Origin of the sequence: Brachybacterium sp. YJGR34 (assembly GCF_003347015.1) — a bacterium.
Classification (GTDB): Bacteria; Actinomycetota; Actinomycetes; order Actinomycetales; family Dermabacteraceae; genus Brachybacterium.
The window spans coordinates 1-54,937 of record NZ_PNFB01000009.1; the positions used below are offsets into that span (position 1 = coordinate 1).

Sequence of the window (54,937 nt, forward strand, 5' to 3'; positions counted from 1 at the left end):
CCCTCACCGGGGACCGGGGCCGGGGCGTCGCCGTTCGTTCGCATGCCGGTCCCGTGACCGTCATGACCGGCCGGTACCGTGAGCCCATGAAGCCCACCGCCACGCTCCTGGTGTCCTCCGAGCTGCCACCCGCCCTCGAGCCCCTGCGCGACCTCGCCCTGAACCTGCGCTGGACCTGGCGGCGTCAGACCGTCGATCTGTTCCGTGCCCTGGATCCGCGCGCCTTCGCCGCGAGCGGGGAGAACCCGATCGCGATGCTCTCCCAGGTGCCCTCCGGCCGGCTCGCCGAGGCGGCGCGCGACGAGACCTTCCTGGCGCAGATGCGCTCGGAGGTCGGCAACCTGCGCACCTACCTCGAGTCCGGGCGCTGGTTCCAGCGCACCGTCCCGGCCGCCGCACAGGAGGAGGGCGGCCCGGCGGTCGCCTACTTCTCCATGGAGTTCGGCATCACGCCCACGCTGCCGATCTACTCCGGCGGGCTGGGGATCCTGGCCGGCGATCACCTGAAGTCCGCCTCCGACCTCGGCGTGCCGATGGTGGCCGTCGGCCTGCTGTACCAGTGGGGCTACTTCTCCCAGTCGCTGGATCGTGACGGCTGGCAGCAGGAGAACTACCGGCACAACGATCCCGCCCACCTCCCCGTCGAGCCCGTCGAGGGGCCGGACGGCGGACGGCTGAGAGTCGCCGTGACCCTGCCGGGCGATCGCGAGGTCACCATCGGCGTGTGGCGGGCGCAGGTGGGCCGGATCCCCCTGCTGCTCCTGGACACCGATCTCGAGGGCAACGACGAGCAGGCCCGCCAGATCACCGACCGCCTCTACGGCGGGGACCACGAGCACCGCATCGTGCAGGAGATCGTGCTGGGCATCGGCGGCGTGAGGGCGGTCGAGGCCTTCGCCGCCGCCACCGGCACCCCGGCCCCCACGGTGTTCCATCTCAACGAGGGCCACGCCGGCTTCTCGGGACTGGAGCGGGTGGGGCGGCTGATGGCCGCCGGCGCCGGCTTCGCCGAGGCCGTCGCGGAGGTGCGCGCCGGCACCGTGTTCACCACCCACACCCCCGTCCCGGCCGGCATCGACCGCTTCGAGGCCGGTCAGCTGCGCGGCTATCTCGAGGCCGACGACGCCGGCATCTCACGGCTGATCCCCGCGCTGCCCGTCGAGCCGGCGCTCGCGCTCGGCATCGAGGAGGGTGGGGACGTCTTCAACATGGCCCACCTGGGCTTCCGCATCGCCCAGCGCTCCAACGGCGTCGCCGCCCTCCACGGCGCCGTCTCCCGCGCCATGTTCCAGGACCTCTACCCGGGCTTCGACGTGCCCGAGGTGCCGATCGGCGCCGTCACCAACGGCGTGCACCGCCGGACCTGGACCTCCGCCCCGATGGACGACCTGTTCACGAAGGCCATGGGCGAGGTCGACATCTCCTCCCTCAGCGACTGGAGCGCTCTGTCGACCCTCACCGATCACGAGCTCACCGAGGCCCGGGACGCGCTGCGCGCGGACCTGGTGACCATGGCGCGGGAGCACGTCCGGGCCTCGTGGCGGCGCCGCGGCGCCGTCGACGCGGAGCTCGCCTGGACCGACACCATCCTCGATCCCGGCGCTCTGACCATCGGCTTCGCCCGCCGGGTCTCGACCTACAAGCGCCTGACCCTGATGCTCCGCGACCCCGAGCGGCTGCGGCGGATCCTGCTGGATCCGGACCGTCCCGTGCAGATCGTGGTGGCCGGGAAGTCCCATCCGGCCGATCGGCCCGGCAAGGAGTTCCTCCAGCAGCTGGTGCGCTTCGCCGACGACCACGGGGTGCGTCACCGCATCGCCTTCCTGCCCGACTACGACATCCGCATGGCCTCGGTGCTGATCGCCGGCGCGGATGTGTGGCTGAACAATCCGATCCGCCCCGAGGAGGCGTCGGGCACCTCCGGGATGAAGGCCGTCCTCAACGGCGGCCTCACCCTGTCGATCTCCGACGGCTGGTGGGACGAGATGAAGGACGAGACAGCGGGCTGGACGATCCCCACCGCCGAGGTCTCCGACCCCTCCGAGCGCGATCGCATCGAGGCCGAGGCCCTCTACGAGATCCTCGAGCAGTCCGTGATCCCACGCTTCTACGAGCGCGACGCGCGCGGGATGCAACGCGCCTGGATGACGACGGTGCGCTCCTCGCTGGTCACGATCGCCCCGCGGATCACCGCCGCCCGCATGGTCCGCGACTACGCCACCGAGCTCTACCTCCCGGCCGCGCGCGCCGCCTCCGCCTTCGCCGCGGACCCGTCCCTGGCCGGGGAGTTCACGCGGTGGACGGAAGGGGTGCGGGCGGCCTGGCCGGAGGTCGCGGTGACCGAGGTGCGCCTCGAGGGCGCCGAGGGCGGCGCCGTCACCACCGGCACCGAGATCACCCTCACGGCCGCCGTCGAGCTGGGCCCGCTGCACGACCGGGACGTGCTGATCGAGGCGGTGCTGGGCCCGATCGGTGACAATGGTGAGATCATCGATGCTCAGCTGATCCCGCTGCAGCGTGAGGAGGACGGCCGCTGGGCCGCCCGCGTCGCGCTGGCCGCACCCGGCGAGGTGGGCTGCACCGTGCGGGTCACCCCGCAGCATCCGGTGCTGGCCTCCCGTGCCGAGCTCGGGCTGGTCGCCACCGCCTGAGACGCCCCGCAGCACCCCGCCCGAAAGGTCCCGACCCCGTGCCGACCCGCCGCCAGCTCCTGCTCTCCTCCGCCGCGCTGGGTCTGGCCGGGGCCGGGACCCTGGCCGGCTGCGGGGGCGATCAGCCCGTCGAGCTCGAGGAGGGCGAGACGCTGCGGATGCGGGTGTGGAGTGAGGCCGCGGCCACCGCCTACGAGGCCTCGCTGCGGGAGTTCACCGCGGACACCGGCCTCGAGGTGGACCTCGAGGTGCTGGGCTGGGACGCCTACTGGGAGCAGCTTCCGCTCGACGTCGCCGCCGAGTCCCTGCCCGACGTGCTGTGGATGAACACCGCGAACCTCGCCCAGGCCCATGCCAGCGGACAGCTGCTCGAGGTGGGCGAGATCGCCGGGGGCGACGCGGGGGCGTGGGAGGCGGCGGCCACCGATCTCTACCGCCTCGAGGACGGCCTGTGGGGTGTGCCCCAGATCTGGGAGCAGACGGTCCTGGTCTCCCACCGGGGACTGGTCGGCGCCGTCGACGGCGATCCGGAGGAGCTCCTCGCGGATCCGGGGGCCGGCAGCGACACGCTCCGTGACCTCGCCCGCGCGCTGACCGTCGACGACGAGGGCCGGCACCCCGGCGACGAGGGCTTCGATCCGGCCGGACGGCTCGTCCACGGATTCAGCGCCCACCCGGACCGCACCGCGCTGCTGGGGCCGTTCATCGCCGGGCAGGGCGGGACCTGGCAGGACGAGGAGGGGGCCTTCACCTTCGGCTCCGCGCAGGGCATCGCCGCCGTGCAGTATCTCGCGGACATGGCCGCCGAGCACCTCGCCCCGTCGGGCGCCGCGACCGTCGGCGACCCGGACCTGTGTCTCGACCTCTTCGCAGGTGGGAAGCTGGGCCTCCTGCAGACCGGCACCTACGACCTCTCCGCGCTGGCCGAGGCCATCGACGGCGCCTTCGAGTGGACCCTGCATCCTCCGGTCGCCGGGCCCGAGGGCTCCCGGCCGCTGGTGCACGCGGTCGCCGCGGTCGGGATCGACCCCGGGGACGACGACCGCCGCGCCGCCGTCGGGGAGCTGCTGTCCTGGCTGGGCGGTGTCGAGGGACAGCGACCGCTGGCCGAGAACCGCCTGGGCATCCCGGGCCATCGGGATCTGCGGGGTGCCTGGGAAGGGAGCTGGTCCGAGGCCGGCGTCGACGTGAGCGTCCTCCGCCCCGCCCCCGAGGACGTCGCCCGGCCCGAGCTCGGCAACCGCTCGGCCGAGGGCACCGGCACCGCTCTGCCGATCATCGCGGAGGTCTTCACCGGCGACGCCACCGCCGAGGACGCCCTGCCGCGTGCCCAGGACGAGGCCAACGGGGTGCTGGGCTGACCGACCACGACCGGGCCCTATACTGGCTCGCGGACACGGGGTGCGCCGCAGGGCGCTGAGATCACACCCGTGGAACCTGATCTAGTTCGAACTAGCGAAGGGATGTCCGCTGTGGCGTCGCTGTACCCTGCCCCTCTTCCCCGCGTGCTGTCGATCGCCGGCACCGACCCGTCCGGAGGCGCCGGAGCCGCCGCGGACCTGAAGTCCATCGCCGCCGCCGGCGGCTACGGGATGAGCGCCGTGACGGCGCTGACCGCCCAGAACACCCTGGGCGTCCGCTCGATCCACGTGCCCCCGGCCGCGTTCCTCGCCGAGCAGCTGCACGCCGTGAGCGATGACGTGCGGATCGACGCCGTCAAGACCGGGATGCTCGCCACGGCCGAGCTCGTCGAGGTGCTCCGCGACTGGCTGGACGCGGTCCGCCCGCCGCTGCTGGTGGTGGACCCGGTGATGGTCGCGACCAGCGGCGACAGCCTGCTGGAGATCGACGCCGAACAGGCGATGGTGGCGCTGTGCGCCCGCGCCGACGTCATCACTCCGAACCTCCCCGAGCTCGCCCGCATCACCGGGGAGTCACCGGCCCGCGACGAGCAGGAGGCGGCCGCGCAGGCCGCGCGCTGGGCCGCGGCGACCGGCACCGCCGTCGTGGCGACCACCGGCCATCTCGACGCCGCCGAGGTGCCGAATCTCTGGGTCGAGCCCGACGGCACGGTGGTCCGGATCCCGCAGGCGCGCCTGGAGACGACCAGCACCCACGGCACCGGCTGCTCCCTCGCCTCCGCCCTGGCCACGCGGCTGGCCGCTGGTCAGACCCCCGCCGACGCGCTCGAGTGGGCCACCCGATGGCTGGGCGAGGCCATCGCCCACGGCGCGGAGCTGCAGGTGGGATCCGGTCACGGGCCCGTGGACCACTCCCACCGCTCCCGCCGCCTCGAGGCCGCCGGGGAGGCCGCCCTCGAGCTCGCCGCGGAGACGGCGCCGTGAGCGCCCCCGCGACCGCCGCGCCCTCCCTCGAGCGCCTGCCCGCGGCCGGGCGCGCCGCGCTGCGCTCGGGCGTGGTCGGGAACTGGATCGACAACATCCACGTCTTCCTGCCCCTGACGGCATTGGCCCCGGCGCTGCTGGTGCTCGCCGGGCCCGGCGCCGCCGTCTCGACCACCTCCCTGATCGTCCTCGCGATGCTGCTGGGCCGTCCGCTGGGCGGGATCATCTTCGGCCGGCTCTCCGACCGCCTGGGCCGCACCCGCACCACCCGGGTCGCGATCGCCGGCACGGCGCTGTGCGCGCTCGCGATCGCCCTGGTGCCCACCCACGAGGTGCTCGGCGCGGGGACCATCGGGGCGATCCTGGTCCTGCGCTTCCTCGGCGGGATCTTCGTGGCGGGGGAGTACTCGGCGGCGATCCCACTGGCCATGGAGTGGTCACGGCCGCGCCGTCGCGGCCTCATGAGCGGGCTGATCCTCTCGATGGCGCCCTGGGCGCAGGCGAGCATCGCCTTCTCGGTCGCGGCGCTGCTGGTGGTCCTGGGCCCGGACGCGTACGCGGCCTGGGGCTGGCGGCTGCTCTTCGTGCTCGGTGCGCTCGCCTCGCTGGGGATGCTCGTCTACTACTCCCGACGCGTCACCGACGCCCCGCTGGTCACGCGGCGCACCGCCACGGCCCGGCACCGTCCGCGCACGGGTCTGCGGGACATGCTCGGCGGGCCGTGGGCCTCCGCCTTCTGGCAGGTCTTCGTCCTCATGTCCGGGCTGTGGCTGCTGACCAACGCGACCGTCATGGTGCTGACGTCCTCTCTCGCGAGCGACGCGGGTCTGCCCGCGACCTCGGTCTCGCTCGTGATCGGCGTCGCGGCGGTGGGGCAGGCGCTGGTGATGGCGCTCGCCGGTCACCTCTCGACCCTCACCGGCCGGCGGCGGCTGTTCCTGCTCTGGGGCGCGACCGCCGCGCTGCTGGGCCCGGTGACCTGGTACCTCGCGGTCACCGCGCCGAGCGTGGGCCGTGCGATGCTGTGCGCGACCGCGCTCCAGATCCTCACCGTCTCCGCCTACGGCCCGGTCTCCGCCTATCTCTCCGAGCGCTTCCCCACGGAGGTCCGTTCGACCGGCTACGGCATGGGCTACAGCCTCTCCCTCGTCATCCCCGCTCTCTACCCCTTCTACCTGCCCGTGCTCGAAGGAGTTCTGGGCCGGTACGGCGCGGTGATGGCGCTGATCGGACTGGGCGGTGGGCTGATCATGCTGGGGGCGGCGCTCGGGCCGCGTCTGGGGCCGCGGGACATCGACGCCGATCTCGACACCGTCGCGGCCGGCGCCTCGGTCGATACCCGGCGTGCACTGGAGGAGGTCCGCCCATGACGACCACCGACCACCACGGGGAGCTCGCGGGCGTCGCGCACGTGCTGCGCGCCGTCCGTGAGCAGCAGCCGCTCGTGCACTGCCTCACCGCGACGGTCTCCATGGGCATCGTCGCCGACGGGCTGCTGGCGGCCGGTGCCCGGCCCATGATGACCGAGACCCTCCAGGAGGCCCCGACCCTGGACTCCGTCGCCGATGCGCTGCTGGTGAACCTCGGGACCCTCAGCACCGACGGCATGGAGGGGATCCCGGCGACGGTCGAGGTCGCCGTGCGTGAGGAGCGCCCCTGGGTGCTGGACCCGACGGCGATCGGCATCGCCCCCGTCCGCACCCCGCTGGCCCGGGACCTCCTCGCCGCGCGCCCCGCGGTGGTGCGCGGCAACGCCTCGGAGATCCTGGCCCTCGACGGGGACGGGACAGGGGGCCGCGGCGCCGACTCCCGAGCCCGACCCGAGGACGCCGAGCAGGCCGCGGCGCGGATCGCGGAGCGCACCGGCGGCGCGGTCGCGGTCTCCGGCGCGGTGGATCTGGTGCTCTCGGTCGGCCGACGCTCCCGCCTCGCGCGCGGCTCCGCGATGCTCACCCGTGTCACGGGGACCGGATGCCTGCTGGGGGCGCTGAGCGCCGCCTGCCGCGCCGTCGAGGACGACCCCCACACCGCTGCGCTCGCCGCGAGCCTCTGGATGGACCTGGCGGGTGAGGCCGCCGCCGCGCGCGCCGCGGGACCCGGATCCTTCCGCGTCCACCTGCTCGATGCCCTGGACGAGGTGGGACGATGAGCCCGGACCTGCGCTGCTACCTGGTCACCTCCGGCACCTCCCGGCGGACGGTCGAGGTCGCCGCCGCGGCCGCGGCGGGCGGCGCCGGCATGATCCAGGTCCGTGCGAAGGAGACCTCGACCGTCGAGCTGCTCGAGCTGGTCTGCGCGGTCGCGGACGCCGTCCACGCCGCGCGGCCCGCCGCGCGGGTGGTGGTCGACGACCGGGCCGATGTGGCGTATGCGGCCCGCCGGCGGGGCGCCGAGGTCCACGGCGTGCACCTCGGACAGGACGACCTCCCCGTCGTCGAGGCGAGAGCGCTGCTGGGCCCGGAGGCGCTCATCGGGCTGACCACCGGGACTCCGGAGCTGGTGCGCGCCGCCGAGGAGCAGCGGGAGCTGCTGGACTACGTGGGCGCCGGTCCCTTCCGACCCACCCCCACCAAGGACTCCGGCCGCGCGCCGCTGGGCGTGGACGGGTACGGGGAGCTGGTCGCGGCCACGCAGCTGCAGATTGTCGCCATCGGCGGCATCACAGTGGCGGACGTCCCGGCGCTCGCACGGACCGGCGTCGCAGGGGTCGCCCTGGTGCGGGAGATCATGGACGCACCGCAGCCCGCGGAGGCGGCGGCGCAGGTGCTCGCCGCCTTCCCCGGGAGGTCTTGACCCGTTCTCGCGGCGGGAGGAGGGTGTCGCCATGACCCGTGCACCCCACCCGCTGCAGGACGAGCTGCTGGACCGGATCCTCGACGCCCTCCCGCCGGGCACGGACGTGCGCGTGGTGGCGATGTTCGGCGGCCGCGCCGTCATGCTCGAGGACGCGATGCTGGTCTCCGCCGGGAAGGACGGCTCCCTCCTGGTGCGCTGCGATCCCGCACGGCACGCCGAGCTGCTGACCCGGCCCGGCGCCCGTCAGGCCGTGATGGGGCGGGACCGGTCGATGGGGGAGGGCTGGCTCGAGGTCGACGCCGGATCCCTCGAGGCGGACACCGCGCTCACGAGCTGGCTCGAGGTCGCGCTCGCGTTCCACGACCGCTGACCCTGCTCAGCCCGCGGCGGGCTTCACGCGGATCATGCCCTCCTGGGTCACGGTCGCCACGAGGTTCCCGGCGCGGTCGAACATCTGGCCGTGGGTGAGGCCGCGGCCGCCGGATGCCGAAGGGGAGCGCTGCACGTACAGCAGCCACTCGTTGGCATCGACGTGCTGGTGCCACCAGATCGCGTGGTTGATCGTCGCCATCCGCAGGCCGGGGGTGATCCAGCTCAGTCCCTGCCGGCGCAGGATCGGTTCGAAGGGCGTGTAGTCGCTGGCGAAGGCGAGGATCGCGTCATGGGCGAGGGGCTCCGCCTGGATCGGAGCGAGGGCGCGCATCCAGACCATCTGCGACTCGCCGCCGGCGGCGTCGGGCTGCAGGTAGATCGGATCAGTGACGTGGCGGATGTCGATCGGCCGCTGCGTGGCCCAGTAGCGGGCCACGGGATGGTCGATGCCCGCGAGCGCCTGCGCGGTGGTGGGCAGCCCCTCGGGATCGGGAGCCTCGGGCGCGCGCTCCTGGTGCTCGAGCCCCTCCTGCTCCTCCTGGAAGGACGCCGTCATCGCGAGGATCGTCCGTTCCCCGCCCTCCTCACGGTCGTCGGGCTGGATCGCCAGCACCCGCCGCACCGAGAAGGAGCCGCCGTCGCGCAGGGCGTCGACCTGGAAGCGGATGGGGTGGTGGGGATCGCCGGGGGCGAGGAAGTAGGAGTACATGGAGTGGATGCGCCGCCCCGGAGGCACCGTGCGGCCGACGGCGGTGACCGCCTGCCCCATCACCTGGCCTCCGAACACGTGCCCGCCCGGCTGCGGGGAGGAGTCGCCCTCGTAGGCGGCGACGGCGGGGGCGTCCCCGACGGGCTCGATCTCGCGCAGATCCAGCAGATCCACGAGAGCTGCCGCGATCGCGGAGGGGTCGGTGCTCGGAGTGCTCATGGGGAAGATCGTACTGGTCATCGGCGTCCTACGATGGACTCCATGGCTGACCCTCTCGACATCGACGTCCCCGTGCGCTGGACCGATCTGGACGCCTACGGGCACGTGAACAACGCGGCGATGGTGCGCCTGCTCGAGGAGGCCCGCATCGCGGCCTTCTGGCAGCCGCCGCCGGAGCAGATCGCCCTCGGCGCCCCGCCGCCTCCCGCGGCGCTGCCGGTCGGCGGTGCCGGGGCGGCGGTGAGCACCGTCATCGCCTCCCAGCGCATCGAGTACGCCCGCTCCCTGGAGCACCGCTTCGACGGGGTGGTGGTGCGGCTGTGGCTCTCCCGGATCGGCGGGGCGAGCCTGAGCGTGGACTACCTCGTGCTCACGCGCGACGACCCGGCCGGGGAGGCCCCCTATGCGAGCGCTCGCACCGTGGTGGTGCTGGTCGATGCGGAGACCGGCGCCCCGGTGCGCCTGCCGGCCGCGAGCCGGGAGCAGCTGGAGCAGCTGCGCGGCGAGCCGCTCAGCTTCCGGGACTGAGGTCCGCGCCCTGTCGGACTCCGCTCAGTCCAGGTGACCCGGCACGCTGCGGCCGGCCGCCGGGGCCTCGCCGCCGTCGACGGTGTTGACCAGCGAGTGCGCGGCCCGCTCGAGGTAGTCCCAGAGGGTCTCCTCGTGCAGCGGTGCCAGCTCGAGGCTCGTCACGGCCTCTCGCATGTGTCGCAGCCATGCGTCCCGCGCGGCGGGGGAGACGGGGAAGACGGCGTGGCGGATCCGCAGCCGGGGGTGACCGCGCTCCGCGCCGTAGGTCTTGGGGCCGCCCCAGTACTGCTCGAGGAAGCTGCACAGGCGGTGCTTGGCGCCCGTGAGGTCCTCCTCGGGGTACATCGGGCGCAGCAGCGGATCCTCGGCGACCCCGGCGTAGAAGCGGTCCACGAGCGCCGCGAAGGTCTCGTGGCCGCCGACGGCCTCGTAGAAGCTCTGCTGCGCGGCGGCGGGCGACGGGGTGGGGGTGCTCATGGGGAGTGCTCTCCGGGGGTCGGTCACGGGATGGTCACTGCGGGGTGGTCTCGACGAAGCGCGGCAGCGCGAAGTCGATGTCGGCCCGGCGGAAGGAGTCCCGGATCCGGGAGCGCAGCTCCCGCTCCACGGTCCACTGGTCGCCGGGATCGGTGCGGATCACCACCCGGCGCTGGTACCGGTTGCCGTCCACGTTCAGCATGCCGGTGATCTCGGCCGGGGAGTGGATGAGGTCGCCGAAGTCCGGGTCGTCGTGCAGCTCGGCGGTGACCTGCTCCAGGACGCGGGTGACCGCGTCGTCGTCGGCCTCGGAGTCGATGTCCAGGAGGACCACGGCGTTGGAGTAGTCGCGGGCGTAGTTGCCCACCCGGACGATCTCGCCGTTGCGGACCGTCCAGAGCACCCCGTCGATGCCGCGCACCTGCGTGACGCGCAGATTGATCGACTCCACCGTGCCCTCGGCGAACTCGAGGTCCACCCAGTCGCCCACGGCGAGGACGTCCTCGAAGAGCATGACGATCCCGGCCACGACGTCCTTGATGACCGTCTGGGCGCCGATGCCGGCGGCCAGGCCGATCACGCCCAGGGAGGCGATCACCGGGGCGATGTTCACCCCGATCTCGGAGAGCACCATCATCAGGGCGATCGCCCAGATCACGGTGTGCACCACGTTGCGCGAGACGTTGGACAGCGTCTCCGCACGCTGCGCCCGCCGGGCGTCCGCGGCCCGGGCCGATTTCGGATCGCGTTTGACGACCGCGCCCGCGACGCTCGACAGCTTCGCGCTCGAATCCGCCATGGTGCGGAAGAACCGACGCAGCACCCAGGCCACGGCGAGACCCGTGAGGCTCGCGGTGACCAGGATGATGATGATCTTCACCCCGCTGGTCAGCGCCCAGCGGAGCAGGGAGTCCATGACGGACAGCGCCTCGGCGGTGGTGGGATCGGCGAGCAGCGGTCCGTTCTCGAGGGGGAGCACAGGCATGCTCCGACCCTAGCGCGGGCCCCGGCGCGCCGTCTGCGGGCGGGCGGCGCGAGGATGGTCATCGCGGTGACACTCCTCGCGCCGCCGACGCTCAGCGGAGCCTCAGGGGATGTCCGCCTCGCGGACCCGCTCCTGCCGCGCCACGGTGTCGCGGCCCTCGATGATGATGCGGCGCAGGCCGAAGGGAGCCTCCTCGGCGTCGGCCAGCCACTGGTCGGCGGCGTCGATCACGCCCTGGCCGCCGTAGGAGTGCGGGAAGTAGCCGGCCACCAGGCGCGTGGCGATCTCGGTGGAGCGCTCCTCCCACACCTGCGAGATCACCGAGAAGTACCGCTGGCGGTACGGGGCCAGGAGCGTCTCGTCGACCACGCGGCGGAAGCCCAGGATCACGGCGGTGACGGACTCGTTGGCCAGCGTGTCCTTCTCGATCGTGCGCCGCCACGCCTTGGCCTTGGAGGCCTCCGTGGGCAGGGCCGCGCGCGCGGTCAGGGCGCTCTTGCGGCCCGACTGGGTGTCGTCGGCCGCGAGCTGCTCGTCGATCCCCGCCGCGTCGATCCCGCCGAGCACCGCCAGGGAGATCACGAGCTTCCAGCGCAGGTCGGTGTCGATCTCGCGGCCGGGCAGGGTGATGCTGCCGCCCAGCAGCCCCTCGAGGGTATGACGGTGCTCCGGGGTGCGGGCCAGCCGCGCGAAGGTCTCGAGGTACTGCAGCTGCTGGTCGGATCCCCCCGCGGCCTCGGTCGCGAGCACCCAGACCGCGCTCGCGGCGTCCTCGGTGCGCTGCGCGCGCTGCTCCGGGGCAGCGTACGGCCCGGCGACGGTCTCGAGCTGCTGCAGCAGGGTGCGGATCACGGAGGAGGACTCGACGGTGAGGTGGGCGAGCACCAGCTGCTGATAGCGGCGGCTGGGCAGCTCGCCGTCGCGCACCATGTCCCAGGCCGCGGACCACAGCAGGGTGCGGGCCAGCGAGTCGTCGAGCGTGCTGAGGTGCTCGACGGCGACAGCGAGGGAGGCATCGTCGAGGCGGACCTTGGCATAGGCGAGATCGCCGTCGTTGACCAGCCAGAGGTCGGCCCGGCGGCCGGAGAGCTCGGGCACCTCGGTGAGCTCCCCGTCGACGTCGAGCTCGACGGACTCGGTGCGCACCAGGGCGCCGTCCTGCAGGCGGAAGCCGCCCACCCGCAACCGGTGCGGGCGCAGGGTGGGGTGCTCCTCGGGGGCGGCCTGCGCGATCGCGAAGCGGGTCACGGTGCCGTCGGCGCCGCGCTCGATGACGGGACGCAGCGTGTTCACGCCGGAGGTCTGCAGCCACGTCCGCGCCCAGCTGCTCAGATCGCGGCCGCTGGTGGCCTCGAGCTCGACGAGCAGGTCGGCGAGCTCCGTGTTCCCCCAGGCGTGCTTGGCGAAGTAGGAGCGCACCCCGGCGAAGAACTCCTCACGGCCCACGTAGGCCACCAGCTGGCGCAGCACCGAGGCGCCCTTGGCGTAGGTGATCCCGTCGAAGTTGGTCTCGACCGCCTCGAGATCGACCATGTCCGCCACGATCGGGTGGGTCGAGGGCAGCTGATCCTGCTGGTAGGCCCAGCCCTTCTCGGAGAGGGCGAAGGTGGTCCAGGACTCCGTCCAGCGGGTGCGCTCGGCGCTGGCGAGGGTGGAGGCGTACTCGGCGAAGGACTCGTTCAGCCACAGATCGTCCCACCAGCGCATGGTGACCAGATCGCCGAACCACATGTGGGCCAGCTCGTGGAGGATCGTGAGGTCTCGACGCTCGCGGATCGCGTCGGAGACCTCGGAGCGGAAGACGTAGGACTCCACGTAGGTGACCGCGCCGGGGTTCTCCATCGCGCCCATGTTGTACTCCGGCACGAACACCTGGTCGTACTTGCGGAAGGGGAAGTCCTGGTCGAAGGACTCCTCGTAGAAGGCGATGCCCGTCGCGGTGACGTCGATGATGTCCTGGGCGTCGAGGTGCTCGGCGAGCGAGGCGCGGGCGAAGACTCCCATGGGGACGGTGCGGCCGTCGCGGGTGGTGACCTCCCCGGTCCCGCCCTGGTAGTTGCCGGCGATGAGCGCGACGAGATACGTGGAGATCCGCTCGGTGGGCTCGAAGGCCCAGGTCGCGACGTCGCCGCGGTGCTCGAGCGGGATCGGCGCCGGGGTGGGGGCGTTGGAGATGACCCGCCAGTGGTCCGGGGCGGTGACGGTGAGGCGGAAGGTGGCCTTGAGGTCCGGCTGCTCGAAGCAGGCGAACATGCGGCGGGCGTCGGAGACCTCGAACTGCGTGTAGAGGTAGACCTCGTCATCGACCGGATCCACGAAGCGGTGCAGGCCCTCGCCGGTGTTCATGTACCGGCCCTCGGCGACGATCCGCACCACGTTCTCGCCCTCGAGGAGCTCGGGCAGCTGCACGCGGGCGCCGTCGAAGTGCGAGGAGGGCTCGGGCAGGAGCTCGCCGTTCAGCTCGATCTCGGAGACCGAGCGGGCGATGAGGTCGACGAAGGTCCCCTGCGCGGCGGTCGAGGTGAAGCGGATGGTGGTCTCGGTCGCGAAGGTCTCCTCGCCCGTGGTGAGGTCCAGGCGGATGTCATAGGAGTCGGTGGAGAGGAACGAGGCGCGTCGGCGGGCCTCGTCACGGGTGAGGTTCTCTGATGCCATGCGGGCCATCTTGCCACCGTCCGGCGGCAGGACCGCGGCAACGGCCGCCGTTGCCGGACAACCGGACAGAAACTGCCCGGTGCGAGAGGTGATCGGCGACGCGAGGTGACCTGCAGATCTCGCCCGGGGAGGCCGCGCCCGTGCACGGGCGGGCCCGTCTCCCGCATCGGCGGCGCGGGCGGTGCGGAAAGGCGGCGACAGCGCCCGGGCTCCTCGGTAGGGTCGCGGCATGCCCGCCCGGAACCGCCACGACGCCCCGCGTCGTGCCGTCGGTCTGCGCCGGGTCCTCGCCGGGGTGTGGTGGTCGCTCGAGCTGGCGGTGCGGCGCGCGCCGGCATGGTTCCTGCTGACCGTGGCCACCTCGGTGGTCCTCGCCCTCGTGCCCGCCGCGCAGGTGCGGGCGGTCGCGCAGCTCGTGACGGCCTCGGAGCAGGACGGGCTGCGAGCGGCCGTGCTCCCCCTGCTGGCGCTGACCCTGCTGGTGGGCCTCGGGCAGCTCGCCGCGAGCGCCGAGAACCTCATCGGCCAGCGCATCTCCCTGCGCCTCATGCTCGGTCTCAACGCGCGCCTGGCACGGATCGCGGCGTCCCTCCCTCCCGGGCGGCTGAAGGACCCGCAGGTCCACGCTCTGCTCGACGGGACGCGCAGCAGCACCTTCGCCCTCTCCCGCAGCCCCGGCTCCGTGATCTCCGCGCTCTCCTCCCTGCTGGCGGCCCTCGCTCTCGGCGCGGCGATCTGGCCCTTCTCCCCGCTGGCGGCCGGGCTCGTGGTGCTGGCGCTGATCCCGAGCCTGGTGAACTACGCGTGGTCGGCAGGGATCCAGGACGCGCGCTTCGAGGAGGCCGCCGCGCACGGCGTCCGGTTCCGGTACCTGCTCGACCAGCTCGTCGACGCCCGCACCGGCACCGAGCTGGCGACCCTCGGCACCGGCCCCGCGCTCGCCGCCGCTGCGGAGGAGGCGCACTCCCGGATGTCCCGCATCCAGGATCGTCTGTACTCCCTGCTGCTGCGCGGGGATCTGATCGGGGGACTGATCACCTCGGTGCTGCTCGGCGCCGCCCTGATCGCGGTGCTCGCCGAGGGCGGGGGTGCGGCCGGTGTCAGCGCGGGCGTCCTGGGCGTGGTCGCCGGGCTCCAGGCCACCCGCGGAGCCGGCTTCGCCGTCGGCGACGTGATCTCGGCCGGCCCGCTGATCGCTCGCTTCCGGGAGGTGGCGGAGCTGGCGGAGGAGGTCGCTCCGCAGGAGATCGTCCGCACCGCGGAACGGCTGGAGGTGATCGGGGGGAGCGTCACCTACCCCGGCTCCGCGCGCCCCGCGCTCCGGCACGCCTCGGTGCAGGTCCGGGCCGACGAGATGATCGCCCTGGTGGGCGTCAACGGCGCCGGGAAGACCACCCTGGTCGATGCCATGCTGGGCATCGTCGCCCTCGACGAGGGACGGATCGAGATCGACGGGGTGGACGCGAGCACCCTGACCTTCGCTCAGCGCTTCGCGCACTTCGGCCTGGTCACCCAGGAGTTCGGCCGCTACGAGCTGAGCGTGCGGGACGCGGTCGCGCTGGGCACGCCGCGCACCGACGTGCGCGATGCGGAGATCTGGGCGGCGCTCGCCGCCGCGCGGGCCGAGTCCCTGGTGCACTCCTTCCCCGACGGGCTGGACACGATGCTCGGCCCGCAGTTCGGGGGCGTCGGCCTCTCGGGCGGGCAGTGGCAGCGGATCGCGCTGGCGAGGATCCACCTGCGCGGCGCCGCCATCCGCGTGCTGGACGAGCCCACCTCCGCGATCGACGCGGAGGCGGAGCAGGAGGTCTTCGCCCACCTGCGGGAGACGGCCGCCGGGCAGCTGACGATCATCGTCTCCCACCGCGCGTGGACGCTGCGGGGGATGGACCGCATCTACGTCCTGGACCGGGGAGAGATCCTCGAGAGCGGCAGCTTCGAGGAGCTGCGGGCCCCGGGGACCCGGTTCAGCGCGCTGTTCGCGCAGCAGCTCAGCGGCGGGTGAGGTCCAGGTCCCAGGTGTAGTGCTCGGGGAGGCGGGGCAGCGGCCAGGTGGGGTCCGGGAAGAAGTACTCGTAGCCGGCGGAGAAGGGGTAGGCCCAGTCTGCGATGTGCGCCTCCGCCTCGCGCCCGGCCGCACGGATCATCTCGACCTCCTCGGCGCTGAAGTAGCCGGTGCGCTCGGCCCCCTCGAGCTCGTCCTCGTCCTTGTAGTGCCAGTCGCGGCGCGGCAGCACCACCAGGTCCAGCACCAGATCCCGCGTGCGCAGGCCCTCCTCGGTGCGCTCGTAGGGCGTCTCGAGGTTCACGTAGTAGCAGCCCAGCGAGCCGTCGTCCTTGTAGAACAGCCAGATCGAGTAGGGCTTGTCCGGCAGGCCGATCATGAGGATCCCGTTGCCGGTCCACAGCTGCTTGGACTGCACCCGGGGGGCGGTGAACATGCCCTCGTCGCCCGCACGGCGCAGCGCCGCGCCGGAGGCGAGCACGGGCAGCAGCACCTCGGTGCCGGGGGCGATCCAGACCACCACCCCACGGTCGTCGTCCAGCACGACGGTGCCGGGGCGGACGGTGCGGGTGGGGTGCTGGTGGGTGTAGTAGGTCCAGGTCACCTGGTCGCCGGGCGACCAGAGCGGGGTCGAAGACATGGTGGTGATCCCGGCCGGGTCGGCCTCCACGAACGCCCCGTACCGACCGGCCACCGAGCCGGGGCTGCGCTGCCCGTGAAGGGGTAGGCGTATGGGGCGACCATACCGCCTCGCCCGGCGCACCGCGGGCGGCGCGCCGGGGCCCGTCCCCGGAGCTCAGACCGCCGGGGCGCCGCGCAGCTGGGAGGCCAGCGGGCACTCCATCGGGTCCGCGTGCCCCAGGCCCACGTCGTTGAGGTAGCGCACGATGATCCGGTAGGAGGCCGGCAGGGAGGTCTCGGTGTAGGTGATGCCGCGCTCGGCGCAGAACTCCTGCACGAGGGGGCGCACCTTGCGCAGGTGGCCGGAGGGCATCCGCGGGAACAGGTGATGCTCGATCTGGAGGTCGAGCCCGCCCATCGCCCAGTTCATGAGCCGCCCGCCGGAGATGTTGCGGCTGGTGAGCACCTGGCGGCGGAGGAAGTCGACCTCGTAGTCCTTCGGGATCAGCGCCATGCCCTTGTGGTTGGGGGCGAAGGAGCCGCCCATGTAGACGCCGAAGACGGCCAGCTGCACGGCGAGGAAGGCGGCGCCGAGGCCCGGGCCGAGCGTCGCGATGACCAGCACGGGGAAGCCGACGATGCGCACCAGCGCCAGGATCAGCTCGACCCAGCGGTGCTTCATCGTCGGGTTGCGCAGCACCGTGGAGATGGCCTCGTAGTGCAGCACGAAGGCGAACAGGGTCAGCAGCGGGAAGAAGGCGTAGCCCTGGCGGCGGGCCAGCCATCCCATGAAGCCGGTGCGCTCCTTCTCGTCGCCGGGCACGAACACGAGCACGCCGCCGGAGATGTCCCCGTCCTTGCCGATCGTGTTGGGGTGGGCATGGTGCCGGTTGTGCTTGCGGGTCCACCACGCCAGGCTCAGCCCCACCACGAGGTTGCCCAGGATCCGGGAGTACCACTGGTTGCGGCGCCCGCTGCTGAAGACCTGCTGGTGCGCGCCGTCGTGCGCGAGGAAGGCGGCCTGGGTGAACAGGATCCCGAACAGGGCCGCGACGGCGAGCTGCCACCAGGTCTGGCCCAGGGTGAGCAGCAGGACGAAGGCGCCGACGAGCGCGGCGCCCAGCAGGATCGTGCGCAGCACGTAGGTGGGGACGTCGCGGTCCATCAGCCCGGCGTCCTTCGCGCGCTGGGAGAGCTCGAAGTAGTCCCGGGTGTGGTCCGCGGCCCGGTAGTCGGCGGGGCGGGCCGGTGCAGTGGTCGTCATGCCGTGGACGCTAGGGCCGCGACGGCACCGGCCGCGTCACCCGGGGGAGCGAATCCCCACCCCCTACTGCGGTAGGGGGTCCGTGTGCGGGATCCTCGCGCTGACCAGGAAGCCGCCCTCGGCCGTGGGGCCGCTGTCCACGGTCCCGCCGAGCGCCGCGACCCGCTCCCGCGTGCCGGCCAGACCCAGCCCCGAGCCGGGGAGCGGCTCCTGGGCGGTCGCCGGCGCGGCGTTGGACACCTCGACCAGCAGCGTCCCGTCCTCGGCGGTGAGGCGCACGTCGATCGCCGCGCCGCGGGCATGGCGCAGGGCGTTGGCGAGCGCCTCCTGCACCACGCGATAGGCGGTCAGACCCACCGTCGGCGGCACCTCGACGGGGGCGATCTCGACGGTGATGGCGGCGCCGGAGGCGCGACTGGCCGCGACCAGCTCCTCGATGTCGGCGAGCTCCGGCATCGGCATCTCGTCGAGGGAGTCGTCGGTGCGCAGGACGGCCAGCAGGGACCGCATCTCGCCGAGGGCCTGCCGGGAGGAGGCGGCGATCTCCTCGAACTCGGCGGCCGCGCGGGCGTCCAGCCCGGGCAGGCGGAACGTCGCGGTCCCGGCCTGCACCGTGATGACGGACATCGAGTGGGCGACCACGTCGTGCAGCTCGCGGGCGATCCGGCTGCGCTCCTCGAGCTCGTAGCGGCGGCGGACCTCCTCGGCGCTGACGGTCTGCGCCTGCTCCACCTGGTCGCTCGCGATCAGCCACTGGCGCACCGTGAGCCCCAGCAGCACCGTCCCGCCGCTGATCGCGACCAGCACCACGCCGTTGGTGGTGACGTCGCGCAGGGTCTCCTCGGACAGCGTGCGCGGCTCGACGACCAGGAGGGCGATCCCGGTCAGGAGCGCCCCGCCGGACCAGGCGGAGACCGCCCAGTACCAGCGGTGCAGCACCGCCAGCACGGTCAGCGTGAGGCAGTGGGCGAGCAGCGCGGTCACCGGCCAGGGCCAGGGAGGACCGGCCGCCGCCGGTGAGGTCGCCAGGATCGACCCCGCTGCCGCCAGGACGCTCAGCGCCAGCCCCGCCCACGGCCAGCGCACCGCGAGCAGCGCCGCGGCCGCGATGGCGATCGAGGTCACCATCGCCACGGCCGGCGGGACGGCGTAGAGGGAGGCGGTGACCGGCCAGGCGACGACCACCAGCACGAAGGCGAGGAAGGCGACGGTCATCCGCACCCAGGCGTTCTCGGCCAGGCCCATCCCGGCGGCGACCGGGTCACCGCCCGGGCGCACGCGGTCACGGCGTCCGCCGGGGACCGCACCGCCCAGCAGCGGGGCGCTGACGATCGCGTCGAGCCGGGCCAGTGCATGGACCATCGCCGGCAGCGACAGGGCCATGACCAGGCCGATCACCAGGACCAGCGCCCACTGCCCGGGCAGGCGCGGGGCGTCCTGCGGTGGGAGGAACCGGCCCCACAGCCAGTAGGTGAGACCGCCCACGGCCACGGCCGCCCACAGCAGCGTGACAGCCGCGGTGACCAGGCGCACCGGCAGGGCGATGAGCGCCTCGAAGGCGAGGTCGAGCCAGCGGCGGGCATCGGTGACCAGGCGCAGCATCCCGGTGACGCCGTGGCCGCGGGGACGATAGCGCGGGACGTTCACCTCGAGCCCCCAGCGGCGCAGCCGGTCGCGGTCCCACCGGGCGAAGCCCGAGGCGAGGGTGAGGGACAGGGGGAGCAGGAGCACCCCGATCCAGAGGACCGCGAGCGCGCTCGAGAGCACGGCGAGGGGCAGCAGCACGAGCGCGGCGAGCAGCGTCAGAGCCAGACCCGACAGGACCAGGGCCAGGTCGTGGCGCAGCCGGCGCAGGCTGCGGCGGTCAGGCACCAGGACCATGGAGAATCCTCTCCGGCAGGGGCGGATATCGTGGCGCCATGGGTACCCCGCCTCCGTCCAGCATCCGCGTCCTGATCGTCGACGACCAGTCGATGATCCGCGGCGGCTTCGAGGCGCTACTGGATGCGCAGGACGGCATCGAGGTGGTCGGCACCGCGGCCGACGGCGCCGGGATCACCGGGACCGTCCGGCACCTGCGGCCGGACGTGGTGCTCATGGACATCCGGATGCCGCACGTCGGCGGGCTCGATGCGACCCGCGAGGTGCTCGCGATGCCCGGGACCCCTCCGAAGATCATCATGCTGACCACCTTCGATGCCGACGAGTACGTGTTCGCCGCCCTGCGGGCCGGGGCGAGCGGGTTCCTGCTCAAGGATTCCACACCGGAGGATCTGGTCCACGCGGTGCGCGTGGTGGCCGACGGCGACTCGCTCCTGGCCCCGCGGGTCACCCGGGCGCTGATCGCCGACTTCGTGGCCCGCCCCGAGCGGTCCGCCCGTCCGGATCCGTCCCTCAGCGCGCTCACCGAGCGGGAGCTGGACGTGCTGCGCCTGGTGGCGCAGGGGCGGTCGAACCGGGAGATCGCCGAGGAGCTGGTGATGGCCGAGCAGACCGTGAAGTCGCACGTCTCGCGGATGCTCTCGAAGCTGGGCCTGCGCGATCGCACCCAGCTGGTGGTCGCCGCCTACGAGTCGGGACTGGTGCGTCCCGGGCAGTGAGCCCGCGGCGCGGCACCGCTCAGGACAGCGCGAGCCACAGCAGGGCGCCGGCGCCGAGCAGGCTCAGCAGCGAGATCACCAGCAGCAGCATCCCGATCCATCGCCCTGTGCGCTGCGAGGGGCTCGTCGGAGCCGGCGTCGGCGCCGGCTCCTGCGGGGCGCGGCGCGTCTCCTCGGCGACGAGGTGCTCGGTGGGACCCGAGCGCGGGACGGTCGCGTCGTCGCTCGGATCGGGGCTGGTCCCCGGCCCGGGAGAGGCGGCGCTGCCGCCGCTGCTGAGCGCGGTGAGGCGCTCGTGCAGCCCCGGGGCGAGCCCCGCGAGGGTCGCCGGCCCCTCGAGCGGGACCTCGCTCAGGCCGTCGGGCGAGGGCACCTGGTCGGGGACCAGGAAGGGGGTGCCGGCGGCGGTGCGCGCCCACTGCGCCGGCGGTCCCTCGGGCCGGGGGATCGCCTCGCGGGCGCCGGCGGCCGAGGGGCGCCGTGCCGGGTCGAGGTCGAGCAGGGAGCGCAGCAGGTGCTCGAGGCCGGCGGCGGCGGGATCCGCGCTGCCGGCGAGGGTCCGGGACGCCCGGTCGGGGAGCTCCTCGGGGGCGGGCCGCTCGCGCGGCGGCAGCGGGTCCAGCGCCTCGAGGGCGCAGGCCCCGGCCGCCCACACGTCCTGGGCGAAGGAGGTCCCGGCCCCCTCGAGCAGCTCGGGGGCCATGAACCCCGGCGTGCCGTGGACGAAGCCGGTCTCGGTCAGGCGCACGTCGGTCTCGTGGAGCGCGATCCCGAAATCGGCGAGCAGCAGGTGCGGCGGGCCGTCCCCGGTGCTGTCCAGCAGGAGATTGGCGGGCTTCACGTCGCGATGCACCCAGTGCGAGGCGTGCATCGCGGACAGCGCGTCGAGCAGCTGCCGCAGCAGCTGCGCGGTCAGCGCAGGGGAGAGCGCGCCGTGCTCCGCGATCGCGCCGGCGAGCGTCCCGCCGTGCACCAGCGGCATCACCAGCACGATGGTGTCGTCCTCGGCGACCCAGGTGTACGGCGGCAGCAGGTGGGGGTGCCGGCCGAGGCCCTGGGCGGAGCCGACGGTCTGCTCGCGCACGAAGCGCAGCACGTCGGCCCCGTCGCGCTGGCGCATCACCTTCGCGGCGCAGACGACGCCATAGCGCCGGTCGATCGCGCGCCACAGGGACCCCGAGGCGCCCCGGGCGAGGGGATCGAGCAGCTCGATGCGGCCGGCGATGACATCGGACATGATGGGGGTCATGCTAGGGCACCTCCTCGATCCTCCGCCGCCGCTCGCCGGTCCTGCCGCGCGCCGGCGGCTCGGGCCGGTCCTCGTGCTCGCCCCGCTGCTGGTGCTGGCGCTGCTGCTGGGCGGCGCCGCCCCGGCGGACGCGGAGCCGACGGAGGAGGCGGTGCCCGAGCACGCCTACACCGCCGAGGGACCCGAGGTCAGCGGCGGGTCCTCCCTGGCCCAGGCACCGCTCGTCGTCCCCGGGATCCACCGGGACTCCTTCGCCCGCGGCGCACAGGACGAGGCCGACGACAGCGGCACCACGAAGTACTACCGGGTCGCCGCCGCGAGCGGGCAGCGGGTGCACGCCGCGGCCACCATCTCCGCGCCGCCGTACGCCGACGGCGTGCCGGAGGAGTGGACACCGCTCGGGGTCGACGTCTCGGTCGTCACCGCGGCCGGTGACTCCTGCGAGGAGTCCACCACCGACGACGTCGGCGCCGCGATGACCGGGGAGGGGCCGGTCACCTCGGTCGCGGTCTCCGGGACGACGGGCTGGGAGGGATGCGCGGGCGAGGAGCTGTTCCTGCGCGTCACCCGCACCGGGACCCGCTCCGCCGACCTCCCGCTGCCGGTCGAGATCCAGGTGGCGATCGAGCCGGCCGGGATCGGCGGCGGCAGCCCTGCGGTCGACGAGGAGATCGAGGACGAGGGCGCCTCCCCGGTGCCGCCCGCGCAGGAGGAGCCGTTCGTGGGCGGGCGATCCTTCGCGACGGCCCCCGAGGTCGAGCCCGGCTCCTCCGTCATCGAGCTGGTGCCCGGCGAGGTCTCGACGATGCGGATCGAGGTCCAGGAGGGGCAGCGCCTGCGGTGGCGCACCGAGGTCACCGAGCAGCCCGAGGACGCCGGCTCGCTCTCGCTGAACGTCGCCGACGCCACCCGCGGCCAGGTCACCGTGGGCGGCGGCGACTGGACCATGAGCAGCACGAGCCCCGTGAACGGGGGCGGCATGCGGGCGCCGGTGGACCTGGGCAATCGCGGCTCGGACACCGCGTCGATCGCCTCGGCCTGGCTGCCGGGCGATCAGACCGTGACCCTCCAGCGGCTCCAGCTGCCCGCCGGGGCGGAACCCGCCGCGGCCGAGCCCGTCACCGTGGTGCTCACCCTCGAGGTCGAGGGCGAGGTCGCCGAGGACGCCGCCGAGGGCACGGTGCTCGAGCTCGGCGAGACCACCGTGAGCTCCGGCCCGCTCGACGGCTCCCTGGGCCGGATCGCCCTGGTCGTCGGGGCCGGGATGCTCACCCTCCTGGCACTGGTCACGGGTGTCGCCGGCGTGCTCGTGCTCCGGCTCCGGCGGGCCTGAGCCTCAGCGGCTCAGCCGCTCCACGCCGACCACAGCCGCGCGTACTCGCCGCCGCGCGCGACGAGCTGCTCGTGCGTGCCCTGCTCGACCACCGCGCCGTCGGCCATCATGAGGATCCGATCGGCGACCATCGCCTGGGACAGGCGGTGGGCGACGATCACCGTGGTGCGGCCGCGCGCCACCTCGAGCGCCGCGTGCTCGAGCACCCGCGCCCCCGAGGAGCCCTCGTCGGCCGTGGCCTCGTCGAGCACCAGCACCGCCGGATCCTGCAGCGCGATGCGCGCCAGGGCCAGCTGCTGGGACTGCTCGGCGGTGAGCCGCTCGCCCTTCTCCCCGACCTCGGTGTCGAGGCCGCGAGGCAGTCGCCGCGCCCAGACCTCGGCGTCGACGCGGCGCAGCGCCGCCCACAGCTCCTCGTCCTCCGCCCCGGGCGCGGCCAGGTGCAGGTCCTCGCGGAGGGTGCCGCGGAAGACGTGCACGTCCTGGCTGACGATGGAGGAGTGCGCGCGCATCGCCTCGAGGTCCGCCCGGGCGAGGTCCGCCCCGCCGTGGAGCACCCGGCCGTGGCGGGGCTCGAGGGTCCCGGCGATGATCGAGGCCAGGGTCGACTTCCCGGCGCCCGAGGCGCCGACCAGGGAGACGGTCTCGCCGGCGGCGATGTCCAGGTCGATCGGGCGCAGCACGATCCGCTCCTCGCCGCTCTCGTCGGTGCCGTAGGCGTGGGAGACGTTCTCGAGCCGGATCGTGGCGCTCTCCGGGTGCTGCTCCCCGGGGGAGGCGGCGGGGTCGATCGACTCGATGACCCCGACCATGCGGGTCAGGCTCGCCGCCGCGGACTGCACGTCGTCGAGGGAGAAGATGAGGTTCTGCATCGGCCACAGCAGGCTCACCAGGTACAGGGCCGCGGCGGTCACCAGGCCGATCGGCGCCCCGCCCACGTGGACCATCCCGTAGCCGAGCACGAGCACGAGGGCGATCGCGAGGGACTCGGGCCACATGAGGATCTTCACCAGGCGCGTCACCAACGTCATCACCCGCATGCCCAGCACCGCCGCGGTCTCGGAGAGCACGGCGACGTGCCGGGTCTCGCGGCGCTCGATGCCGTAGGCGTGGACGGTGGGGATGCCGTGGATGGCCGAGAGCAGGCCCTGGGCGCGGGCGCCCATCGCCACGCGCTCGCGACGGTAGATCGGACCCGTCCGGCGGAGGAACCAGAGCGTCGCGGCCACGTACATGGGCAGCACGACCGCCAGCATGATGAGCAGCCAGGGGGAGAGCAGGACGATCCCGATCAGCGTCATCGTGACGTAGAAGACCATCTGGATGAGGTTGGGCACCACGTTGTTCACGGCGCGCGCGGTGACGTCGACGTCGTCGGCCACCCGGGAGAGGGCATCGCCGATGCCCGTGACCTCCATGGTCTGGGCCGGGAGGTCCAGGGCGCGGTCGATGACGTCCTCGCGCATCCCCGCCAGCACGCGCTGACCGAGCCCGCTGACCAGCGCCCAGCCGAGCGCGGCGAGCACGGCCTGGAGCAGGCCGGCGAGCATGATGAGGCCGCCCTGGCGCCAGATCGCCGCGGAGGCGGCGCCGTCCTGGACCAGGTCCACGGTGCCGCCGATCAGCCGCGGCAGCACCGCCGCGGCGACCGCCCCGCCGGTCACCACCAGCAGGGTCAGCAGCGCCATCACCGGGAAGCGGCGGACCCGCCCCCACAGGTGGCGTCCGGCGGCGCCGCCGCTCGCGATGGGGAGGATCTGGGCGTGCTCGTCGAGCTGCCGACGCGCGGTCGCATCGGCCTCGAGCAGGTCCTCGGTCTCGGCGTCCCAGGTGATGAGTCGCAGGTCGGCGATCATCGCTGCACCAGCTTCCGGTAGTCCTCGCGGTCCATGAGCTCCTCGTGCGTCGCCCGGGCGGCGAGGCGGCCGTCGCGGACCAGGGCCACCTCGTCGGCCGCACGCAGCAGGGCGGGGGAGCGGGTCACCAGCAGGGTGGCCCGGTCGGGATCGTGCCGAGCGGCGATCAGCGCCTCGGCGATGCGCTGCTCGGTCACGGCGTCGACGGCGGTGGTGGGGTCGTGCAGCACGAGCACCGGGGAATCGGCCGCCACGGCGCGGGCCAGGGCGATGCGCTGACGCTGCCCGCCCGAGAGGTTCGCGCCGCGATCGAGGATGCGGGTGTCATAGCCCTCGGGCAGGATCCGCAGCAGGTCGTCGGCCCCGGCGGCGTGCAGGGCGGCGTCGGCCCAGGCGTCGGGGGCGCCGCCCTCGCTCGGCGCCTCGAGGGCGGAGGTGGGCGCACGAGTGGCGAGCTGCTCGCGCAGCGTGCCGTCGAACAGGTCCACCACATGCGGCTCGAGCAGGAGATCGGCGCGGGCGGTGAAGCGGGTGGACGCGGTGAGCTCCTCCCCGCCGAGGTACACGCCCGGATGCTCCTCACGGCCGGAGAGCGCATCGATCACGGACTCCGCATCGAGCACCTCGGTGCAGGCCAGCGCGATGACGCGACCGTCGGGGACGGTGAGGTCGAGCCCGTTCAGGCTCCCCGTGGCCACGCCGCGCAGCTCCAGACCGCCGGTGCCGGGGCGGCGCTCGCCGGCGCTGGTCTCGCCGCGCTCGTCCCGGGCGGTGGCCAGGCGGTCCAGAGCGAGCTCCGGATCGTCGATGTCGCGTCCGAAGTCCGCGAGCAGGTTCCGCACGCGCCGCGCGGAGGTGGACATGCTCGCCCACCACACGGGGATCCCGGAGAGGCCCTGCAGCATGCCCATGTTGTTGCGGGCCACGCCCACCACCGCGATCAGGGTGCCGATCGCCATGTCGCCCGCGACGGTGCGCTGGGCGGCGATGACCGCGACGGCCGCCATCATGGCGGCGGTGACCAGGGTGGTCAGGCCGCTCGAGATGCCGGAGAAGCGCGCGTTGACCAGGGCGGCGTCCAGGGCGACGCGGGAGTGGCGACGGTACTGCGCGCGGGCCCGGCTCTGGACCCCGAGGCCCTGCAGCACTCGCAGGCCGTGGACGAGGTCGGTCGCGGTCGCGGCGGCGTCGGCGGCCTTGGACTGCTGGGCGTCGTAGCGCGCGGACAGCACCGGGCTGATCACCCGCACCACGATCACCATGACGATGATCCCGAGGAAGGTGGCCAGTCCCAGCCAGAGGTCGAGCACGGTGAGCCACACCCCGGCGCCGAGCACCACCACCGAGGCGGGGAACACCCACGGCAGCATGTCCATCACGTCCGAGGCCTTGTCCGCGTCCGAGGTGGCGATCGAGAGCACCTCGCCGGCCGGACGCTCCACGGCCTTCGAGCGAGGATCCAGCACGGCGGAGGTGACGGCGACCCGCAGGCGGTGCCGCTCGAACATGCGGGCGCGCTGGCTGGCCGCGAACATGATCGTCCACGCCCAGGTGCTCAGCACCCGCAGCACCACGATCCCGACGGAGCCGCCGACGGTCAGCCACAGGTTCCCCTGCACGATCCCGACGTCGATGATCAGCCCGATGAGGATCGGGATCAGCATCTCCACGCCCTCCGTGACCGTGGACAGCGCCATGATCCACGGGAGCGAGCGGCGGTGGTTGCGCACGATGGAGCGCATCACCCCGCGGGGCGGCCGGGCCGCGGTCACGGGGTTCTGGGCAGGGGAGCCGACGGCGGAGCGATCCGCCGTCTCGGAGAGGAGGGGCACCTGGTCAATCCAACTCCTCTCCCGGCTCGGCTGCAACGGGTTTTCCCGGCCGTCTCTCACCCCGTGCGCAGGATCACCGCGAGGACGGAGGCGATGACACAATGGCGCCGGACCGCCATCGACCCCAGGAGCTGCCATGAGCGATCGCACCGTCGAGCTGTTCGTCGACCCCGCCTGCCCCTACGCCTGGATGACCAGCCGCTGGCTGCACCATGCCGCCGAGGTCCGGGAGGTCACCCTCCGCTTCTCGGTGATGTCCCTGTTCGTCCTCAACGAGGGCCGCGAGCTGGACCCTGACTATCGGCGCAGCATCGACAAGTCGCCGGGCGCCGCTCGCCTCGCGATCGCCATCACCCGCGCCGAGGGCCCGGAGGCCTTCTCCGCCTGGTACACGGCCTGGGGCGAGCGCTACCACGTGGGCGGGGACAAGGACCGCCGCGCAGTGGCCGAGCAGGCCCTCGAGGCCGCCGGTCTGCCCGCCGCGCTGATCGAGGCCTACGAGCCCGTGCCCGGGGACGAGATCGACGAGGCGCTGCGCGCCTCCCACGCCCGGGCGATCTCCCTGGTCGGCGAGGACGTCGGCACCCCGGTGATCAGCTTCGGCGAGGGGACCGGCTACTTCGGACCGGTGGTCTCCCCGGCGCCGCGCGGCGAGGAGGCCGGTCGCCTGCTCGACGGGCTGCAGGCCCTCGCCCACGTCGAGGGCTTCTACGAGCTCAAGCGCACCCGCACCGGCGGCGTCGACCTCCGCTGACCCTTCCCACCACCCCTCACCCCCGAAAGCGAGACCCTCCTCCATGCGCGTCCACATCGGCACCGATCACGCCGGCTTCGAGCTCAAGAATCGGCTGGTCGACCAGCTGCGGAACAAGGGGCACGAGGTCACCGACCACGGCGCCCACGCGTACGACGCCCTCGACGACTACCCGCCGTTCTGCACCGACGTGGGCGAGGCCGTGGTCGCGGACCCCGAGGCGCTGGGCGTGGTGATCGGCGGCTCCGGCAACGGCGAGCAGATCGCGGCGAACAAGGTGGACGGGGTGCGCGCCGCCCTGGTGTGGAACGAGGACACCGCCCGCCTCGCCCGCCAGCACAACGACGCGAACGTCATCTCCATCGGCGCACGCCAGCACAGCGAGGAGGAGCTCGAGGCCCTCATCGACCTGTTCCTCGCCGAGCCCTTCTCCGGCGAGGAGCGCCACCAGCGCCGCATCGACCTCGTGGCGCAGTACGAGCGCACCGGCGGCTACGGCGCCCCCGCCGGCGCGTAATGCCGGAGGGGCACACGGTCCACCGGCTCGCCGCCGCGATCGCCCGCGGGTTCGGCGGCCGGCGGGTGCGGGTCTCGAGCCCGCAGGGGCGCTTCGCCGAGGCCGCGCAGCTGGATCAGATGGTGCTGCTGGGCGCCGAGGCGGCCGGCAAGCACCTGTTCCTCTCCTTCGCGCCCTCGGAGGACGTGGACCGCGGCTCGCCGGTGGTCCGCCACGTCCATGTCCACCTGGGTCTGTACGGCTCCTGGACCTTCGCGGGCGACCCCGGCGTCTTCGACGCCCACGCCATCGGGGCCCCGCGCCGGCGCCTCGGCGAGCAGGAGACCGCTCTCGACGGCGGTGAGGACTGGCGGCGCCTGGTCCCGCGGCCGACGGTCCGGCTGCGCCTGGCCGGGGAGCACGGGCTCGCGGATCTCACCGGACCGACGGCCTGCGAGATCCTCGACGCCGAGGAGCGTCGGGCGATCCTCGATCGTCTGGGTCCGGACCCGCTGCGCGAGGACGCCTCGGCCCGGCGCTTCGTCGAGGCGGTGCGGCGCTCCCGCACCACGATCGGGGCGCTGCTGATGAACCAGAAGGTGGTCGCCGGGATCGGGAACATCTACCGGGCCGAGCTGCTGTTCCGGGCCCGTCTGGATCCCCTGGTGCCGGGTAGGGACCTCAGCGCCGGGATGCTCGAGGAGATGTGGGAGGACCTGGTGGCGCTCATGACCTACGGCGCCCGCACCGGCCGCATCGTCACCACGCAGCCCGAGCACCGCGAGATCGAGGCGCGGATCGTGGAGCGCTCCCGGGGCACGCGTCAGAACACCGACGAGGAGGCGGACGCGGTCCCGCGCGAGCAGTCCTTCTACGTCTACCACCGCCAGACGCTGCCCTGCCGGCTGTGCGGCACGGAGATCCGCTCCGGCGATCTGGCGGGCCGCACCGTGTTCTGGTGCCCGAGCTGCCAGAGCGTCCGCAGCCGCCGCGCGCCCTGGTCCCGCGAGCATCCGGCGGCGCCCTGGGCGTTGGACGGCCCGAGCGGGCAGCGGGTCGCCTGACCCGTGCGCATTCCGCCGCTGGCTCGGGCATCCTCGGGGCGGCCCGACGCGGGGCCGGCGCCATCCCGCGCACCTCAGTAGAGCATCCCCATCGCGGCGCGTGTCTCCTCGAGCGTCTCTCCCGCGATCTGACGCGCGGCGTCGTTGCCTGAGCACAGCGCCTCTGCCGCGTCGGCCGCCACCAGCGCTGCCCGGCGCTGCCGCAGCTCGCGCAGATGCTCGTTCACCGCCTCGGTGGTCAGAGCCTTCAAGGCGCCGCTGCCCTGAGAGCCGACCTCGTCGGCGATGTCCTGCGGGGTTCGCCCCGAGCAGACGGAAGCGGTGTCGAGCAGGGCGGACACACCGGGTCGGGAGTCGGGATCGTAGGTGATGGTCCGCTCGGAGTCCGTCGGGGCCTTGCGGATCCGCTGGGCGGTCTCGTCCTCGTTCATCGCCAGGGTGATCGTGTTCCCGTAGCTCTTGGACATCGTCCTCCCGTCGAGGCCGGGAAGCTCTGGAGTCTCCGTGATCAGAGCCTCGGGCTCGGGGAACACCTCGCCGTACTTCTCGTTGAAGCGGCGCGCGATGGTGCGGGTCACCTCGACGTGGGGCAGGTTGTCCTTGCCGACGGGCACCAGGTTGCCCTTGCAGAACAGGATGTCAGCGGCCTGGTGGACCGGATAGGTCAGCAGCAGCCCGTTCAGCGCCCGCCCGGAGGCGAGCAGCTCGGCCTTGACGGTCGGGTTGCGGTGGAGCTCGGCCTCCGTGACAAGGCTCAGGAACGGGAGGAACAGCTGGTTGAGCTCCGGGATGGCCGAGTGGGTGAAGATCGTCGACCGGCCCGGATCGATCCCGGCGGCGAGATAGTCCAGGACCGCGCTGTACACGTTCTCGCGGAATGCGCCGGCCGTGTCGCGGTCCGTGATCACCTGGTAGTCGGCGATGATCACGAGCGTCTCGACGCCGGCGTCCTGCAGGCGGACGCGTTCACGGATCGTGCCGACGTAGTGGCCCAGATGCAGCTGTCCTGTGGGGCGCTCACCGGTCAGGATGCGGTATCGGCTCGGATCCGAGCTGATCGAGGACCGCAGGGCGGGCATGCGCTCGGAGAGAGCGGAGAACGAGTCCATGGAGTGCTCCTTCGAAGGAAGTGAGCTGCACGGACAGAGGTGCCACGGGGTCGCGGGCTGCCGCGCAGCCCGCGATTGATTGCGTCACGGCTGCAGGAGCAGCCGCCACCAGGAGGAACCGGAAAGACGCATGAGCCGAGCGTAACCCAGTCCAGTGGCTTGCGAGACAATGTGGGCGAGGGACGGCATCAGGTCTCTTGCGGGAACACTGCTCGTCCATGCCCTCTGGACCGTCGCTGTGGTCGGAGTGCCACCCTTGTTGCTGGACGCCGTCGGCATCGTCCCCGGCTAGTGCGCCTCGTCCATCAACCCGTCGAGCTGGGCGAGACGGTCCCGCGCCTGCTGGAGCCGCTCCTCCTCGGGTCGTTCCCACCACGCTGCCCCACGCTCTCCCAGCCCCTCCTTCGCGAGCTGGACCTGCGCTCGGGCGGCACGGAGCGCTGCATCATCGTCTGCGCGCTTGGCGCGGCCGACGGCCGAACGAGCCCGGCCCAGATGGCGCGTGAGAGCACGGACGACGTCCTCGCCGAGGGCGGGATCGGTGCTCCGCCACCGCCGGCCGTGGAAGACCCGGTAGCGGCCGTCCTCGGTGAGCGAGCCCTCGTCGGGATCGTCGCCCACATCGGGCCGGCTGACGCCGCGGTCGTCCATGAGAAGCTCCTCCATCGATCGCGGTGCACGGGCGCGTGGGAGGGACGCTACCCGGGCTCTCGTGAAGGCGCCCTAGGATCTTTCGCATGACCACTCCGCCCGCCACCACCGCCTCGGGCCGCCTCGCCGTCGGCGACGGCCACGAGATCCACTGGGAGGAGGCCGGCGCTCCCGACGGCGTCCCCGCCCTCTACCTGCACGGAGGGCCGGGAGGGCGCCTCACCCCCGGGTACCGCCGCAACGCCCCGGCGGACCGCGCGAGGATCATCGGCCTCTCCCAGCGCGGCGCCGGGGCCTCCACGCCGTCGGCCGGTGCCCCAGGGCCCGTGGACCTCTCCGCGCAGACCACCGCGCACCTGGTCGCGGACCTCGAGGCCCTGCGCGAGCACCTCGGCATCGCGGCGTGGATCGTGCAGGGCGCCTCCTGGGGCAGCACCCTGGCGCTGGCCTACGCGCAGGCGCACCCCGCGCGGGTGCTGGGCGTGGTGCTGTTCGCGGTGACCTCCACCTCCCGCCGGGAGGTGGACTGGATCACGGAGGGCGTCGGCGCCCTGTACCCCGAGGCCTGGGACGACTTCGCCGCCCTCGCCGAGGAGGCCACCGCGTATCGCCGTGGCGGGCCGCTGCGCCTGGTCGAGGCGTACCGGCAGATGATCGCCTCCCCGGACCCCGTTCTCGCGGACCGGGCGGTGCGGGCCTGGAACCGCTGGGAGGACGCGCACATCACCATCGGCGGCGGGGGAGCGGCCCACGCTCCGGAGGAGGACGCGGAGGTCACCGTGCAGGAGCGCACCTTCGCCCGCCTGGTCACCCACTACTGGGCCCAGGACGGCTTCGTCGCCGACTGGGCGGTGCCCTGGGATGCCGAGCCCGGAACGGGGCTGCTCGGGGGCATGGACCGGCTCGCCGGGATCCCCGGGGTGCTGATCCACGGCCGCCGCGACGTCTCCGGCCCGGCGCTGACCGCCTGGGAGCTGCACCGGGCCTGGCCCGGCAGCGAGCTGGTGATCGTCGAGGAGGAGGGCCACGGCGGCCCGCGCATGGCGGAGCACTGGGGCACGGCCCTGTCGGCGATGGTGGAGAAGGCTCGATATCCTGGCGACCATGCCTGATCTCGCCCTCCGCCATGCCCCGCTGGCCGCTCTGGACCCCGTGACCCTCTACCGGCTGCTGCAGCTGCGGCAGGACGTCTTCCTCGTGGAGCAGAAGGTCACCGATCCGGACCTCGACGGCCGCGAGCTCGAGCCCACCACCACTCTGATGTGGCTCGAGACCGCCGACGGCGATCCCGTCGCGCACGTGCGGCTGCTGCGGGAGGCCGACGGGTCGGCACGCATCGGCCGGGTCGCGGTCCGCGCGGACCACCGCCGCGGCGGGCACGGCCGGCGCCTCATGCTCGCCGCCCTCGAGCGCGCCGGCGAGATCGCTCCCGGCGCGGAGGTCCACATCGACGCCCAGGCCCATCTCGAGCACTGGTACGGCGCGATGGGCTTCGAGACCGTCAGCGGCCTCTTCCTCGAGGCCGGCATCGAGCACGTGGCGATGGTGCGCCGGGCCTGAGCTCAGGCCCCCGGGGCGTCCGGCCCCTCCAGCAGCGCGAGGATCTCGGCCCGCTCGAAGTACTGCGCGGTCTCCCGTGCGCTGGGTGTGCCCGCCTGCGGATCCGCCCCGGCCGCGAGCAGCGCCGCGGCCACGTCGGTGTATCCCTTGAAGGCGGCACCGGCCAGCGGGGTCTGACCGCGGTCGTTGGCGAGGTCGACATCGGCCCCGCGGTCCGCGAGGGCCCGCACCAGGTCCGCGTGCCCGTGATATGCGGCGAGCATGAGCGGGGTGTTCCCCGCCCCGTCGCGGAGGTTCACGGGGGCGCCCTGGTCCACGAGCCCCAGCAGAGTGGTGGAGTCGCCCTGCCGGGCGGCGTCGAGCAGGCTGTTCGCCAGGGCGATCAGGGCCTCGTCCTCGGAGGCCTCGGCGGGATGGTCGGCAGTCGCGTCGTCGTTCACGGCACCAGGGTAGCGACCCTCAGGCCACGAGCAGCTGGGCGAGGGCCGGCCAGATCAGCAGCAGCACGCCGATCGCGGCGCCCAGCAGGTCGGCGGCGCGCAGGGGGCTGGGCTCCGCCCAGGTGCGATGGTGGGCGGTCGCGAAGCCGCGGGAGTCCATCGCCAGCGCCTGCTGCTCGGCGCCGCGCAGGGTGTCCACGAGCAGGGCGAGAGTGGCGCCGGCCAGCAGACGCGGGGAGCGTGCGGTGCCGAGCCCGCGCCGGACCCGGGTGCTGGTGATGGTCTCCCACTGCCGGCCCAGGTGCCCCACCCGCACCAGCGCGATGACCGAGGCGGCCACGGGACGGGCGGGCAGGTGCAGACGCTGCCCGAGCGCGTCCCCGAGCGGGGTGGGCCGCACGCTGCCCAGGGCCAGCACCCCGGGCGCCACGAAAGCGGTGACCCGCGCCGCCTCCTGCAGGCCCAGCATCCACGCCGCGCCGGAGAGGGCCGGGGCCTCGCCGAGCAGCGCGGTGGTCCAGGCCAGTCCCGCGGCGGAGAGCAGGATCGGCATCATGCGCAGCGCCCCGCCGCGCAGCGTGCGCACCGCGAGCGGCGCCAGCAGCGCCGTCGGCAGGAGCGCCAGCAGCCCGCCCTGCCAGCTCTGCACCGCGAAGGAGCCGATCGCCGCCAGGATCCCGATCAGGCAGAGCGTCAGGGGGTTCAGGGCGTCGGCGGGCAGACGCCGGGGCCGCGGGGCGGGCGGCGGGTCCGAGGGCGGCAGCTCGACGCGATGGTCCGCCGCGGCGACGAGGACCGGATCGTGGCTCGCGACCAGCACCGCGGCGCCGCGGTCCCGTGCCTCCAGCAGCAGCTCGAGCACGTCGTCGCGGCGCCGGGCGTCCAGTCCCACGGTGGGCTCGTCGAGGACGAGCAGCGCGGGGTCCTGGGCGAGCGCGGCGGCGATCGCGGTGCGGCGCTGCTCGCCGCCGGAGAGCCGGTGGGGATGCGCCCCCGCGAGCTGCGCGAGGCCGGCGCGCTCGAGCAGCGCCTCGGCGCGCTCGGGATCGTCGGCCCATGGGGAGGCCAGCAGCTCCTCGCGCACGGTCGCGGCGACGAAGGAGTGCTCGGGGTTCTGCGGCACGGCGGCGATCCGTGCCCCCTCGGGTCGCCGCACGGTGCCGATGTCCGGCTCCCCGGGTCCCAGCAGCGTGTGCAGGACGGTGGTCTTCCCCGCCCCGCTGGGCCCCGTGAGGACGGTGAGCCGCCCGGTGCGGACCTCGAGCTCGAGGTCCCGCAGCCCCCGCGAGGGGACGCTCACCCCGTGCAGCGCGGCGATCACCGGTGCCGGCCCGTCCACCGGTCCCTGGTGCCGTCCGCGATCCTCGATGACCCCCTCCTGCACCAGCAGCGCTCGCTGGTCGCGCAGCACCTCCCGCGGCGGTCCGTCGGCGAGGATCCGCGCCTGCGGCCCCAGCACCACCAGACGGTCCATCTCCTCCAGCCAGGGCTCGATCCGGTGCTCGGCGAGGACCAGGGTGCGGCCCTCGGCGGCCTCGAGCACCGCCGCGCGGACCTGCGCGGCGGTGGCGGCATCGAGCATGCTGGTGGGTTCGTCGAGCAGCAGCAGGTCCGGGCCGAGGGCGAGCGATCCGGCGAGGGCGAGGCGCTGCTGCTGGCCGCCGGAGGCGTCGAGCGGAGCGCGGTCCGGTGCGAGGTCCACCCGGGCGGCGGCGAGGGCCTCCGCGGCCCGGGCGCGGATCACGGGGACGGGCAGCGCCGCGTTCTCGGGCCCGAAGGCGGCGTCCCGGGCGACGGTCGCCGCGACCAGGGCATGGGAGGGGGTCTGCAGCAGCAGGCCGCGCTCACCGGGCCGCTCCGGGGGCGGGAGCAGCCCCGCGCCCTCGCCGTCCTCGGGATCGAGGAGGCCGGCGAGGGCGCGCAGCACGGTGGACTTCCCGCTGCCGCTGGCCCCGGCCAGCAGCACCTTCTGCCCGGCGGGGACCTCGAGGTCCAGGCCCGCGATCGTCGGGGTGCTGCGGGTCAGGGGGCGCCAGCTGAGCCCCTCGAGCGCGGGAGGCAGGTCAGGCCTCCGCGACGCGCGCGTGGTCACGGCCGGCGGCCAGGGAGTCCACGGCCCCGGTGGCGACCAGGGCTCGCATGGCCGCCCAGCCCAGCACCCCGCACAGCAGGGCTCCGGAGAGGACGAAGAAGACCAGCATCATGCCGGAGAACGGCCAGCTCATCGCCGGGTAGTAGGCGATCTTCTCCCAGCCCCACTCGAGCACCGCGGAGAGCATGCCGCCGAGGATCGCGACCGGCAGGGTGAAGCGCCGGTAGCGGGTCAGCAGGAAGGCCAGCTCGACGCCGCCGCCCTGCATCAGGCCGGAGACCGCGGTGCCCCAGCCCCACTGGCTGCCCAGCAGCATCGAGACCACCGCGGCGATCATCTCCGCCAGCAGCGCGGCGCCGGGCCGGCGCACGATGAGGCCCGCGAGCATCGCCGGCAGGAACCAGATCCCCGCCAGCAGCCCCTCGGCCGGTTTGAACGCCGCCGTGAGCGGACCGATGAGGGTGTACAGCTGCCCGTACCCCAGGAACGCGACCCCGAAGGCCGCTCCGATCAGGACGGTGACCAGAAGATCGACCGTGCGCAGTCGTGCCATCACTTCTCCTTCCTCCTGCGGAAGGGGCGGCCGGTGCCTCGTTCGCGAAGGCGCCGCCCGGATATCCCGACTCCCTACGCCGGTACGGACCGGATCAGGTTCGAGGGTCTGCGCCGTGCGCACTCTCAGCACCGCGGTGGTGCTCCCCTGTCAGCGGATGACCACGGAAGTCTACCCCGCTCAGCGCCGCGAGCGGATCGCCTGGTCCACTGCTGCGGCGGTCGCCTCGGGGTCGACGGGGGACAGGAGGTAGCAGGTCGACCCGCGGCCGATGATCTCGACCATGGTGCCGGGCCGCGTCACCAGCGACCGGTAGGGCTGCTGCGGATCGCTCGGGGAGTAGATCTTCCGCGAGCCGACGGGACGCAGGTCCTCGGCCCCGGCGCTCATCGCCCGGGTACGACGCCAGCCGTATCCGCCGAGGGTCGCGCCCACGCGCTCGCCGGGCAGCTCCCGCAGCTGGACGGTGCGGAAGTCGGCCAGCGGCCACGGGCGGCGCGGCAGGAAGCCGCCGAGGCTCACGGTGACGCCGTGGGCGTCGACGATGAACCGCGTCCACAGCAGCATCCAGGTCCACAGCGCGATCCCGCCGAAGAGCGCCGCCACCCCGAGGGTCGTGATCGGCGTGGCGCGCTGCGCCATGATCACGGTGAGGACCGCCCCGACCACCAGGGTGATCCCGATCCGCGTCCACCCCACGGCCGAGGGCCGCGTCGCGCCGACGTAGAACGGCGGATCGGGCCTCACCAGATGCTCACCCGCTCCTCGGGGGCGCGCCACATGCCGTCGCCCTCGACCACGCCGAAGGCGGTGTGGAACTCCTCGAGGTGGCCGGCGACGGTGTTGCAGCGGAACTCCATCGGCGCGTGCGGGTCGATGGCGAGGCGGCGGACCGACTCCTGGTCGCGGTGACGGCCCCGCCACACCGCCGCCCAGGACAGGAACACGCGCTGCAGACCGGTGAAGCCGTCGAGCTCCTCCTCCAGCTCCTGCGCGGAGCGGCTGGCACGGTAGGCCTTCACCGCGATCGAGAGACCGCCCAGGTCGCCGATGTTCTCGCCGATGGTGAGGGCGCCGTTGACGTGGTGGCTCTCGTCGAGCTCCCGCGGGGTCAGGGCGGAGTACTGCTCGATGAGTGCGGCGGTGCGCTCCTCGAAGGCGGCGCGGTCCTCGGGCGTCCACCAGGAGACGAGATTGCCGTCCCCGTCGTACTTCGAGCCCTGGTCGTCGAAGCCGTGGCCGACCTCGTGGCCGATCACCGCGCCGATCCCGCCGAAGTTCACGGCGTCGTCCGCCTCCGCGTCGAAGAACGGCGGCTGCAGGATCGCGGCGGGGAAGACGATCTCGTTGCGGCCGGGGTTGTAGTACGCGTTGACCGTCTGCGGGGTCATGTGCCACTCGAACTCGTCGATCGGACCGCCCACCTTGGCGTACTCGAAGTCCGCCTCGAAGCGTCGGGAGGCGCGGACGGTGGCCACCAGGTCGCCGGGGACGATCTCGAGCCCCTCGTAGCTGCGCCACCGGTCCGGGTAGCCGATCTTCGGGGTGAACTTCTCGAGCTTGGCCAGGGCCTTCTCGCGGGTGGCGGGCGTCATCCACTCCAGCTCGGAGATCGACGTGCGGTAGGCGTCCATGAGCGCGTCGACCAGGGCGGTCATGCGCTCCTTGTGGGAAGCCGGGAAGTGGCGCTCCACGTACACCCGGCCCAGATCGAAGCCGACCACCCCTTCGACGAAGCCCACGCCGCGCTTCCAGCGCTCGCGCAGCTCCTCGGCGCCGGAGAGCACCGTGCCGGAGAAGGCGAAGTCCTCCTCCACCAGCGCGGCCGGGAGGTAGGGGGCGTAGGAGGAGACCGCGTGCAGCGCGAGCCACGCCCGCAGCACCGAGAGGTCCTCGGCGGCGAGCAGCTCCGCCGCCGCCGGCACGAACTCGGGCTGGCTCACGGAGACCACCTCGAGGGCGGCCGACGGGGCACCGGTGCCCTCGGCGAAGGCGTCCCAGTCGAAGGAGGGCGCGAGGTCGCGGAGCTGGGCGGCGTCCATCGGGTTGTAGGACTTCTCGCGGTCGCGCAGGCGGACCACATCCACGTGGCACGCGGCCAGACGGGTCTCGAAGTCCATCACGAGCCGGCCGATCTCCGCGGCGTCGCCCGCGGGCAGCCCCGCACGGCCCGGGAGCTCGGCGAGGCGGGCGAGGTTCGCCAGATGCGTCGTGTACGCCTCGCGGATCGCGGCGTAGCTCTCCTCGCGGTAGTAGGACTCGTCCGGCAGGCCCAGCCCGCCCTGGTGCAGCTTGACCTGGTAGCTCGTGGAGTCGTGGTCATCGGTCCACACGTACGGCAGCAGGACCGAGGCGCCGGAGTCGGGCGTGGCCATGACGCGGGTGATCGCCGCGAGGTCCGCGGCGCCGGTGATGGAGCCCAGCAGGTCCTCGAGCACGCCCAGCCCGGCCTCCTCGATGGCGTCCTCGTCCATGAACATCCGGTACAGGACGCCGATGCGGGCACGGTCGGTGCTCGGCTCGGCATCGGCCGCGCCCTCCGCCTCGGCCGCCGCCTCCTCGACGATCTCCCGCACCCGCTCCTCGGAGAGGTCCCGCAGCGCGTGGAAGGCGCCGTCGCTCGACCGGTCCGCGGGCATCTCGTGCTCGGTCAGCCAGCGTCCGTTGACGTGGCCGAACAGATCGTCCTGCAGGCGGGTCGCGGGGTCCGCGTGGTCCAGGACCAGGCCGGAGGGGCGCACAGCGGGGGTGGGGTCAGCGGTCATCGTCGGCTCCTGACAGTGGGGGTGGGTGGTGGTGGGCTCAGAGCGAGATGAGACCCAGGGAGGCGAGGGCCAGGGTGAGCAGGCCCAGGGCGAGCGGGGCATAGGCCCAGGGGCTCCTCGAGCGCTCGGCCGGGGCGCGGCGCTGGAGGACGAGGGTGGACAGGCCGCTGCCCACGGAGAGCACCGCGGTGCCGATCACGAGGACGGGCGAGAGGATCACCAGGACGGTCGCGCCGACCTGGAAGGCGACGGCGCCGATCACGTCCAGCAGGCGCATCACCACGGTGGAACGGGCGCCGACGCGATGGGCGAGCAGGGTGCCGATGGCCTCCTCGGACCAGTCACCGGGGCGCGCGATGCGGCGCCGCGTGGCGACGGTCTGGGCGGTGGCCAGGGTCAGCCACACCAGCGCGCAGCCGGCACCCACCCACACACCGAGCTCCGCGCGGATGTCCCCGGGCCACAGCAGCAGCGCCAGCAGCACGGCGGCGACGCGCAGCAGCTCGTCGACGACGCTGCGCACCGCCAGCAGGGCGGGGTTCACCGCGAGCTGCGTGCGGGTGCGGGCCACGAACAGGCTCGTGGCGACCAGGGAGGCGAGCTGCGCGGCGCCGAGCAGGAGACCCAGCAGCAGCGGCACCGGGGTCGAGGGCGCGACGGGCAGGATCGCCAGCAGCAGGAGCACGGCGATCACCGGGATCAGCAGTGCTTGGATCGACAGGCCCTTGACGAGGTCCCGGACCAGATCGGCGCCGGTGGGCGGATGGTCGTGTCCCGTGTGGTCGTGAGGATCGTCGCAGTGCGGATCGGCCGCCGCGGGGGTGTCGGTCATGGGGCTCCTTCTCGGTCCCCACCAGGGTAGCGGTGTCGGGAGACGTTACTGTCTACGGGGAAGCTTGAGCGCGGGAGGACGGAAGCGACGATGACGACCGAAGAGGGACTGTCCCCGACGCAGCGCCAGCGCGCCATCGGCGCCGTGGTCGCGGCCGCCGCGGGCGACGCCCTCGGCGCCCCCTACGAGTTCCAGGCCCCGGTGGTCGACTCCGAGGACATCGCCATGATCGGCGGCGGCGTGCTCGGCTGGCAGCCGGGGGAGTGGACCGACGAGACGGCGATGGCGATCGTGGTGCTGGAGGCCGCGATGACCACCTCGCACCACCATGACCTCAGGATCGAGACGGCGCAGGATCACATCGCCCGCGAGTGGTACTCCTGGTCGCTGGGCACCCCGGACATCGGCACCCTCACCGCCCATGTGATGCGGCGCGCCGCGGACAGCGCCCGCGAGAGCGGTCACTACGTGCCCCGGGCCCGGGACTTCCGCGCCGCCGCCGTGGCCGTGCACGAGGAGCTCCCGGCCAACGCGGGCAACGGCTCCCTGATGCGTGCGCACGTCTCGGTGCTGCCGTACCTGCTCTCCGCGGAGGACGACGCGGCCGAGGGGATCGACGCCGTGTGCCGTCTGACACATGTGCATCCGGACACCACCGAGGCCTGCATGCTGTGGGGCCTGGCCGTGCGCCACGCGATCCTCAGCGGCGAGGTCGACGTGCGGGTGGGGCTGCACCGGCTGAGCGACGAGCGCCGCACGCTGTGGACCGAGCGGATCGAGGAGGCGGAGGCGTCCGCCCCGGTGGCGTTCCGCCGCAACGGCTGGGTGGTCAGCTCCTTCCAGGCCGCCTGGTCGGCGATCACGGCCGCGGGGCCGATCCCGGAGGGGAAGTTCGACCAGCGCGACGCCCTGGTCTCCACGCTCGAGCTCGGCATCCGCGCCGGCTACGACACGGACACCATCGCCTGCATCGCCGGCTCCCTGATGGGCGCGGCGCTGGGCCCCAAGGCGGTGCCGCCAGAGTGGCGGCGCGAGCTGTTCGGCTGGCCGGGCTACGAGGTCGACGAGCTGAAGAAGCTCGCCGGCCGCGTGGTCGAGCCGATGGTCGCGAGCGGCGAGCCGGGCGCGGGCGAGGCCCGATGAGCACGCTGCGGATCGTGTCCTGGAACCTCTGGGAGCTGCGGGGCGACCTGGCCGCGCTGGTCGAGGCGGTGCAGGACCTTGCCCCCGATGTGCTGCTGGTCCAGGAGGCGCCGCGCCTGGTGCTGCCGACGACGCGCCTGGCCTGGTTCGCGCGTCAGGTGGGGCTGAGCGTGCTGGTGTCCCACCGGGGGCTCGCGATCCTCGCCACCGAGGCGGTCGCCGCCCAGGTGATCCGGCGGGGAGCGCATCCGGTCGCCCAGGTGATCACGGACCTGAACGCGACCTATCCCCGCGGTGTCGCCGCGGTGCGCCTGTCCATCCCCGGCGGCGGGGCGGTGGTGGTCGGTGCGACGCACCTCGCGCTGCAGGAGGGCAACCGCCTCCACCACGCCGAGCACCTGTCGGCGCTGGTGCGCGGGGCGGGGGCTCCGGTGATCCTCGGCGGGGACCTCAACGAGACGGCCGAGGGCTCCGCCCGGACCTTCCTCGCGCCGCTGCTCACCGATCCGGCCGAGCAGACGGAGCACACCTTCCCCGCCGCGGCGCCGACCCGCCGGATCGACGCGATCCTCGTGACCGAGGGGATCGCGGTGCGCGGCGCGCGGGCGGTGCGGTCCACCTCCCGGGTGGCCGAGGAGCGGCTCGCCGGGGCCTCGGACCACCTGCCCACGGTGCTGGACGTCAGCCTCTGAGACTCACTCCCGGCGGCGCAGCCCCGTCCGCAGCGCGACCACGTCGTCCTGCCCGCCCACGTGGCGGATCGCGATGCCGCCGGGGACGTCCTCGAGCACGGTGAGCTGGGTGCGATAGGCCCCGATCGCGCGGCGCACCGCCGCGCGAGTCTCCGGATGATCGCGCCGGACGAAGCCCCCGTCGGCCCCGTCCGAGCTGGCGACCTCGATCCTCGGCGTGCCGGTGCGGGCACAGGCGGCGGCCGTCACCTCGTGGGCGCGGACGTGGTCGGGATGGCCGTAGGTGCCCTCGTCGTCGTACCCGAGCACGACGTCCGGCCGGACCTGCGCGATGAGCGCCGCGAGGTCGGCGACGGCGTCCTCCAGGGGCCGACGGGTGAAGCTGTCGGGCCCGGCGCCGTCCGAAGGGCCCGCCAGACCGGGTCGCACCCACTGCATGCCCGAGTCCCGGTAGTCCCGCGGGGCGGCGTCGGCGGCGAGGGCCGGTGCGGTCCCCAGCCAGTGCCGCGCCGCCAGGCCCAGGGCCGCGGAGGCGGCGTCGATCTCCGCCTCCCGGATCTCCTCGAGCGGTCGGGGGTCACCGGGATCGACGGCGCCGGGCACGATCTCGCCCTCCTCGCCGCGGGTGGCGGTCACCAGCTCGACCCGGGTGCCGGCGGCGGACAGCTCCGCGAGCAGGGCGCCGCTGGACAGCGACTCGTCGTCCGGATGGGCATGGACGGCCAGCACGGTCCGGGCCCGGCCGAGCAGCTGCCAGGGGTCGCCGGTCACAGCTCCGCCCCCGCCGCCGTGTGGCGGTCGATGATCTGCGCGTAGAGCGCGGCGAGGGTCTCCGCGGAGGCCGTCCAGGTGCGGGACTCGGCGAAGGTGCGCGCGGACTCCACGGAGCGGCGATAGCCCTCGGCGTCGCCGAGCATGCTCTGCACCGCCTCCGCCCAGACGTCGGGATCGCGGCTGGCGAGGACCTGTCCGTGCGGGGCGACGGCCTCCCGCACACCGCCCGCGCAGCGCCACGCCACCACGGGGGTGCCGCTCGCCTGCGCCTCGAGGGCGACCAGCCCGAAGGTCTCCGACCAGCTGGTCAGCAGCAGCGCGCCCGCGCAGCGCATGGCCTCGGCGAGGGCGTCGCGGTCCAGGGAGCCGACGAACTCCACCCGGTCCGCGATGCCCAGCTCGCCGGCGAGATGCTCGAGCTCGGCCCGGTAGTCCGCGAAGTCCTGGGACACCCCGCCGGCGAGCACCAGGCGCGCCTCGAGCGAGGGGTCCAGGTGGGCGAGGATCTCGAGCGCGAGGTCCGGCGCCTTGAGGGGCTGCAGCCGGGCGGTGAACAGCAGGGTGGGCCGCTCCCGGCGCTCGGCGACGTCGGAGCAGGGGTGGAATCGGTCTACGTCCACCCCCGGGCGGACCACGGCGAGGCGATGGCCGGGCACGCCGTAGCGCTCGCCGATGGTGCGGGCCTCCGCCTCGGAGACCGCGACGACGAGGTCGGAGCCGGTGGCGACGAACTGCTCGCCCGGGATGCGCCCGTCGGACTCCGCCGGTTCGCCGGCATCCAGGGTGGAGGAGCCGTCCGGTGCGGCGACCGAGTGGAAGGACTGCAGGTGCGGGATGCCGAGCTCGCGGGCGAGGGGGAGCGCGGCGACGCCGCTGAACCAGTGGTGGGAGTGCACGAGGTCGAAGCGCTCGGCCGTGAGCACCTCGTGGAGCGAGCGGCGGAAGGGGGCGATGGCCTGCTCCATGTCGCTCTTGGCGAGCGGCGTCGGCGGGCCGGCGTCCAGATGGTGGAGGCGGATCCCCGCGGCCACCTCCACCGTGGCGGGGGTGTCCGGCGAGCTGCGGCGGGTGAACAGCTCGACCTGGTGGCCCAGGCGGGCCAGGGCCAGGGACTGCTCGAGCACCACCACGTTCATACCCCCGGCGTCCGCGCCGCCGGGCTCGTCGAGCGGCGAGGTGTGCAGGGAGATCGCGGCGATGCGAAGAGGCGTGTCCGACATGCTCGTCATCCTAAGTGCGATGCGCGGACGGTGGGCGTTCCGGCGATGCGGGCACCGGTGGCCGACAGTGCAGGATGACACGCTGTTCGCCCGTGACGAAACTCGAGGCGGTTTGCGTCACGGCAAGTTGAAAAGGTCCTATACATGATAGAGCCTGAAACGCATGGACACGGCGGAGAAGGTTGATTGGGCGACGCTGAACGCGCACGCGGCGGGGCGTCCTGCCCGCCGCCTGGTCGCCAAGGCGATCGCAGCGGCCGGGGGCGACCGACGTCCGGGGGTGGTGCTGGACATCGGCGCAGGGGCCGGGGCGGATTCCCTGCAGTTCGCGCGGCGCGGTTGGACCGTGCACGCCTATGACAGCGATGACACCCTCGCGGCACGGCTCGTCGAGAACGAGCGGATGCCCGGAGCGGTGCATTTCCATCATGGCGACATCGCCGAGATCGAGCAGTTCCCTCCCGCGCAGATCGTCTATTCGACCTACACGCTGGGCCTGCTCGGTCCCCAGGCGCTCCCGGAGGTCTGGGCGAAGCTGGTCGATGCTCTGCCGCGCGGCGGCGTGATGGCGACCGACGTCTTCGGCACGAACGACTCCTGGGCCGCCCGCTCCGACGTCGCGACGCTCCCGCTCGAGGAGATCGACGCGATGTTCCGCGGCTTCCAGGTGATCGACCGGTCCGTGCGGGACGAGGACGGCCGCTTCCTGGCCGACAAGAAGCACTGGCACGTCATCACGACGCTCGCGCGGAAGCTGGGCTGAGAGTCCCGAGGCTCCGCAGCAGGCGATCGCGCGCCGAGGCTCCGCGCGCGGTCATGGCGAGGGACATCATCGCCGAGGAGGCCAGGCGCCAGCTCTGATCGGGGAGGGTGCGCACCAGCGCGTAGGAGCGCAGCGCGTGCCGCACCCGCTGCTCCGGGCCGCCGCCGGCCGCGCGGAGCGCCTCCGCGAGAGCGCCGACGTCCTGCAGCGCCGTGTTCGCGCCGTGCCCGAGGTTCGGCGCCATGGCATGGGCGGCGTCCCCGAGCAGCGCCACGTGCTCCTTGACGGGCACGACCGGCGGGACGGTGTGGATGCCGTGCACGAGGGTCTGCTCGGGGGTGGCGGCGGCGAGCACGGCATCGATCTCCGGGCGGCGCCCGCCCAGCACCTCGCGCAGATGCGCGAGGTCCCCGGCGACCGACCCTGTCCGGTGCTCCCCGATGCAGGCGAACCAGTTGGTCCCGCCGCCGGCCAGCGGCGTCATCCCGAACAGCCAGCCGCGACCCCAGGTCTCGGAGACATCCGGCGGGTCCAGCGGCGCGGTCCCGCGCAGCACGGTGACGCCGTGCGAGCGGGCTGCGGCGCGGGAGCCCCAGCCGGATCGCCGCACCAGGGAGTGCACGCCGTCCGCCCCGAGCAGGAGGTCCGCGCCCCGGCGCAGCGGTCGCACGTCGTCGACACGACGGCGGACCTGCTGCACCGAGCCCGGGACGGCGTCCTGGAGGTGGCGCACGAGGTCCGATCGGGCCGCCAGGAGCACGTCGCCGGCCGGGGCGGTGGCCAGGAGGGCGCCGTCCCCGGAGCGCAGACTCCCGGCGCGGGGAGCGGCGGAGCGGCGGCGCACCGCATCGAGCACGCCCAGGTCCTCGAGGACCCGCTGCGCCGAGCCGAACAGGCCGATCGAGGTCCCGACCGCGGGGATGTCGAAGCTCTCGTCGATGAGCTCGACATGGTGACCGTCCCGGGCAAGTGCGATCGCCGCCGCGAGACCGGACACACCGGCTCCCAGGATGCGGATGGTGAGGGTGGGATGCATGTCGTCTCCAGAGAAGCGGTCGCCAGGGGTGATGCCGAGCCTAGGGGTGCCGCCCTGCTTGCGCCACTGTGACAGAAGCTGTCATAGTGTCACGCATGATCGACAGCGATGCACGGCGCGACGCGCTCCTGGACGCCGGGGCCCGCCTGCTCCTCGAGCGGGGATACGACAAGACCTCCATGTCCGACGTCGCCGAGGCGGCCGACCTGAGCCGGACCATCGTCTATCGCCACTTCTCGTCGAAGGCGGATCTCGTCGATGCGCTCCTGGCCCGCACCCTCCGCCGGTATCTCGGCACATGGCGGCAGGCGCTGGCGGACGATCCGTCTCCGGGCACGGTCCCCAGCATCTATCGCGCCACCGTCCGGACGGTGGTGGCGGACCGGCTGCTCACCGCGGTCTACACGCGGGACGAGACGGTGTGGGGGCGCTATCTCCGGCGGGACGATCATCAGCTGCCCCGACTCGGGGGCGACAGCCCCACCCACTCCTTCCTGCTGGCAATGCGGCGGGCGGGCACCGTTCGCGACGGGGTGGACCTGGCGTCGGTCGCGGTCGTCATGGACTCGACCACGCCGGCGCTTCTCCGCCACCTCGCCCCGGTGCCGGGCGGCGACCAGGCGGAGCTGACCGAACTGCTCGGCACGGTGGCCGAGATGCTCGACCGGATGCTCACGCCGCCCGAACCCGACACGGACGCCGCTCTGCGGTCGATCGACGCCCTCCTGGCAGGCGTGACCGATCCCGCGGACGTCCGGGCCACCGATGCCGGGACAGGAGTCTGAGCCATGCGGATCACCATCTTCTCCATGGGGTCGCGCGGCGACGTCGAACCACTGCTCGCGCTCGCCTCCCGATTCCTCGCTGTCGGGCACCATCCGGTGGTGGTCAGCTCGCCCGACCATGCCGAGCTGGCCGCCCACTACGGCGTCGACTTCGCTCCGTTCGGACCTCCGCTCTCCTCTCTCATGAGCGAAGAGGTGATCGAGCTGGTCGAGTCGGGGGACATGATCAAGCTGATGCGCGTCACCGCGGCTCAGCGGAAGGAGGCGGTGCGCGCCGCCATCCCGGAGACCTGGCGGCTGGGGCGGGACAGCGATGCGGTGATCTTCAAGGGGCCGGCGGCGCTGTTCGGATACAGCATCGCGGAGAAGCTCCGCGTCCCGTGCGCCGAGGTCCAGTTCTTCCCGGTCACGCCGACGCATGCCTTCCCACCCTTCCTGCTCGGGGACGGGCAGCGCCGGAGCGGACTCGGCGACCGGATGCGCTGGTGGGCGGCCGAGCGGATCACCTGGCAGTTCATGCAGAGGGCGACCACGAACGCCCAGCGACGTACGGTGCTCGACATGCCACGGATCTCGCTGTCCGGCGTCCGGAGGCAGCAGGAGCGGGAGGGGATGCCGCTGTTCTACGCCTACAGCCCGCACGTCCTGCCCCGGCCGTCCGACTGGCCCGGCCGCATCCACGTCACGGGCTACTACCCGACGTCGGCTCCGCCGGAATGGAGTCCGCCCGACGGCCTGCGCGCCTTCGTCGAGGCCGGTGACCCGCCGGTGTCCTTCGGTCTCGGCAGCGTGCCGGTCGCCGGCAAGGCCCGGCTCGTCGAGGCGTTTCTCACCGCCCTCGAACGCACCGGCCGGCGAGGCATCCTGGTGAGCGGATGGACCGGACTGGGGCGCGATGTCGACCTTCCCGACCACGTCCACCGGGTCGAGAGCGTCCCGTACGAGTGGCTCTTCCCGCGCGTCGCCGCGGCCGTGCACCACGGCGGCGCCGGGACGACCGCGGCCGGTCTGCGGGCCGGCGTGCCGACCGTCGTCACACCGGTCTCGGGCGATCAGCCGAGCTGGGGACGACGCGTCGCGGAGCTCGGTGCGGGGCCCGACCCGATCCCGATCAAGCAGGTCGATGCCGACCGGCTCACCACGGCCATCGAGACGGCGACGACGGACGGTGCGATGAGCGATCGGGCGAGGGAGCTCGGTGCGCTCCTGCGTGCCGAGGACGGGGTCGGGCGCACCGTCGAGCTGTTCGAGCAGCATGTTCGACGCTGGCGGCCACCTGCGCGGTAGGGGAGCCCCAGGGCAACTCCGGCGGGTGCTCGTCGATCCGCCGTATGGTGCGTGACCTGCTGGGGTCTGTGGTCGGCGACGTCGGCCCGTCTCAAGATCGGAACGACGCCCGGGTGGAGGCATGCCCGGTCCGGTCAGGGTGGGTCGTTGCCGGGGGAGTCGTGGTGGCGGGTGGCGCGGGAGCGTCGGGATCGGTTCGTGAACAGGGGTGGGGTGGTGGAGGTGCCTCGGGCGCCGTGGGGGCTGGTCCAACGCCAGGCCGCCGGCGGAGTGGTGCTAGGCGGCGTCTCGTCACTGTTGGTGGTCGCCTCCGACGCCGGGTCTCCGGTGAGGGGTGCGAGGGTCCAGAGGCCGTGTTCTTTGAGGTAGTTGCAGCGGGCACACAGTCCCTGGCCGTTGGCGTAGCTGGTGGTCCCGCCGGCGTGGGCGGGGGTGGCGTGGTCGGTGTGGCGGATCCTGGCGTTGCACCACGGCGTCCGGCAGGTCTCGTCCCGCCACCGGATCATCCGCGCCAACCCGGTCGTGAACGCACGAGCGCGGGATTCCATCGCGACCAGCTGCCCACTGGACGGACAGGAGTACAGACGGCGGAACACCGCCGAGACCTCCCGATCCGGATGAGCCTCCCCACGACGAGGGAGGTGGCCGGGCGGGCGCCCCAGCAGGGTGTCGCTGACGATATGGGCGGGCAGCGCTCCGTACCCCTCGAGCTTCGCGCACTGGCCGTCGTCGCGATCGAGGAGAGCGGTGTCGGTAATGACGATCCCGACATCCAGCCCCGGCCCCGCACTGTGCTGATCGTCCGTGCCGGTCAGGACTGCGTCGACGAGCGCATCGGCCTCCAGCGCGGGCACGGAGTCCTTCGCTCCCGCGGCCCGGGCCGCTTCGGCGCGGGTGTGGAGGGTCTTCATCATGGCGGTGGCCTCGATCGCGCGCAGCACCGCCGACACCCGCGCCATCCCATCCGCCAGCGGCGTCATGGTCACGTGGCGGGCGCGGGCGGCCCGCTCAGCCCTCGCGCGGGAGGTGCCGGGCTCGAGCTGCTGGATCAGCTGCTGGATGTCCGAGCGCAGGCGTCCGCGGCTCTTGCCGTGCAGCGCCTCGGGGTGCTCGCCGATCATCCGGTCGATCTCCCCGCACGTCTCCGGCGACGCCGCGTCGAGTGACCGGGCCACGGTCTGGGCCTGCAGGGTCGTGACGGCCCCGGTCTGGAGGGCGTCGAGCAGCTCCGGCATCGAGCGGACCATCCGCCGCGCCGCGGCCAGGGAGAACGACGAGGCGGCCGGAGAGATACGGCGGGCCAGGGCGATCTCCTGCGCCGCGCCCTTCCCCTGCGACCGGGCCGGCACGCCGGCCTCGCGGTCGGTGTGGTGGATCCGCTGCTGGGTCGCGACCTGCCAGCGGGCATCCAAAGCGCTCAGCGCGGCGCTGAGGTGGTCGATCCCCGCCACCACCGCCAGGCCCTCCGCGGGACTGTCCGGCGCGGTATCCGGCAACGGGTCACGCACCGAGCTGGTGGTGGTGAAGGCCGTGACCACCGCTGCCGTCACCTCTGCCAGCAGCAGCCGTGCCGAATCGCTGGCCTCCACCCCGGCCAGGCGCTCCGCGACCGCCGTGAGAGCGTCCTGCCGCGCGCCACCACCGGGACGGGGCGCGTCCCCGTCACCGGTGTGGCTGCTGTGCGCAGAACGGAACTCATCCATACCCACCACCCTACGAACACCCCCGACAATCGAACAGAGTGGTGGCGATTCTGTGGATAACCAGGGGGTGTGGAGGAACGGTCACGGGGGGCGCCTCGACCGCGACGATGTTCCGTGCAGGCCGTGCTGAGAGCGCCGCAGGTGACGGTGGGCGATCCGTACGTGGGACGAGGCGGAGGCGGGATCGTCCTCGTCGGTGCAGTGCATGGGCGCGGCGAGGTCCGCCCCGTGGAGATCAGTACGCGAGCGGATGCGAAGCATCGCCCACACCGGAGCACGTGTCCGCGCGAGGCCTCTCTGTCGGTGAGGAAGGAGCGAGTTGCTGCGGATCTCTCCGCTCAGCCCTTCCGGCCACCCTGGCAGGATATTCGTGATCGATAGTCCGTGGTGAGGTCTCGGTGAGAACGTCGCGAGGAATGCGCCGAACAGAGATATCGAGACCTGCCCGGCACGGGACGGCAGCGGAGTCCGCCGGCCGCGGTGCGGCCCACGGCCCGGCCGAGCTTCGTGAACAGCATAAATCCTGCGAGATGGTTGGAACGCTCGATAGAGGCTGTCTCGAGATGCGGATCCGGCGATCAGCTCCCCGCGCCGTCGGCTCCGCCCGCGGCGGCCTCGGCGAGAGCCCGGGCACCGTCCCACAAGGTCAGGCAGAACGGGTGTCCGGCGGGGTCGGCGAAGACCAGGCAGTGCTCGGCGTTGGGCTGGGCCGCGAACCTCGTCGCCCCCGCCGCGAGGACGCGCTCCTCGGCACCCGCGAGGTCCTGCACCAGGAGGTCGAGGTGGATGTGCATCGGCGGATTCCCCGTCGGCCACTGCGGAGGCCGGAAGTCCGCGACCTGCTGCACGTCGATCTCACCGGCGGAGCTGGTGACGACGGCGAACCGGGAATCGCCCCGAACCGTGCCGCGGAGGATCTCGGCGTAGAAGCGCGCCAGGGTGAGGGCGTCCGGCGCGTTCAGCGTCACGCTGCCCAGGGTGATCGGGGCCGTCATCACTCCACGTCCCGGCGCTGGTACTCGGGTATCAGGACGGTCCATCGCTCGCGCCAGACGGACGCTCCGCCCACGAGCGATCGGGCGAGGTCCTCGAGGTGGGCCTGCCAGCCTGCTCCGTGCGCGGGCAGGTCATCGAGAGGGAGGCCGCGCTCCTCGACCACCAGCAGGGTCTGCTCGTCCTGCGTGCGGAGCCATGCCTCGACCCGTGTCTCCGCCTCGGTCCCGGGGTCCAGCGTGAGCGCGAGGTGGCGGGGCGGCTCGCACACGTCGATCCTGCCGGAGCCGGCCCAGCCGCTGACCCAGGAGGCCCGGAACTCCCCGCCGGGCCGGAGGTCTCCTGTGACCTCGCCGATCCATCGCGCGAGCCGCTCGGGCCTCGTGCAGGCGGACCACAGGTCCTCGACATCGGTGTCGTAGACGTCCTCGACCCGGACGGCGCCGCGGGTGTCGTCGAGCTGTCGCATGCTGCTGAGGATGCTCATCTCCGTGCCTTCTTCCCTCGGGTGATCTCGGTGTGGAGAGCGTCGAGCCGGTGCTCCCAGTGGGCGCGATAGGTCTCGAGCCACTCGTCGACCTCGACCAGGGGCTCGGGGCGCAGGCGGTAGATCCGCCGCTGGGCGTCCTGCTCGACCTCGACCAGTCCGGCCTCGCGCAGCACCCGCAGGTGGCGGGAGACGCCGGGGCGAGCGATCGGGAGCGCGCCGGCCAGCTCACCGGCGGTCGCCGGCCGCTCACGGAGGATCTCGAGCACCGTGCGCCGGTTTCCGTCGGCCAGGGCCTGCATCACCGCGTCCATGACAGCAACGTACCCGTATGGTTACGTAACCGCAAGGGTACGCAATAGGGCATGCCGTCGTCCCGGGGCTCAGCGCCCCAGCAGGGTCAGCACCGCGGTCACCCGGCGGTGCACGCTCGCGTCCTCGGTGAGACCGAGCTTCGCGAACAGCCGCTGGGTGTGCTTCTCGACGGCGCCGCCGCTGATGGTGAGCCTCTCCGCGATGCCGGCGTTGGTCAGTCCCTCGCCCATCAGCTCGAGCACGTCGCGCTCGCGCGGGGTGAGGTCGTCCAGCGGCGTGCGTCGACGGGAGGCGAGCACCTGTCCCACGACGTCCGGGTCGATCGCGACACCACCGGCGGCCACCCGCTCGATGGACTCGAGGAAGGCGCGGATGTCGAAGATGCGGTCCTTGAGCAGGTAGCCCGTGGCCTGCGCGCCGGACTCGATGAGCTCGGTCGCGTAGCCGACCGCCACGTACTGGCTCAGCAGCAGGATCGGCGCCTCCGGCCAGGTGTGGCGGATCTCCTGGGCGGCGCGCAGGCCCTCGTCGGTATGGCCGGGTGGCATCCGGATGTCGGAGACGATCAGGTCCGGTCGCAGGTCGAGGGCCCGCACCACCAGTTCGGTGCCGGTCGCGGCGGTGCCGACCACCTCGTGGTCGTTCTCCTCCAGCAGCAGCCGCAGCCCTTCGCGGAGCAGCGCGGAGTCATCGGCGATCAGGACGCGCACGGGATCACCGCCTCCACCCGGGTGCCCTCGCCGGCGGGGGAGCGGACCTCGAACCGTCCCTCGAGGGAGGCGACGCGTCCGGCCAGTCCGGCCAGGCCGCCGCCGGTGCTCAGCGCGGCGCCGCCGCGGCCGTCGTCCTCGATCCTCACCCGTGCATCATCCCCGATCCGGGCGACCTCCACCTGGACCTGCGCGGCGCCGGAGTGCTTCGCCGCGTTGGTCAGCGCCTCGGAGACCACGTAGTAGATCCCGATCTCGACATGCTCGGGCAGGTCGAGATCCGGGCACGAGACGGTGGTCCGCAGCGGAGAGGTCGCGGCCAGCTCGGCGAGGGCGGCGGCCAGGCCGCGGTCCACGAGGACCGGTGGGGCGATGCCGCGCGAGAGGCGGCGCAGATCATCGAGTGCCTGGGAGAGCTGGACCCGCGCCTCCGCCAGCACCGCCTGTGCCCGCTCGGGGTCCTTGGCGGAGAGCGCCTCGGCACGGGCGAGGTCCATCGACGTGCGGACCAGCCGCTGCTGCGGTCCGTCGTGCAGGTCCCGTTCGAGGCGGCGCAGTCCGACGGACTCCGCGGTCCGCCCCGCGGCGCGCGACCTCTCGGCCCGGACCAGACGCTGCTGCTCCTCGTAGCGCGAGCTCAGCAGGCCGCGAGCCAGGCCCTGGTGCAGGGCGGTCAGGCCCCTCACCACCGGGCCGAGGGTGAGGAGGAAGACGAGCCCGCCGGCGGCGACCAGCAGCAGGTCGACGGCGAAGGCGGGGGCCGCGGGCACGCCCAGCAGGTCGGCGAGACCGCCGACCTCCGCGCCCGGCAGCACCTCGCGCAGGATGAGCATGGCCGCGGGTCCGCCGACGGTGGCCAGCGCCATCGCCGTCCACGTGAGCGCCAGCGGCCACGTGATCAGCACGAGCACGAAGTTCAGCACGATCCACAGCGCATCCAGCCAGCGCTGCGGGTCGGTGAGCGGGGTGACCAGGCGGCGCAGCCACCCGGCACCCGCGGGCGGAGCCTTCGGCGCGGGCTCGGGGAGGTCGGTGCCCAGGAGCGAGGACTGGACCGCCCGCTCGGCCAGCGCGGCGCCGCGCGCCACCAGGAGCCCGGCGATCAGGATCGGCAGTCCGATCCAGAGGACCACGGTGCTCGCGCCAGCGGCCAGCAGCGCGATGACCAGGCTGAACCCGATCGCGCCGAGAACGGACGCGGTGAGGCCGTAGGCGAGGAAGCGGCCGATCCGCGACGCCCATCGGCCGATGGAACGGCGTGGAGCGCCTTCGACGGCGACAGGTGCGGTCATCGTGGTCATGCCTCCACTGTTCCGTTCGCGCGCCGCTCCTCCCATCCGGTCACCCGGCGGGTCAGCGTCGGGCTGGCCCGACGTCCCCGCCGTCCTCCTCGCACAGCCGCTTCAGCGCGGCGAGATCCGCGCTCACGGCGGCGGCGTCCTCCGCGAACTCCTCCTCGCTCATGACGCCGCGCCGCAGCGTGAACACCACTTCGCAGCGCTGCTCGTCCAGCGGCAGCACCCGCAGCGGGTTCAGGACGGACTCCCCGGAGGGGAGCGTCACCGTATGGTCCGCGACGCCGTACTCGTTGTCCGGGACGAAGCTGACGAGCACCCGACCCATGGGGGAGGGCATCGACCACTGCGTGACCTCTCGGCGCACCTCGCCGCCGGCGAGCCCGGCCGCCCAGCGTGGCAGGGAGCGCGGGTCGCTGACGATCGCGTACACCGTGCGCCAGGGGCGCTCGATGACCACGTCGAGATGGCGGGAGGCTCCCGTGCGCATGTCGTGTTCGCTCATGCCGGGCACGCTAGCAGGGACCCCCGACGTCACGGCACGCGCTCAGGGCGCGACCGTCGTGGCCGTTGTGGAGCCCTCCGTGCCGGCGCGCGCCCGGGCGGCATCGACTGCCTCCGCGGTGACCCGCACCGACTCCTCCCAGGGCGTCGGGGCGAGGCCCTCCTGGGTGGAGAGGACCCCGGGGCGCAGCACGCACGGCCGGTACCAGAGGTCGCCGATGCCGTGCAGCTCCCGCGCGAGGGTGCTCACCGGGGCGAGGAGGCGCAGCGCGAGCCGTGGGATCCGCAGCGGACGGCGCTCGCGGATGCCGCGCAGGGCGCTCGCGGCGGCGATCAGCTCCGACTGCGAGCGGGCGGGGGCCGAGGGGGCGTGCAGCACGGCGTCCCCGTCCGGAGCGAGGTGCTCGGCGCGGCGCGCGGCGTGCAGCATCGCGACGGCCAGGTCCGGGATCGAGGTCAGGGAGTGCGGAGCCGCGGGGTCGCCGATGGCGATCGGCCGGGACCCCGCGCCGAGCCGCTCGAGGATCATCGTGCACACCACGGCGGCGCCCGTGCCCACGGCGGAGGGGCCGATGAGGTCGGCGGCGACCAGGCTCAGCGTGCGCGCGCGGTGATCGCGGCGCTGCGCGAGCAGGGTGGTGCGCACCGCCCCCTTGGGATCCCGCGGGGTGGGCTCCGCCCCCTCGACGAGATCGGCGGCCTCCCCCTGGAATCCGTACATCGACTCCGGGAACACCACGGGGATCCCGCGGTCGGCGGCGGCGTCGAGCACGGCGAGCTCGCGCGGAGGCAGGTCACGGGCCCAGAGCCGCGCGTCGTAGGGCGCGTGGAAGCAGGCCTGGACGGCATCGGCACCGGTGATCGCCTCGGCGAGCGCCGCGGGGTCCAGCACGTCCCCGCTGACCCGGCGGATCCCGGGGGAGGACGGCACGGAGGTGCGGCGCAGCACCGTCACCTCGTCGCCGTCCGCGAGGGCGCGCTCGATGATCGCGCGACCGATCTGTCCTTCTCCGATGACGAGGTGATGCATGAGGACCTCCTTGATGTGAGCACTGCTCTCGGTTGATGGAAAACAGTGAACACCGCTCTCGCTCCGGAGTCAAGAGCACTGCTCTCGGTATGGCAGGATGCCGCCATGGAGGACGAGGAGATGCCGAGGAGCAGGCCGACCACCCCGCGGGCACGCGCCCGCGAGCGCACCATGGCGCGGATCGTGGAGCTCGGCAACGCCCAGCTGCTCGAGCACGGTGCCTCCGAGCTCAGCCTGCGCCAGGTCGCCCGTGACCTGGGCAAGGTCTCTTCCGCGATCTACCGGTACGTGGCCAGCCGTGACGAGCTGCTCACCCTGCTCATCGTCGACGCCTACGTCGACCTCGCGGAGTCGGTCGACCGCGCGCTCGAGCAGGCGGGGCCCGCGCCGCGCGAACGCTTCCTGGTGCTCGCCGCCGCCATGCGGCGCTGGGCGCTCGCGCACCCCGAGCGCTGGACCCTGCTCTACGGCACGCCGGTGCGCGGCTACGAGGCGCCGGCGGAGTCCACCACCCGGGACGGGATCCGCGTGGCCGTGCGGGTGCTCGAGATCGCGGTCGACGCCGACGCGCCGCGGGAGGGCGTCGCGCCGGCGCCCCCCGCGACAGCGCTCCCGGAGGGGGTCTCGGCCCTCGTCGAGGAGCTCCTCGACGAGCTGGACCTCGCCCTGGATCCCGCCGTCGCGGTGCGCGCCGTCACGGCCTGGAGCGCGCTGATCGGCGTGATCAGCGCCCACGTGTTCGGGCAGCTCGGGGACGATGCCGTCGCGCTCGGGGACCATCTGCTCGCGGTGCAGTGCCGCCATCTGGCGGATCTCATCGTGCCGGCCTGATCCGGGGCCGGGTCAGGGGCGGCGTCGTGCCGACGGCGGGGCGGCCGGCAGGGCGTCGAGCGCTGCCCGCGCCACCGCGGGCAGCGACGGAGGCTCGCGCAGCCGGGCGCCGTCGGCCTCCGGGACCGCCACCACCCACCGCACGGCGCCGCGGCGCCGCATCCGGCCGATCTCGATGCTGCCGCCTCGCGCCAGCGGGATCACCAGTGCTCCGCTGGGCCCCGTGACCAGCTGGCCGGCCAGGTCGGGGCGATGCTCCAGCAGCAAAGCACGGAGCTGATCGCGCTCGGTCCGGGCGGTGCTGCCCGGGGAGCGGAGTGCGGTGCTCGATCGTGAAGGGGTCATGCCGGGAGGCTAGGAGTGGGGTCGGACACGCGAGGGCACGCCTGGTGCTCTCCGCGCCGGGCACCTAGAGTGGACGCACCGTATGAGCTGCGTCACTCGGAGGCCTGTATGCCGCTGTACGAATTCCGCTGTGCGAACGCCCACCGGCACGAGCTGCTGCTGCCGATGTCCGCCACGGAGCGCAGCGCCGACTGCCCCCACTGCGGGG

At 73.4% G+C, this 54,937-nt stretch carries 53 protein-coding genes and 2 riboswitches (1 of these 55 cut by a window edge); of the genes, 23 read left to right on the plus strand and 30 right to left on the minus strand.

Annotated features, from left to right (window positions below; genetic code table 11):
• The first annotated feature begins 86 nt into the window (after positions 1-86).
• The 7 genes from glgP (at position 87) to CXH06_RS09615 (ending at position 8,162) form a co-directional block, all read left to right on the plus strand.
• Positions 87-2,651: an alpha-glucan family phosphorylase gene (gene glgP, locus CXH06_RS09585; RefSeq protein WP_114855068.1), complete on the plus strand. Its 2,565-nt coding sequence runs from the start codon at positions 87-89 to the stop codon at positions 2,649-2,651.
• A gap of 38 nt (positions 2,652-2,689) precedes the next feature.
• Positions 2,690-4,012: an extracellular solute-binding protein gene (locus CXH06_RS09590; RefSeq protein WP_232820293.1), complete on the plus strand. Its 1,323-nt coding sequence runs from the start codon at positions 2,690-2,692 to the stop codon at positions 4,010-4,012.
• A 26-nt stretch (positions 4,013-4,038) separates the two neighbouring features.
• Positions 4,039-4,132: riboswitch (TPP riboswitch) on the plus strand.
• Positions 4,124-4,996, plus strand: a complete 873-nt coding sequence (gene thiD, locus CXH06_RS09595) for a bifunctional hydroxymethylpyrimidine kinase/phosphomethylpyrimidine kinase (protein WP_232820294.1) — start codon at positions 4,124-4,126, stop codon at positions 4,994-4,996. (Overlaps the previous riboswitch by 9 nt.)
• Positions 4,993-6,366, plus strand: coding sequence for an MFS transporter (locus CXH06_RS09600; RefSeq protein WP_198684054.1), 1,374 nt, complete (start codon positions 4,993-4,995; stop codon positions 6,364-6,366). The genes thiD and CXH06_RS09600 overlap by 4 nt, the downstream gene beginning before the upstream one ends.
• The gene (gene thiM / locus CXH06_RS09605; protein WP_114854961.1) at positions 6,363-7,145 is read left to right on the plus strand and encodes a hydroxyethylthiazole kinase; all 783 of its coding nucleotides are present in this window, start codon (positions 6,363-6,365) and stop codon (positions 7,143-7,145) included. The genes CXH06_RS09600 and thiM overlap by 4 nt, the downstream gene beginning before the upstream one ends.
• Positions 7,142-7,789 (plus strand): thiamine phosphate synthase, encoded by a 648-nt coding sequence (locus CXH06_RS09610; RefSeq protein ID WP_114854962.1) that lies wholly within the window; start codon positions 7,142-7,144, stop codon positions 7,787-7,789. The genes thiM and CXH06_RS09610 overlap by 4 nt, the downstream gene beginning before the upstream one ends.
• Positions 7,790-7,820: 31 nt before the next feature.
• Positions 7,821-8,162 carry a TfoX/Sxy family protein gene (locus CXH06_RS09615; RefSeq protein WP_114854963.1) on the plus strand — a complete coding sequence of 114 codons (342 nt, stop codon included), beginning with the start codon at positions 7,821-7,823 and terminating at the stop codon, positions 8,160-8,162.
• A 6-nt stretch (positions 8,163-8,168) separates the two neighbouring features.
• On the opposite strand, the gene CXH06_RS09620 is transcribed toward CXH06_RS09615, so the two are convergent.
• Positions 8,169-9,092: an acyl-CoA thioesterase II gene (locus CXH06_RS09620; protein ID WP_114854964.1), complete on the minus strand. Its 924-nt coding sequence runs from the start codon at positions 9,090-9,092 to the stop codon at positions 8,169-8,171.
• 42 nt (positions 9,093-9,134) lie between these two features.
• Here CXH06_RS09620 and CXH06_RS09625 point away from each other — a divergent pair, with 42 nt between their 5' ends.
• Positions 9,135-9,620 (plus strand): thioesterase family protein, encoded by a 486-nt coding sequence (locus CXH06_RS09625; protein ID WP_157975688.1) that lies wholly within the window; start codon positions 9,135-9,137, stop codon positions 9,618-9,620.
• A gap of 24 nt (positions 9,621-9,644) precedes the next feature.
• Here the strand turns inward: CXH06_RS09625 and CXH06_RS09630 are convergent, their stop codons facing one another.
• The 3 genes from CXH06_RS09630 to pepN form a co-directional block, all read right to left on the minus strand.
• Positions 9,645-10,100, minus strand: a complete 456-nt coding sequence (locus CXH06_RS09630; protein ID WP_114854966.1) for a globin — start codon at positions 10,098-10,100, stop codon at positions 9,645-9,647.
• Between the two features lie 34 nt (positions 10,101-10,134).
• Complete coding sequence (locus CXH06_RS09635) at positions 10,135-11,085, minus strand: mechanosensitive ion channel family protein (RefSeq protein ID WP_114854967.1); 951 nt, start codon at positions 11,083-11,085, stop codon at positions 10,135-10,137.
• 102 nt (positions 11,086-11,187) lie between these two features.
• Positions 11,188-13,740 (minus strand): aminopeptidase N, encoded by a 2,553-nt coding sequence (gene pepN / locus CXH06_RS09640; RefSeq protein WP_114855072.1) that lies wholly within the window; start codon positions 13,738-13,740, stop codon positions 11,188-11,190.
• 229 nt (positions 13,741-13,969) lie between these two features.
• Between pepN and CXH06_RS09645 the strand changes: the two genes are divergently transcribed.
• Positions 13,970-15,745 carry an ABC transporter ATP-binding protein/permease gene (locus CXH06_RS09645; protein WP_114854968.1) on the plus strand — a complete coding sequence of 592 codons (1,776 nt, stop codon included), beginning with the start codon at positions 13,970-13,972 and terminating at the stop codon, positions 15,743-15,745.
• On the opposite strand, the gene CXH06_RS09650 is transcribed toward CXH06_RS09645, so the two are convergent.
• From CXH06_RS09650 to CXH06_RS09660, 3 genes are all read right to left on the minus strand, one after another.
• Positions 15,732-16,385: a DUF402 domain-containing protein gene (locus tag CXH06_RS09650; RefSeq protein WP_157975689.1), complete on the minus strand. Its 654-nt coding sequence runs from the start codon at positions 16,383-16,385 to the stop codon at positions 15,732-15,734. The two genes, CXH06_RS09645 and CXH06_RS09650, sit on opposite strands and share 14 nt — an antisense overlap.
• Positions 16,386-16,541: 156 nt before the next feature.
• The gene (locus CXH06_RS09655) at positions 16,542-17,630 is read right to left on the minus strand and encodes an acyl-CoA desaturase (protein ID WP_114854970.1); all 1,089 of its coding nucleotides are present in this window, start codon (positions 17,628-17,630) and stop codon (positions 16,542-16,544) included.
• A gap of 63 nt (positions 17,631-17,693) precedes the next feature.
• Positions 17,694-19,511, minus strand: a complete 1,818-nt coding sequence (locus CXH06_RS09660) for a histidine kinase (protein ID WP_114854971.1) — start codon at positions 19,509-19,511, stop codon at positions 17,694-17,696.
• Between the two features lie 38 nt (positions 19,512-19,549).
• On the opposite strand from CXH06_RS09660, the gene CXH06_RS09665 reads away from it, so the two are divergent.
• Entirely contained in the window at positions 19,550-20,230 is a 681-nt protein-coding gene (locus CXH06_RS09665) for a response regulator transcription factor (protein WP_114854972.1), read from the plus strand.
• A 19-nt stretch (positions 20,231-20,249) separates the two neighbouring features.
• Here the strand turns inward: CXH06_RS09665 and CXH06_RS09670 are convergent, their stop codons facing one another.
• Entirely contained in the window at positions 20,250-21,479 is a 1,230-nt protein-coding gene (locus CXH06_RS09670; RefSeq protein WP_114854973.1) for a serine/threonine-protein kinase, read from the minus strand.
• Here CXH06_RS09670 and CXH06_RS09675 point away from each other — a divergent pair.
• Positions 21,478-22,812 carry a hypothetical protein gene (locus CXH06_RS09675; RefSeq protein WP_114854974.1) on the plus strand — a complete coding sequence of 445 codons (1,335 nt, stop codon included), beginning with the start codon at positions 21,478-21,480 and terminating at the stop codon, positions 22,810-22,812. The two genes, CXH06_RS09670 and CXH06_RS09675, sit on opposite strands and share 2 nt — an antisense overlap.
• Positions 22,813-22,823: 11 nt before the next feature.
• On the opposite strand, the gene CXH06_RS09680 is transcribed toward CXH06_RS09675, so the two are convergent.
• Both CXH06_RS09680 and CXH06_RS09685 read right to left on the minus strand, forming a co-directional pair.
• On the minus strand, positions 22,824-24,668 hold the full coding sequence (locus CXH06_RS09680; RefSeq protein WP_114854975.1) for an ABC transporter ATP-binding protein: 1,845 nt from the start codon (positions 24,666-24,668) through the stop codon (positions 22,824-22,826).
• Positions 24,665-26,500, minus strand: a complete 1,836-nt coding sequence (locus tag CXH06_RS09685; RefSeq protein WP_232820295.1) for an ABC transporter ATP-binding protein — start codon at positions 26,498-26,500, stop codon at positions 24,665-24,667. Before CXH06_RS09685 ends, CXH06_RS09680 begins: the two co-directional genes overlap by 4 nt.
• Before the next feature lie 136 nt (positions 26,501-26,636).
• On the opposite strand from CXH06_RS09685, the gene CXH06_RS09690 reads away from it, so the two are divergent.
• Genes CXH06_RS09690 through CXH06_RS09700 form a run of 3 tightly spaced genes read left to right on the plus strand, consistent with a single transcriptional unit; the run spans position 26,637 to position 28,814 of the window.
• Positions 26,637-27,254 (plus strand): disulfide bond formation protein DsbA, encoded by a 618-nt coding sequence (locus CXH06_RS09690; RefSeq protein ID WP_114854976.1) that lies wholly within the window; start codon positions 26,637-26,639, stop codon positions 27,252-27,254.
• Positions 27,255-27,297: 43 nt separating this feature from the next.
• A complete protein-coding gene (locus tag CXH06_RS09695; protein ID WP_114854977.1) occupies positions 27,298-27,771 on the plus strand; it encodes a ribose-5-phosphate isomerase in 474 nt (157 codons plus the stop codon).
• The gene (locus CXH06_RS09700; RefSeq protein WP_114854978.1) at positions 27,771-28,814 is read left to right on the plus strand and encodes an Fpg/Nei family DNA glycosylase; all 1,044 of its coding nucleotides are present in this window, start codon (positions 27,771-27,773) and stop codon (positions 28,812-28,814) included. Before CXH06_RS09695 ends, CXH06_RS09700 begins: the two co-directional genes overlap by 1 nt.
• Positions 28,815-28,888: 74 nt before the next feature.
• On the opposite strand, the gene trpS is transcribed toward CXH06_RS09700, so the two are convergent.
• Entirely contained in the window at positions 28,889-29,923 is a 1,035-nt protein-coding gene (trpS, locus tag CXH06_RS09705; RefSeq protein ID WP_114854979.1) for a tryptophan--tRNA ligase, read from the minus strand.
• Positions 29,924-30,211: 288 nt separating this feature from the next.
• Positions 30,212-30,574 (minus strand): biopolymer transporter Tol, encoded by a 363-nt coding sequence (locus CXH06_RS09710; protein ID WP_114854980.1) that lies wholly within the window; start codon positions 30,572-30,574, stop codon positions 30,212-30,214.
• Positions 30,575-30,660: 86 nt separating this feature from the next.
• Here CXH06_RS09710 and CXH06_RS09715 point away from each other — a divergent pair, with 86 nt between their 5' ends.
• Both CXH06_RS09715 and CXH06_RS09720 read left to right on the plus strand, forming a co-directional pair.
• Positions 30,661-31,686, plus strand: a complete 1,026-nt coding sequence (locus CXH06_RS09715; RefSeq protein WP_114854981.1) for an alpha/beta fold hydrolase — start codon at positions 30,661-30,663, stop codon at positions 31,684-31,686.
• Positions 31,679-32,134 carry a GNAT family N-acetyltransferase gene (locus tag CXH06_RS09720; protein ID WP_114854982.1) on the plus strand — a complete coding sequence of 152 codons (456 nt, stop codon included), beginning with the start codon at positions 31,679-31,681 and terminating at the stop codon, positions 32,132-32,134. Before CXH06_RS09715 ends, CXH06_RS09720 begins: the two co-directional genes overlap by 8 nt.
• Before the next feature lie 2 nt (positions 32,135-32,136).
• Here the strand turns inward: CXH06_RS09720 and CXH06_RS09725 are convergent, their stop codons facing one another.
• From CXH06_RS09725 to CXH06_RS09750, 6 genes are all read right to left on the minus strand, one after another.
• Positions 32,137-32,574 (minus strand): ankyrin repeat domain-containing protein, encoded by a 438-nt coding sequence (locus CXH06_RS09725; RefSeq protein WP_114854983.1) that lies wholly within the window; start codon positions 32,572-32,574, stop codon positions 32,137-32,139.
• Between the two features lie 19 nt (positions 32,575-32,593).
• A complete protein-coding gene (locus CXH06_RS09730) occupies positions 32,594-34,666 on the minus strand; it encodes an ATP-binding cassette domain-containing protein (RefSeq protein ID WP_232820296.1) in 2,073 nt (690 codons plus the stop codon).
• Positions 34,638-35,219, minus strand: a complete 582-nt coding sequence (locus CXH06_RS09735; protein ID WP_114854984.1) for an ECF transporter S component — start codon at positions 35,217-35,219, stop codon at positions 34,638-34,640. Before CXH06_RS09735 ends, CXH06_RS09730 begins: the two co-directional genes overlap by 29 nt.
• Positions 35,220-35,273: 54 nt before the next feature.
• Positions 35,274-35,378, minus strand: a riboswitch (TPP riboswitch).
• Between the two features lie 21 nt (positions 35,379-35,399).
• Positions 35,400-35,966, minus strand: coding sequence for a hypothetical protein (locus tag CXH06_RS09740; protein WP_114854985.1), 567 nt, complete (start codon positions 35,964-35,966; stop codon positions 35,400-35,402).
• The gene (locus CXH06_RS09745) at positions 35,963-37,984 is read right to left on the minus strand and encodes a M13 family metallopeptidase (protein ID WP_114854986.1); all 2,022 of its coding nucleotides are present in this window, start codon (positions 37,982-37,984) and stop codon (positions 35,963-35,965) included. Before CXH06_RS09745 ends, CXH06_RS09740 begins: the two co-directional genes overlap by 4 nt.
• A gap of 37 nt (positions 37,985-38,021) precedes the next feature.
• Positions 38,022-38,816 (minus strand): hypothetical protein, encoded by a 795-nt coding sequence (locus CXH06_RS09750; RefSeq protein ID WP_114854987.1) that lies wholly within the window; start codon positions 38,814-38,816, stop codon positions 38,022-38,024.
• Between the two features lie 90 nt (positions 38,817-38,906).
• On the opposite strand from CXH06_RS09750, the gene CXH06_RS09755 reads away from it, so the two are divergent.
• Both CXH06_RS09755 and CXH06_RS09760 read left to right on the plus strand, forming a co-directional pair.
• Complete coding sequence (locus tag CXH06_RS09755) at positions 38,907-39,959, plus strand: ADP-ribosylglycohydrolase family protein (RefSeq protein WP_114854988.1); 1,053 nt, start codon at positions 38,907-38,909, stop codon at positions 39,957-39,959.
• Entirely contained in the window at positions 39,956-40,651 is a 696-nt protein-coding gene (locus tag CXH06_RS09760; RefSeq protein WP_114854989.1) for an endonuclease/exonuclease/phosphatase family protein, read from the plus strand. Before CXH06_RS09755 ends, CXH06_RS09760 begins: the two co-directional genes overlap by 4 nt.
• A 3-nt stretch (positions 40,652-40,654) precedes the next feature.
• Here the strand turns inward: CXH06_RS09760 and CXH06_RS09765 are convergent, their stop codons facing one another.
• Positions 40,655-41,422: a PIG-L family deacetylase gene (locus CXH06_RS09765; RefSeq protein ID WP_114854990.1), complete on the minus strand. Its 768-nt coding sequence runs from the start codon at positions 41,420-41,422 to the stop codon at positions 40,655-40,657.
• The gene (locus CXH06_RS09770; protein ID WP_114854991.1) at positions 41,419-42,645 is read right to left on the minus strand and encodes a glycosyltransferase; all 1,227 of its coding nucleotides are present in this window, start codon (positions 42,643-42,645) and stop codon (positions 41,419-41,421) included. The genes CXH06_RS09765 and CXH06_RS09770 overlap by 4 nt, the downstream gene beginning before the upstream one ends.
• 163 nt (positions 42,646-42,808) lie before the next feature.
• Between CXH06_RS09770 and CXH06_RS09775 the strand changes: the two genes are divergently transcribed.
• Positions 42,809-43,408, plus strand: a complete 600-nt coding sequence (locus CXH06_RS09775; RefSeq protein ID WP_114854992.1) for a trans-aconitate 2-methyltransferase — start codon at positions 42,809-42,811, stop codon at positions 43,406-43,408.
• On the opposite strand, the gene CXH06_RS09780 is transcribed toward CXH06_RS09775, so the two are convergent.
• A complete protein-coding gene (locus tag CXH06_RS09780) occupies positions 43,380-44,444 on the minus strand; it encodes an NAD(P)/FAD-dependent oxidoreductase (protein WP_114854993.1) in 1,065 nt (354 codons plus the stop codon). The genes CXH06_RS09775 and CXH06_RS09780 overlap by 29 nt on opposite strands.
• A gap of 95 nt (positions 44,445-44,539) precedes the next feature.
• Between CXH06_RS09780 and CXH06_RS09785 the strand changes: the two genes are divergently transcribed.
• Both CXH06_RS09785 and CXH06_RS09790 read left to right on the plus strand, forming a co-directional pair.
• The gene (locus CXH06_RS09785; protein WP_114854994.1) at positions 44,540-45,229 is read left to right on the plus strand and encodes a TetR/AcrR family transcriptional regulator; all 690 of its coding nucleotides are present in this window, start codon (positions 44,540-44,542) and stop codon (positions 45,227-45,229) included.
• Between the two features lie 3 nt (positions 45,230-45,232).
• On the plus strand, positions 45,233-46,516 hold the full coding sequence (locus CXH06_RS09790; RefSeq protein ID WP_114854995.1) for a glycosyltransferase: 1,284 nt from the start codon (positions 45,233-45,235) through the stop codon (positions 46,514-46,516).
• A gap of 134 nt (positions 46,517-46,650) precedes the next feature.
• On the opposite strand, the gene CXH06_RS09795 is transcribed toward CXH06_RS09790, so the two are convergent.
• The 8 genes from CXH06_RS09795 to CXH06_RS09830 form a co-directional block, all read right to left on the minus strand.
• A complete protein-coding gene (locus CXH06_RS09795) occupies positions 46,651-48,219 on the minus strand; it encodes an HNH endonuclease (protein ID WP_114854996.1) in 1,569 nt (522 codons plus the stop codon).
• 578 nt (positions 48,220-48,797) lie between these two features.
• Entirely contained in the window at positions 48,798-49,214 is a 417-nt protein-coding gene (locus CXH06_RS09800; RefSeq protein WP_114854997.1) for a VOC family protein, read from the minus strand.
• Entirely contained in the window at positions 49,214-49,699 is a 486-nt protein-coding gene (locus CXH06_RS09805) for an SRPBCC family protein (protein WP_114854998.1), read from the minus strand. The genes CXH06_RS09800 and CXH06_RS09805 overlap by 1 nt, the downstream gene beginning before the upstream one ends.
• A complete protein-coding gene (locus tag CXH06_RS09810) occupies positions 49,696-50,013 on the minus strand; it encodes a helix-turn-helix transcriptional regulator (RefSeq protein WP_114854999.1) in 318 nt (105 codons plus the stop codon). Before CXH06_RS09810 ends, CXH06_RS09805 begins: the two co-directional genes overlap by 4 nt.
• 69 nt (positions 50,014-50,082) lie before the next feature.
• On the minus strand, positions 50,083-50,724 hold the full coding sequence (locus CXH06_RS09815) for a response regulator transcription factor (RefSeq protein WP_114855000.1): 642 nt from the start codon (positions 50,722-50,724) through the stop codon (positions 50,083-50,085).
• On the minus strand, positions 50,712-52,025 hold the full coding sequence (locus tag CXH06_RS09820; protein ID WP_114855001.1) for a sensor domain-containing protein: 1,314 nt from the start codon (positions 52,023-52,025) through the stop codon (positions 50,712-50,714). The genes CXH06_RS09815 and CXH06_RS09820 overlap by 13 nt, the downstream gene beginning before the upstream one ends.
• Positions 52,026-52,077: 52 nt before the next feature.
• Complete coding sequence (locus CXH06_RS09825; RefSeq protein WP_198684055.1) at positions 52,078-52,524, minus strand: SRPBCC family protein; 447 nt, start codon at positions 52,522-52,524, stop codon at positions 52,078-52,080.
• Between the two features lie 42 nt (positions 52,525-52,566).
• Complete coding sequence (locus tag CXH06_RS09830) at positions 52,567-53,553, minus strand: NAD(P)H-binding protein (RefSeq protein WP_114855003.1); 987 nt, start codon at positions 53,551-53,553, stop codon at positions 52,567-52,569.
• 45 nt (positions 53,554-53,598) lie between these two features.
• On the opposite strand from CXH06_RS09830, the gene CXH06_RS09835 reads away from it, so the two are divergent.
• Positions 53,599-54,384: a TetR/AcrR family transcriptional regulator gene (locus tag CXH06_RS09835; protein WP_232820297.1), complete on the plus strand. Its 786-nt coding sequence runs from the start codon at positions 53,599-53,601 to the stop codon at positions 54,382-54,384.
• A 12-nt stretch (positions 54,385-54,396) separates the two neighbouring features.
• Here CXH06_RS09835 and CXH06_RS09840 read toward each other — a convergent pair whose 3' ends face one another.
• The gene (locus CXH06_RS09840; RefSeq protein ID WP_114855005.1) at positions 54,397-54,729 is read right to left on the minus strand and encodes a hypothetical protein; all 333 of its coding nucleotides are present in this window, start codon (positions 54,727-54,729) and stop codon (positions 54,397-54,399) included.
• A gap of 108 nt (positions 54,730-54,837) precedes the next feature.
• Between CXH06_RS09840 and CXH06_RS09845 the strand changes: the two genes are divergently transcribed.
• Positions 54,838-54,937: the beginning of an FmdB family zinc ribbon protein gene (locus CXH06_RS09845; RefSeq protein ID WP_114855006.1), read on the plus strand. 182 nt of this gene lie beyond the right edge of the window; the window shows 100 of its 282 coding nt (coding positions 1-100); the start codon lies at positions 54,838-54,840; the stop codon falls past the right edge of the window.

Excerpts from the sequence above, each read along its gene's own strand:
- CXH06_RS09650 (WP_157975689.1), bottom strand. The coding sequence starts at position 16,385 with ATGTCTTCGACCCCGCTCTGGTCGCCCGGCGACCAGGTGACCTGGACC.
- CXH06_RS09780 (WP_114854993.1), bottom strand. The coding sequence starts at position 44,444 with ATGCATCCCACCCTCACCATCCGCATCCTGGGAGCCGGTGTGTCCGGT.
- CXH06_RS09700 (WP_114854978.1), top strand. The coding sequence starts at position 27,771 with ATGCCGGAGGGGCACACGGTCCACCGGCTCGCCGCCGCGATCGCCCGC.
- CXH06_RS09745 (WP_114854986.1), bottom strand. The coding sequence starts at position 37,984 with ATGACCGCTGACCCCACCCCCGCTGTGCGCCCCTCCGGCCTGGTCCTG.
- glgP (WP_114855068.1), top strand. The coding sequence starts at position 87 with ATGAAGCCCACCGCCACGCTCCTGGTGTCCTCCGAGCTGCCACCCGCC.
- CXH06_RS09620 (WP_114854964.1), bottom strand. The coding sequence starts at position 9,092 with ATGAGCACTCCGAGCACCGACCCCTCCGCGATCGCGGCAGCTCTCGTG.
- CXH06_RS09820 (WP_114855001.1), bottom strand. The coding sequence starts at position 52,025 with ATGACCACGATGACCGCACCTGTCGCCGTCGAAGGCGCTCCACGCCGT.
- CXH06_RS09770 (WP_114854991.1), bottom strand. The coding sequence starts at position 42,645 with ATGTCGGACACGCCTCTTCGCATCGCCGCGATCTCCCTGCACACCTCG.
- CXH06_RS09675 (WP_114854974.1), top strand. The coding sequence starts at position 21,478 with ATGCTAGGGCACCTCCTCGATCCTCCGCCGCCGCTCGCCGGTCCTGCC.
- CXH06_RS09635 (WP_114854967.1), bottom strand. The coding sequence starts at position 11,085 with ATGCCTGTGCTCCCCCTCGAGAACGGACCGCTGCTCGCCGATCCCACC.
- CXH06_RS09840 (WP_114855005.1), bottom strand. The coding sequence starts at position 54,729 with ATGACCCCTTCACGATCGAGCACCGCACTCCGCTCCCCGGGCAGCACC.
- CXH06_RS09690 (WP_114854976.1), top strand. The coding sequence starts at position 26,637 with ATGAGCGATCGCACCGTCGAGCTGTTCGTCGACCCCGCCTGCCCCTAC.
- thiM (WP_114854961.1), top strand. The coding sequence starts at position 6,363 with ATGACGACCACCGACCACCACGGGGAGCTCGCGGGCGTCGCGCACGTG.
- CXH06_RS09610 (WP_114854962.1), top strand. The coding sequence starts at position 7,142 with ATGAGCCCGGACCTGCGCTGCTACCTGGTCACCTCCGGCACCTCCCGG.
- CXH06_RS09805 (WP_114854998.1), bottom strand. The coding sequence starts at position 49,699 with ATGAGCATCCTCAGCAGCATGCGACAGCTCGACGACACCCGCGGCGCC.
- CXH06_RS09680 (WP_114854975.1), bottom strand. The coding sequence starts at position 24,668 with ATGATCGCCGACCTGCGACTCATCACCTGGGACGCCGAGACCGAGGAC.
- CXH06_RS09785 (WP_114854994.1), top strand. The coding sequence starts at position 44,540 with ATGATCGACAGCGATGCACGGCGCGACGCGCTCCTGGACGCCGGGGCC.
- CXH06_RS09830 (WP_114855003.1), bottom strand. The coding sequence starts at position 53,553 with ATGCATCACCTCGTCATCGGAGAAGGACAGATCGGTCGCGCGATCATC.
- CXH06_RS09710 (WP_114854980.1), bottom strand. The coding sequence starts at position 30,574 with ATGGACGACCGCGGCGTCAGCCGGCCCGATGTGGGCGACGATCCCGAC.
- pepN (WP_114855072.1), bottom strand. The coding sequence starts at position 13,740 with ATGGCATCAGAGAACCTCACCCGTGACGAGGCCCGCCGACGCGCCTCG.
- CXH06_RS09625 (WP_157975688.1), top strand. The coding sequence starts at position 9,135 with ATGGCTGACCCTCTCGACATCGACGTCCCCGTGCGCTGGACCGATCTG.
- CXH06_RS09750 (WP_114854987.1), bottom strand. The coding sequence starts at position 38,816 with ATGACCGACACCCCCGCGGCGGCCGATCCGCACTGCGACGATCCTCAC.
- CXH06_RS09665 (WP_114854972.1), top strand. The coding sequence starts at position 19,550 with ATGGGTACCCCGCCTCCGTCCAGCATCCGCGTCCTGATCGTCGACGAC.
- CXH06_RS09695 (WP_114854977.1), top strand. The coding sequence starts at position 27,298 with ATGCGCGTCCACATCGGCACCGATCACGCCGGCTTCGAGCTCAAGAAT.
- CXH06_RS09670 (WP_114854973.1), bottom strand. The coding sequence starts at position 21,479 with ATGACCCCCATCATGTCCGATGTCATCGCCGGCCGCATCGAGCTGCTC.
- CXH06_RS09810 (WP_114854999.1), bottom strand. The coding sequence starts at position 50,013 with ATGGACGCGGTGATGCAGGCCCTGGCCGACGGAAACCGGCGCACGGTG.
- CXH06_RS09735 (WP_114854984.1), bottom strand. The coding sequence starts at position 35,219 with ATGGCACGACTGCGCACGGTCGATCTTCTGGTCACCGTCCTGATCGGA.
- CXH06_RS09660 (WP_114854971.1), bottom strand. The coding sequence starts at position 19,511 with ATGGTCCTGGTGCCTGACCGCCGCAGCCTGCGCCGGCTGCGCCACGAC.
- CXH06_RS09720 (WP_114854982.1), top strand. The coding sequence starts at position 31,679 with ATGCCTGATCTCGCCCTCCGCCATGCCCCGCTGGCCGCTCTGGACCCC.
- CXH06_RS09795 (WP_114854996.1), bottom strand. The coding sequence starts at position 48,219 with ATGGATGAGTTCCGTTCTGCGCACAGCAGCCACACCGGTGACGGGGAC.
- trpS (WP_114854979.1), bottom strand. The coding sequence starts at position 29,923 with ATGGACTCGTTCTCCGCTCTCTCCGAGCGCATGCCCGCCCTGCGGTCC.
- CXH06_RS09790 (WP_114854995.1), top strand. The coding sequence starts at position 45,233 with ATGCGGATCACCATCTTCTCCATGGGGTCGCGCGGCGACGTCGAACCA.
- CXH06_RS09630 (WP_114854966.1), bottom strand. The coding sequence starts at position 10,100 with ATGAGCACCCCCACCCCGTCGCCCGCCGCCGCGCAGCAGAGCTTCTAC.
- CXH06_RS09655 (WP_114854970.1), bottom strand. The coding sequence starts at position 17,630 with ATGACGACCACTGCACCGGCCCGCCCCGCCGACTACCGGGCCGCGGAC.
- CXH06_RS09645 (WP_114854968.1), top strand. The coding sequence starts at position 13,970 with ATGCCCGCCCGGAACCGCCACGACGCCCCGCGTCGTGCCGTCGGTCTG.
- CXH06_RS09760 (WP_114854989.1), top strand. The coding sequence starts at position 39,956 with ATGAGCACGCTGCGGATCGTGTCCTGGAACCTCTGGGAGCTGCGGGGC.
- CXH06_RS09615 (WP_114854963.1), top strand. The coding sequence starts at position 7,821 with ATGACCCGTGCACCCCACCCGCTGCAGGACGAGCTGCTGGACCGGATC.
- CXH06_RS09825 (WP_198684055.1), bottom strand. The coding sequence starts at position 52,524 with ATGAGCGAACACGACATGCGCACGGGAGCCTCCCGCCATCTCGACGTG.
- CXH06_RS09715 (WP_114854981.1), top strand. The coding sequence starts at position 30,661 with ATGACCACTCCGCCCGCCACCACCGCCTCGGGCCGCCTCGCCGTCGGC.
- CXH06_RS09755 (WP_114854988.1), top strand. The coding sequence starts at position 38,907 with ATGACGACCGAAGAGGGACTGTCCCCGACGCAGCGCCAGCGCGCCATC.
- CXH06_RS09775 (WP_114854992.1), top strand. The coding sequence starts at position 42,809 with ATGGACACGGCGGAGAAGGTTGATTGGGCGACGCTGAACGCGCACGCG.
- CXH06_RS09800 (WP_114854997.1), bottom strand. The coding sequence starts at position 49,214 with ATGACGGCCCCGATCACCCTGGGCAGCGTGACGCTGAACGCGCCGGAC.